54 protein-coding genes are annotated in these 57,671 nt (G+C 42.9%); 29 read left to right on the top strand and 25 right to left on the bottom strand.

The features are described 5' to 3' along the window. Positions 1–29 precede the first annotated feature (29 nt). A complete protein-coding gene (locus CHA01nite_RS03195; RefSeq protein WP_146939784.1) occupies positions 30–452 on the top strand; it encodes a DUF6146 family protein in 423 nt (140 codons plus the stop codon). Between the two features lie 60 nt (positions 453–512). On the opposite strand, the gene CHA01nite_RS03190 is transcribed toward CHA01nite_RS03195, so the two are convergent. Next, entirely contained in the window at positions 513–1,109 is a 597-nt protein-coding gene (locus tag CHA01nite_RS03190) for a superoxide dismutase (RefSeq protein WP_146939783.1), read from the bottom strand. A 242-nt stretch (positions 1,110–1,351) separates the two neighbouring features. Beyond that, complete coding sequence (gene rho / locus CHA01nite_RS03185; protein ID WP_146939782.1) at positions 1,352–3,316, bottom strand: transcription termination factor Rho; 1,965 nt, start codon at positions 3,314–3,316, stop codon at positions 1,352–1,354. A gap of 145 nt (positions 3,317–3,461) precedes the next feature. Between rho and CHA01nite_RS03180 the strand changes: the two genes are divergently transcribed. The 3 genes from CHA01nite_RS03180 to CHA01nite_RS03170 all read left to right on the top strand — a co-directional run bounded on the left by CHA01nite_RS03180 (position 3,462) and on the right by CHA01nite_RS03170 (position 7,657). Then, positions 3,462–3,851: a DUF4293 family protein gene (locus CHA01nite_RS03180; RefSeq protein ID WP_146939781.1), complete on the top strand. Its 390-nt coding sequence runs from the start codon at positions 3,462–3,464 to the stop codon at positions 3,849–3,851. Positions 3,852–4,710: 859 nt separating this feature from the next. After that, positions 4,711–5,631, top strand: a complete 921-nt coding sequence (locus tag CHA01nite_RS03175) for a M28 family peptidase (protein WP_146939780.1) — start codon at positions 4,711–4,713, stop codon at positions 5,629–5,631. Positions 5,632–5,818: 187 nt separating this feature from the next. Then, positions 5,819–7,657 carry an ABC transporter ATP-binding protein gene (locus CHA01nite_RS03170; RefSeq protein ID WP_146939779.1) on the top strand — a complete coding sequence of 613 codons (1,839 nt, stop codon included), beginning with the start codon at positions 5,819–5,821 and terminating at the stop codon, positions 7,655–7,657. A 76-nt stretch (positions 7,658–7,733) separates the two neighbouring features. Here the strand turns inward: CHA01nite_RS03170 and CHA01nite_RS03165 are convergent, their stop codons facing one another. The 6 genes from CHA01nite_RS03165 to rsfS form a co-directional block, all read right to left on the bottom strand. Beyond that, positions 7,734–9,056, bottom strand: a complete 1,323-nt coding sequence (locus tag CHA01nite_RS03165; protein WP_146939778.1) for a peptide-N-glycosidase F-related protein — start codon at positions 9,054–9,056, stop codon at positions 7,734–7,736. 689 nt (positions 9,057–9,745) lie between these two features. Further along, on the bottom strand, positions 9,746–10,402 hold the full coding sequence (locus tag CHA01nite_RS03160; RefSeq protein ID WP_146939777.1) for a phosphatidylserine decarboxylase family protein: 657 nt from the start codon (positions 10,400–10,402) through the stop codon (positions 9,746–9,748). Between the two features lie 4 nt (positions 10,403–10,406). Beyond that, positions 10,407–11,279 carry a phosphatidate cytidylyltransferase gene (locus CHA01nite_RS03155; RefSeq protein ID WP_146939776.1) on the bottom strand — a complete coding sequence of 291 codons (873 nt, stop codon included), beginning with the start codon at positions 11,277–11,279 and terminating at the stop codon, positions 10,407–10,409. Positions 11,280–11,303: 24 nt separating this feature from the next. Continuing rightward, a complete protein-coding gene (locus CHA01nite_RS03150) occupies positions 11,304–11,885 on the bottom strand; it encodes an LUD domain-containing protein (protein ID WP_146939775.1) in 582 nt (193 codons plus the stop codon). Positions 11,886–12,017: 132 nt separating this feature from the next. Further along, a complete protein-coding gene (gene ftsH / locus CHA01nite_RS03145; protein WP_146939774.1) occupies positions 12,018–14,024 on the bottom strand; it encodes an ATP-dependent zinc metalloprotease FtsH in 2,007 nt (668 codons plus the stop codon). Between the two features lie 21 nt (positions 14,025–14,045). After that, positions 14,046–14,408 (bottom strand): ribosome silencing factor, encoded by a 363-nt coding sequence (gene rsfS, locus CHA01nite_RS03140; protein ID WP_146939773.1) that lies wholly within the window; start codon positions 14,406–14,408, stop codon positions 14,046–14,048. Positions 14,409–14,494: 86 nt separating this feature from the next. Between rsfS and CHA01nite_RS03135 the strand changes: the two genes are divergently transcribed. Continuing rightward, positions 14,495–15,211: a biotin--[acetyl-CoA-carboxylase] ligase gene (locus CHA01nite_RS03135; RefSeq protein WP_146939772.1), complete on the top strand. Its 717-nt coding sequence runs from the start codon at positions 14,495–14,497 to the stop codon at positions 15,209–15,211. Here the strand turns inward: CHA01nite_RS03135 and CHA01nite_RS03130 are convergent. From CHA01nite_RS03130 to CHA01nite_RS03115, 4 genes are read right to left on the bottom strand one after another with little or no spacing between them, the layout of a single operon-like run. Continuing rightward, positions 15,205–16,314 (bottom strand): LptF/LptG family permease, encoded by a 1,110-nt coding sequence (locus CHA01nite_RS03130; RefSeq protein ID WP_146940078.1) that lies wholly within the window; start codon positions 16,312–16,314, stop codon positions 15,205–15,207. The two genes, CHA01nite_RS03135 and CHA01nite_RS03130, sit on opposite strands and share 7 nt — an antisense overlap. Before the next feature lie 56 nt (positions 16,315–16,370). Then, a complete protein-coding gene (tgt, locus tag CHA01nite_RS03125) occupies positions 16,371–17,504 on the bottom strand; it encodes a tRNA guanosine(34) transglycosylase Tgt (RefSeq protein ID WP_146940077.1) in 1,134 nt (377 codons plus the stop codon). An 11-nt stretch (positions 17,505–17,515) separates the two neighbouring features. Next, positions 17,516–17,893 carry a DUF4296 domain-containing protein gene (locus CHA01nite_RS03120; RefSeq protein ID WP_146939771.1) on the bottom strand — a complete coding sequence of 126 codons (378 nt, stop codon included), beginning with the start codon at positions 17,891–17,893 and terminating at the stop codon, positions 17,516–17,518. After that, the gene (locus tag CHA01nite_RS03115; RefSeq protein ID WP_146939770.1) at positions 17,890–18,606 is read right to left on the bottom strand and encodes a polyprenol monophosphomannose synthase; all 717 of its coding nucleotides are present in this window, start codon (positions 18,604–18,606) and stop codon (positions 17,890–17,892) included. Before CHA01nite_RS03115 ends, CHA01nite_RS03120 begins: the two co-directional genes overlap by 4 nt. A 132-nt stretch (positions 18,607–18,738) precedes the next feature. Between CHA01nite_RS03115 and CHA01nite_RS03110 the strand changes: the two genes are divergently transcribed. The 5 genes from CHA01nite_RS03110 (at position 18,739) to CHA01nite_RS03090 (ending at position 22,793) form a co-directional block, all read left to right on the top strand. After that, complete coding sequence (locus tag CHA01nite_RS03110; protein ID WP_228458337.1) at positions 18,739–19,350, top strand: DUF4271 domain-containing protein; 612 nt, start codon at positions 18,739–18,741, stop codon at positions 19,348–19,350. A 12-nt stretch (positions 19,351–19,362) separates the two neighbouring features. Further along, a complete protein-coding gene (locus tag CHA01nite_RS03105; RefSeq protein WP_146940076.1) occupies positions 19,363–20,103 on the top strand; it encodes a uroporphyrinogen-III synthase in 741 nt (246 codons plus the stop codon). Positions 20,104–20,191: 88 nt separating this feature from the next. Beyond that, complete coding sequence (locus CHA01nite_RS03100) at positions 20,192–22,237, top strand: S9 family peptidase (RefSeq protein WP_146939768.1); 2,046 nt, start codon at positions 20,192–20,194, stop codon at positions 22,235–22,237. Between the two features lie 3 nt (positions 22,238–22,240). Then, a complete protein-coding gene (locus tag CHA01nite_RS03095) occupies positions 22,241–22,438 on the top strand; it encodes a hypothetical protein (RefSeq protein ID WP_146939767.1) in 198 nt (65 codons plus the stop codon). Positions 22,439–22,448: 10 nt separating this feature from the next. Further along, the gene (locus CHA01nite_RS03090; protein ID WP_146939766.1) at positions 22,449–22,793 is read left to right on the top strand and encodes a demethoxyubiquinone hydroxylase family protein; all 345 of its coding nucleotides are present in this window, start codon (positions 22,449–22,451) and stop codon (positions 22,791–22,793) included. A gap of 190 nt (positions 22,794–22,983) precedes the next feature. Here CHA01nite_RS03090 and CHA01nite_RS03085 read toward each other — a convergent pair whose 3' ends face one another. Continuing rightward, complete coding sequence (locus CHA01nite_RS03085) at positions 22,984–23,472, bottom strand: SRPBCC family protein (protein ID WP_146939765.1); 489 nt, start codon at positions 23,470–23,472, stop codon at positions 22,984–22,986. A 206-nt stretch (positions 23,473–23,678) separates the two neighbouring features. Between CHA01nite_RS03085 and CHA01nite_RS03080 the strand changes: the two genes are divergently transcribed. From CHA01nite_RS03080 to fabF, 9 genes are all read left to right on the top strand, one after another. Next, positions 23,679–25,226: a sensor histidine kinase gene (locus tag CHA01nite_RS03080; RefSeq protein ID WP_146939764.1), complete on the top strand. Its 1,548-nt coding sequence runs from the start codon at positions 23,679–23,681 to the stop codon at positions 25,224–25,226. A gap of 83 nt (positions 25,227–25,309) precedes the next feature. Then, positions 25,310–25,996: a response regulator transcription factor gene (locus tag CHA01nite_RS03075; protein ID WP_027380477.1), complete on the top strand. Its 687-nt coding sequence runs from the start codon at positions 25,310–25,312 to the stop codon at positions 25,994–25,996. A 69-nt stretch (positions 25,997–26,065) separates the two neighbouring features. Continuing rightward, positions 26,066–26,701, top strand: a complete 636-nt coding sequence (locus CHA01nite_RS03070; RefSeq protein WP_146939763.1) for a hypothetical protein — start codon at positions 26,066–26,068, stop codon at positions 26,699–26,701. Between the two features lie 18 nt (positions 26,702–26,719). After that, positions 26,720–27,094 (top strand): hypothetical protein, encoded by a 375-nt coding sequence (locus CHA01nite_RS03065; protein ID WP_146939762.1) that lies wholly within the window; start codon positions 26,720–26,722, stop codon positions 27,092–27,094. Between the two features lie 109 nt (positions 27,095–27,203). After that, on the top strand, positions 27,204–29,864 hold the full coding sequence (locus CHA01nite_RS03060; RefSeq protein ID WP_146939761.1) for a TonB-dependent receptor domain-containing protein: 2,661 nt from the start codon (positions 27,204–27,206) through the stop codon (positions 29,862–29,864). A gap of 325 nt (positions 29,865–30,189) precedes the next feature. After that, positions 30,190–30,609, top strand: coding sequence for an OsmC family protein (locus tag CHA01nite_RS03055; protein WP_146939760.1), 420 nt, complete (start codon positions 30,190–30,192; stop codon positions 30,607–30,609). A gap of 174 nt (positions 30,610–30,783) precedes the next feature. Then, a complete protein-coding gene (locus CHA01nite_RS03050; RefSeq protein ID WP_146939759.1) occupies positions 30,784–31,407 on the top strand; it encodes a TetR/AcrR family transcriptional regulator in 624 nt (207 codons plus the stop codon). Between the two features lies 1 nt (position 31,408). Then, entirely contained in the window at positions 31,409–31,834 is a 426-nt protein-coding gene (locus CHA01nite_RS03045) for a PaaI family thioesterase (protein ID WP_146939758.1), read from the top strand. Then, positions 31,835–33,076 (top strand): beta-ketoacyl-ACP synthase II, encoded by a 1,242-nt coding sequence (gene fabF / locus CHA01nite_RS03040; protein ID WP_146939757.1) that lies wholly within the window; start codon positions 31,835–31,837, stop codon positions 33,074–33,076. It abuts the gene before it with no gap. Positions 33,077–33,235: 159 nt separating this feature from the next. Here the strand turns inward: fabF and CHA01nite_RS03035 are convergent, their stop codons facing one another. From CHA01nite_RS03035 to CHA01nite_RS03025, 3 genes are read right to left on the bottom strand one after another with little or no spacing between them, the layout of a single operon-like run. After that, positions 33,236–33,721, bottom strand: a complete 486-nt coding sequence (locus tag CHA01nite_RS03035; protein ID WP_146939756.1) for a cupin domain-containing protein — start codon at positions 33,719–33,721, stop codon at positions 33,236–33,238. A 19-nt stretch (positions 33,722–33,740) separates the two neighbouring features. Continuing rightward, on the bottom strand, positions 33,741–34,163 hold the full coding sequence (locus CHA01nite_RS03030) for a Dabb family protein (RefSeq protein ID WP_146939755.1): 423 nt from the start codon (positions 34,161–34,163) through the stop codon (positions 33,741–33,743). A 54-nt stretch (positions 34,164–34,217) separates the two neighbouring features. Further along, positions 34,218–35,546, bottom strand: coding sequence for a hypothetical protein (locus CHA01nite_RS03025; RefSeq protein WP_146939754.1), 1,329 nt, complete (start codon positions 35,544–35,546; stop codon positions 34,218–34,220). A gap of 229 nt (positions 35,547–35,775) precedes the next feature. Between CHA01nite_RS03025 and CHA01nite_RS03020 the strand changes: the two genes are divergently transcribed. Together CHA01nite_RS03020 and CHA01nite_RS03015 are read left to right on the top strand one after the other, a co-directional pair. Further along, a complete protein-coding gene (locus CHA01nite_RS03020) occupies positions 35,776–36,465 on the top strand; it encodes a response regulator transcription factor (RefSeq protein ID WP_146939753.1) in 690 nt (229 codons plus the stop codon). Beyond that, positions 36,462–37,835: a HAMP domain-containing sensor histidine kinase gene (locus tag CHA01nite_RS03015; protein WP_146939752.1), complete on the top strand. Its 1,374-nt coding sequence runs from the start codon at positions 36,462–36,464 to the stop codon at positions 37,833–37,835. The genes CHA01nite_RS03020 and CHA01nite_RS03015 overlap by 4 nt, the downstream gene beginning before the upstream one ends. Before the next feature lie 47 nt (positions 37,836–37,882). Here the strand turns inward: CHA01nite_RS03015 and CHA01nite_RS03010 are convergent, their stop codons facing one another. Then, positions 37,883–38,638, bottom strand: coding sequence for a murein L,D-transpeptidase catalytic domain family protein (locus CHA01nite_RS03010; protein ID WP_146939751.1), 756 nt, complete (start codon positions 38,636–38,638; stop codon positions 37,883–37,885). 132 nt (positions 38,639–38,770) lie between these two features. Continuing rightward, positions 38,771–39,214 carry a peptide-methionine (R)-S-oxide reductase MsrB gene (gene msrB / locus CHA01nite_RS03005; RefSeq protein WP_146939750.1) on the bottom strand — a complete coding sequence of 148 codons (444 nt, stop codon included), beginning with the start codon at positions 39,212–39,214 and terminating at the stop codon, positions 38,771–38,773. A 211-nt stretch (positions 39,215–39,425) separates the two neighbouring features. On the opposite strand from msrB, the gene CHA01nite_RS03000 reads away from it, so the two are divergent. Further along, positions 39,426–40,670 carry a DUF445 domain-containing protein gene (locus CHA01nite_RS03000; protein WP_146939749.1) on the top strand — a complete coding sequence of 415 codons (1,245 nt, stop codon included), beginning with the start codon at positions 39,426–39,428 and terminating at the stop codon, positions 40,668–40,670. Between the two features lie 311 nt (positions 40,671–40,981). On the opposite strand, the gene CHA01nite_RS02995 is transcribed toward CHA01nite_RS03000, so the two are convergent. From CHA01nite_RS02995 to CHA01nite_RS02985, 3 genes are all read right to left on the bottom strand, one after another. Next, positions 40,982–42,019 (bottom strand): quinone-dependent dihydroorotate dehydrogenase, encoded by a 1,038-nt coding sequence (locus CHA01nite_RS02995; protein ID WP_146939748.1) that lies wholly within the window; start codon positions 42,017–42,019, stop codon positions 40,982–40,984. Between the two features lie 336 nt (positions 42,020–42,355). Next, positions 42,356–43,060 carry a pseudouridine synthase gene (locus CHA01nite_RS02990; protein WP_146939747.1) on the bottom strand — a complete coding sequence of 235 codons (705 nt, stop codon included), beginning with the start codon at positions 43,058–43,060 and terminating at the stop codon, positions 42,356–42,358. Between the two features lie 137 nt (positions 43,061–43,197). Then, the gene (locus tag CHA01nite_RS02985) at positions 43,198–44,253 is read right to left on the bottom strand and encodes an alpha/beta hydrolase (protein WP_146939746.1); all 1,056 of its coding nucleotides are present in this window, start codon (positions 44,251–44,253) and stop codon (positions 43,198–43,200) included. Between the two features lie 296 nt (positions 44,254–44,549). Between CHA01nite_RS02985 and CHA01nite_RS02980 the strand changes: the two genes are divergently transcribed. The 4 genes from CHA01nite_RS02980 to CHA01nite_RS02965 all read left to right on the top strand — a co-directional run bounded on the left by CHA01nite_RS02980 (position 44,550) and on the right by CHA01nite_RS02965 (position 49,062). After that, positions 44,550–45,062 carry a hypothetical protein gene (locus CHA01nite_RS02980; protein ID WP_146939745.1) on the top strand — a complete coding sequence of 171 codons (513 nt, stop codon included), beginning with the start codon at positions 44,550–44,552 and terminating at the stop codon, positions 45,060–45,062. A 273-nt stretch (positions 45,063–45,335) separates the two neighbouring features. Beyond that, on the top strand, positions 45,336–46,877 hold the full coding sequence (locus CHA01nite_RS02975) for a glycine--tRNA ligase (RefSeq protein WP_146939744.1): 1,542 nt from the start codon (positions 45,336–45,338) through the stop codon (positions 46,875–46,877). Positions 46,878–46,982: 105 nt separating this feature from the next. Continuing rightward, the gene (locus CHA01nite_RS02970) at positions 46,983–47,798 is read left to right on the top strand and encodes a hypothetical protein (RefSeq protein ID WP_146939743.1); all 816 of its coding nucleotides are present in this window, start codon (positions 46,983–46,985) and stop codon (positions 47,796–47,798) included. Positions 47,799–47,919: 121 nt separating this feature from the next. Next, on the top strand, positions 47,920–49,062 hold the full coding sequence (locus tag CHA01nite_RS02965) for a serine hydrolase domain-containing protein (protein WP_146939742.1): 1,143 nt from the start codon (positions 47,920–47,922) through the stop codon (positions 49,060–49,062). Between the two features lie 439 nt (positions 49,063–49,501). Here the strand turns inward: CHA01nite_RS02965 and CHA01nite_RS02960 are convergent, their stop codons facing one another. The 4 genes from CHA01nite_RS02960 to dinB form a co-directional block, all read right to left on the bottom strand. Further along, entirely contained in the window at positions 49,502–49,993 is a 492-nt protein-coding gene (locus CHA01nite_RS02960; protein WP_146939741.1) for a GNAT family N-acetyltransferase, read from the bottom strand. Then, entirely contained in the window at positions 49,990–50,283 is a 294-nt protein-coding gene (locus tag CHA01nite_RS02955) for a type II toxin-antitoxin system TacA family antitoxin (RefSeq protein ID WP_146939740.1), read from the bottom strand. The genes CHA01nite_RS02960 and CHA01nite_RS02955 overlap by 4 nt, the downstream gene beginning before the upstream one ends. A gap of 141 nt (positions 50,284–50,424) precedes the next feature. Next, on the bottom strand, positions 50,425–53,490 hold the full coding sequence (locus tag CHA01nite_RS02950) for a DNA polymerase III subunit alpha (RefSeq protein ID WP_146939739.1): 3,066 nt from the start codon (positions 53,488–53,490) through the stop codon (positions 50,425–50,427). A 10-nt stretch (positions 53,491–53,500) separates the two neighbouring features. Further along, complete coding sequence (gene dinB / locus CHA01nite_RS02945; protein ID WP_146939738.1) at positions 53,501–54,661, bottom strand: DNA polymerase IV; 1,161 nt, start codon at positions 54,659–54,661, stop codon at positions 53,501–53,503. A gap of 61 nt (positions 54,662–54,722) precedes the next feature. Here dinB and CHA01nite_RS02940 point away from each other — a divergent pair, with 61 nt between their 5' ends. The 3 genes from CHA01nite_RS02940 (at position 54,723) to CHA01nite_RS02930 (ending at position 57,514) form a co-directional block, all read left to right on the top strand. Then, entirely contained in the window at positions 54,723–55,493 is a 771-nt protein-coding gene (locus tag CHA01nite_RS02940) for an XRE family transcriptional regulator (RefSeq protein ID WP_146939737.1), read from the top strand. Positions 55,494–55,654: 161 nt separating this feature from the next. After that, on the top strand, positions 55,655–56,155 hold the full coding sequence (locus CHA01nite_RS02935) for a M15 family metallopeptidase (RefSeq protein ID WP_146939736.1): 501 nt from the start codon (positions 55,655–55,657) through the stop codon (positions 56,153–56,155). Between the two features lie 321 nt (positions 56,156–56,476). After that, complete coding sequence (locus CHA01nite_RS02930; RefSeq protein WP_146939735.1) at positions 56,477–57,514, top strand: patatin-like phospholipase family protein; 1,038 nt, start codon at positions 56,477–56,479, stop codon at positions 57,512–57,514. Positions 57,515–57,671: the final 157 nt, after the last annotated feature.

Raw genomic sequence — 57,671 nt, 5'->3', positions numbered from 1 at the left:
TTGAGTGTCTTTTTTTATAATGTACGGATATGAAAAATGCAATCGTCCTCTTACTAGTTTCCTTTCTAACGCTTAACTGTTCAGCGCAGTCAGCGTCTTCAAATGATAAGGAAAAGAATGAAATGAAACCTGCCAAAAATGACGACGGAGAATGGGATCTTACGGTGATCGATACGCGGTTTGACTATTTCCTGAATGCCGTCGCCAGGCCGCTCAGCCAGTATACCGAATCATACCTTAAGAACAGGAATACCCAGCTCGTCGCAGAATGGAACTCGTACTATTCTTCCGGACGGTACCGGAATGTGATCGAATCCTCCATAGATTATGACCCCAAAGAAAAATACGGATTAAAGTTTGAATATAAACTCTATCAGGTTTTCGCCTATGTAAACTGGCGGTATGGCTTGAGGATGAACGGGCTGTCGGGAAGTGATACGGCCAGGTTTTAAATATAATAAAAAAGGTTCAGCGCAATGCCGAACCTTTCTTATTTTATAAACCGTAATGAACTATTTGTTAAATAATTCCTCTACTTTATCCCAGTTTACCACTTCGAAGAATGCGGTTACATAGTCAGGTCTTCTGTTTTGGTAGTTCAGGTAGTAAGCATGTTCCCAAACATCTAGTCCTAAAACCGGAGTACCTTTTACGTCAGCTACCGGCATCAATGGATTATCCTGATTTGGCGTGGAAGTTACGGCAACGGAACCGTCTGAATTTTTTACCAGCCAGGCCCATCCTGAACCGAATCTGGTCTTAGCCGCATCGGAGAAATCAGTTTTGAATTTGTCAAAACCTCCGTACGTTTCAATAGCCGCTTTTACATTTCCTACCGGCTCCTTGCTTCCGCCCGGCGTCAGGATTTCCCAGAACAGGGTATGGTTGAAGTGTCCTCCTCCATTGTTTCTTACCGCCGGCTTATCCGTTCCGGTCTGGCAAACTTCTTCTATTGTTTTTCCCTCAAGGTCTGTTCCTTTAATGGCATTGTTTAAATTGTCAACGTAAGCCTGGTGATGTTTTGTATGGTGGATTTCCATTGTTTTTGCATCGATAGTAGGCTCTAATGCATCATAAGCATATCCTAGTTGTGGTAATTCAAATGACATAATTATATTTTTTAATGTTATTACTCAAATTTAGTCATAATTTGATCCATAGTCAAAAAATGCAGATTACTTTAATAAATCTTTAACATTGATTTTCTGATTCGGAATGCGTTGGTTTTTAGAATATATAAAACCGACTGTTAATTTCATTTTATTGCATATCTATTTTTGCCGGAGACCTACATAAAAAAACACGAATCAGAAGATCCGTGTTTTTTATATGAAAAATTAAATTCAATTATTTATTTATTCATCGACATCAGGAATTCTTCGTTGTTACGGGTTCCTCTGATGTTCTTGCTTACAAACTCCATCGCTTCCACAGGATTCATTTCGGAAAGGTATTTTCTGAGGATCCACATTCTCTGCGAAGTTACTTCATCCAGAAGAAGGTCGTCTCTACGTGTACTGGATGCAACCAGGTCAATCGCAGGATAAATTCTTCTGTTGGCAATTTTCCGGTCAAGCTGAAGCTCCATGTTTCCGGTACCTTTAAATTCTTCAAAGATCACTTCATCCATTTTGGATCCGGTGTCAATAAGTGCCGTTGCGATAATCGTTAAAGACCCGCCGCCTTCAATCTTTCTTGCGGCTCCGAAGAACCTTTTCGGCTTATGAAGGGCGTTGGCATCCACCCCACCCGACAATACTTTACCGGAAGCCGGAGTTACGGTGTTATAGGCTCTTGCCAATCGGGTAATCGAGTCTAGTAAAATCACGACATCATGTCCGCATTCCACCATTCTCTGCGCTTTAGCCAAAACAAGGTTGGCTACTTTCACATGTTTTTCAGCGGCTTCATCAAAAGTAGAAGCAATCACTTCTGCATTGACGCTTCTTTCCATATCGGTAACCTCTTCCGGACGTTCGTCGATCAGAAGAACCATCATATACACTTCCGGATGATTGGAAGCAATAGAATTGGCGATATCTTTCAGCAGCATGGTCTTACCGGTTTTCGGCTGTGCCACGATCATCGCACGCTGCCCTTTTCCGATAGGCGCGATCAGATCGACGATCCTGGTAGACATGGTGGAATTGTTTCCGGTAAGATTGAATTTTTCTTCCGGGAAAAGCGGGGTAAGATATTCAAAAGCAACCCGGTCTTTGATAAAGGCAAGGTCTCTGCCGTTAACTTCCGTAGGCTTCAGCAATGAAAAATATTTCTCGCCTTCTTTCGGAAGCCTTACGATTCCCCGTACGGTATCTCCCGTTTTCAGGCTGTAGTTCCTGATCTGGGCAGTAGAAACATAAACGTCATCAGGAGAAGAAATATAGCTGAAATCCGATGAACGCAAAAATCCGTAATTATCCGGCAAGATTTCCAAAACCCCCTCAATGCTTACCATTCCGTCGAAACTGAATTCTTTTTTCTGTTCCTGCTGATGGTGTTGATGCTGATTCTGGTTCTGATGCTGATCGTCATTCCTTTCCGCGTGCTGCTGTTGCTGTCTTTGCTGATTGGAATTCTGATGCTGGTTGGGATTCTGATTTTGCTGTTGATCATCGTTTCGTTCAGCATGCTGCTGTTGCTGTCTGTGCTGATTCGGATTTTGATTCTGTTGATTCGGATTCTGGTTCCGGTTCTGGTTTCCGTTGTTGTGTTGCGGATTGTTATGCGGTGTTCTCTGGGAACGTGCCTGAACCTGAGGCTGGTTGGTATTCTGCTTTTCTTCTGCAGGAGCAGATTCCTGGGTTTCCGAAGTATCGGAAGCTTCCGGTTTTTCCTGAAGCACTTCTGTATTGCCTGTATTGGCCGGGGAAACCCTCTTTCTTTTTTTCTTGGTTGCTGCCGCCTGGTCTTCTGCAGGAACTGCAGGTTCGGTTGTGATTTCCTGTGGCTCGGCGGCTTGTTTCAGTTGTTCTTCGGCAGCAGGTTTTACTTCTTCCGCTTTTTCTTCCGTTGCAGCCTGAGGCTCGGCTTCTTTTTTAGGTTCTGCTTTTGCCTTCGCTGCCGTCTTTCTCGGGGCAGCCTTTTTAGCAGGGGCTTTGGCAGGCTTTTCTGCCGGTTTTTCTTCAGTAGTTACACTGGCTTCAGTGGCGTTGAAATATTCTTTTGCCACTTTGGGATTTGATGCCTGAAAGTCAAGAATAGCAAAGATTTTGTCATTTTCAGTGCTGTTTCTTGCCACTTTAACGCCCAAATCCTTTAAGATTTTAGTCAGTTCCGTTACGGATTTTGACCTTAACGTTTCGATGTTAAACATATTTATGTAAAAAAATGTAATTAATTGTGAGTAAGAAAAGTAAGTCGGGTGACTTTTGTTTTCAAGTACATTTGTATAATGCAAATCTACACTTATTTTTGAATTGTGCAAAATTTATGCTATTTTTGCCTGGAATTTAAATTCCATGTTACAAAGAATACAGACTGTTTGGACTTTTTTAGCCGTTTTGGCGGCGGTGTTCCTGTTCATTACGGCACAGGATGTGGTTATTTCAGACCGTATTCCGGTGATTAATATCGGATGCATTATCCTTGTTTTGGTTGGGCTCCTGAGCGTGTTCAGCTTTAAAAACAGAAAAAGACAAATTTTGCTGAATACCGTCAGCATTATTATAAACGCTTTGTTGATTGGTGTATTGGTGTACTGGCTTCTAAACTTATCCGGAGGAATCAGTTTTCCTGAGAAGGGTATTGAGCCGGTTTTTTCATTGATCGCGGTGATCTGTTTGTTTATTGCAAACTTATACATCAAAAGAGATGAGAGGCTCGTAAAATCTGTGGACAGACTCCGATAACCTTACAACGATTTTTTTGAGTGAGAACAGCTTCTTTTTTAAGGAGCTGTTTTTTCTTTTTAACCACTATAACAAATTCGTTTGCCAGGCTCTAAACTTTGAACGTAAGGCCCGCAAAGCTTTTTTTAAACTAAAAATTTCCAAGTTCATAAAGCCGTTTGACTTCATCGCATTTTTGATTTCGCCTTTAAAAGATCACATAAGCTTATTATTTAACCATCCATTAATGATTTAAATCTAATCCGTTTTCATTTTACCGTAACGTGAGTTCGGTGTAAGTATAATATTCGAATATTAATAGAGATCAGCATTGTCATGCGGAGCATTTCGAACGAATGCCATTTACCATCCGTCTGATAAGGAGCGGCTTCAGCTGAAAACTACAATAAATTTCGGCTAAAGCCAATTTGGAATTACAATTTCATATCGGGCCAAAGTCCGACGCAATTGATGGAATCTGATAAATTGAATGTCGGTTAACCAATTTATTTTTACGTCAGAATCATGCTAATTAACTGAATTCAGCCATATTAATATCATATTCAGGAATCTACTTAATTCAAAAATAAATTAAAGTTGATTCACTCAGGATTATGAATAGAATTCCCCCTGATAGACTGACAAATGTTTTGTTTGATTATCAGGAGACCTCCGAACCTATTTTTGACAAGGGAGACTTCCTGCATCCAGCTTCCCTCTTCCATCCTGTTAACTTCGGTTCTTCTTCGAGTTCACCTTACTGTAATATGCAGCGGAAACATTAAACTCTAAACCTCAAACTTTAAATCCTCATATCTTTTTAAAAGCGGCCTGCAACATTTCCTTATAAACTACGACAGATTATGCATAATTTTATCACATGAAAAAACTGACCTATCTTACGCTCACTTTATTTTCTGTTTTCTCCTTTGCGCAGGAGGTTTCGCAGGACAGAATCAAAACCGTGCTTTCCACACTGGCTTCCGATGAGATGAAAGGCCGCGAAATCGGCACTCCGGAAAACGACAATGCAGCCAATTACATTGCCGGACTGTTTAAGGAAAACAATCTGGGCTACTGCACCGGAAATTCTTATCTGGTTCCTTTCAATTATCAAGGAAAGACTGTTTATAACGTCTGCGGCATAAAAAAAGGAAAAACGGATAAATACCTCGGGTTTTCAGGGCATTTTGACCACATCGGAACCAGTAATAACCCTAAGGATCATATTTACAACGGTGCCGATGACGATGCCAGCGGTATTACGACATTAGCAGGAATCGCCGATTATTTTAAAAACAAGCAACCTGAATTTTCCATGGTCTTTATGGCCTTTAACGGAGAAGAAAAGGGAATGCTGGGATCCAGAGCGATCTCCACCGATAAAAACCTGGATCATATCTATAATAACATGACCGCCCTGTTCAATTTTGAAATGGTGGCCACCGAATCTGCGTTCGGAAAAAATGCCCTGTTCATGACCGGCGATGAGTTTTCCGATCTTGATGAACTGTTTAATAAAAATGCAGTTAACGGGTTAAAGGTAAATCCCGATCCTTATGCCGCCCAGCAGTTATTTTACCGCTCGGACAATGTGAGTTTCGTTAAAAAGAAAATTATCGCCCATTCTTTTTCAACAGTCGATATGACAAAAGCCACGCATTACCACCATGAAAATGATGATGTAAATATCGTTGATTTTGCCAATTTGACGCAGATCATCAATAATTTCGGAAAAACGCTCGACAAGCTGTCCCCGAAGAATTTTGCCCCTAAGTATAATGATACAGTGAAGTTCTAAATATTCAAACCGCCAATCCGGCGGTTTTTTCTTTATATGAAGGATATAATTAATCCAGCCAAAAACGCTTTCAGAAGGCGGTGTAACAAATCCTGAAAATTTGAAACTTATTGAGTAAAGTAAAACGCTATTCAAAAACGTCTTATCATTTTAATTATGTAATTTTGCTATCCAATTTTTTCATTGAATGAATCAATATATTAAAATACTCAAATTCGCAAAACCTCATCAGAAATACATTTACGGAAGTCTGTTCTTCAACCTGATGTATTCCGTATTCCAGATTGCATCGCTGGGGACGATCCTGCCGGTTTTGGGAATGCTCTTCGGGACTATCGAAGCTAAAAAATATAGTTCTCCGCCTGTATACTCGGGAGAAATCCTGGATTTCTTCAGTTATGTTAAAGAATATGCCAACTATTATGTACAGAATCTTGTCACGCAGTATGGTGCCCTCACCGTATTGGCCTGGCTGTGCGTAATTACGGCTTTCATGTTTTTACTGAGGAACCTTTTCCGTTATCTCGGATCTTTTTTACTCATCAATTACCGGGTGGGAGTTACCAAAGACCTCCGGGGCGCCATGTACAGAAAGATCCTCTCCCTTCCCGTTTCTTTTTTTACGGAAAGCCGGAAGGGCGACCTGATGTCCAGAATGTCAAATGACGTCGGAGAAGTGGAAGGAAGCATATTGGGGAGTCTGGTAGAACTGATCAACGCACCTTTCATGCTGATCAGTACTTTGATTACCCTGTTTTTCCTAAGTACCGAACTGACGCTTTTCTCACTGCTGGTTTTACCGGTAATGGGTACGATGATTGCCCTGATCGGAAAAAGCCTTAAAAAAGACTCCCACGAAGCACAGAACGAAATGGGGAATATTTTTTCCATTGTCGATGAAACCTTAAAATCAACAAAGGTGATCAAGATTTTCAGTGCCGAAAAGATTATGGACAACCGCTTCATGCAGTCGATGCAGAAATGGATCAACAGCTCCATCCGGTTGGGAAGAAAAAAAGAACTGGCCTCGCCGATGAGCGAATTCCTGGGTTCGGTTACCTTCCTGATTATTGCCTGGTACGGAGGAAAGCAGATTATTGTTGAAAAAAGCATTTCTCCTGCCGATTTCCTTGTTTTCCTGGGGATATTCTTCCAGATCCTGCCGCCGGTGAAAAGCCTGTCTCAATCGATCTCCAATGTCCAGAAAGGGGAAGCTTCCCTGGAAAGGGTACTGCAGATCCTGGATGCAGATGTAAAAATTGATGAAGCAGCGAATCCTGTGAGTATTTCGACGCTTAACGGATCTATTGAATTTAATAACATCGGCTTTTATTACGATAAGGACCACACCATCCTTAAGAACTTCTCCCTGAGCATACCGAAAGGAAAAACGGTAGCCCTCGTCGGACAAAGCGGAAGCGGAAAAACTACCATTGCCAACCTTCTGGCCAGGTTCTACGATGTTTCCGAAGGGGAAATCCTTATCGACGGAACCAATATTAAAAACTTAAGGCTGAAGGAATACCGTAAACTGCTGGGAATGGTGACCCAGGAGTCTGTTCTTTTCAACGATTCGGTGTACAATAATATTTTGATGGGTAAACCCGAAGCGACGAGAGAAGAAGTAATTGCAGCGGCAAAAATCGCAAATGCCGATCATTTCATTTCCAGTCTCCCTGAAGGCTATGATTCGAATATCGGTGATGACGGAGGAAAGCTTTCGGGCGGACAGAAGCAAAGGGTTTCCATCGCCCGGGCTGTGCTGAAAAATCCACCGATTATGATCCTTGACGAAGCCACTTCCGCCCTGGATACGGAATCCGAAAGATTTGTACAGGATGCGCTGGAAAAGATGATGGAAAACAGGACATCACTGGTAATCGCCCACCGGCTTTCCACCATCCAGAAAGCAGACTGGATCGTTGTCATGGAGAAAGGAGACATCGTGGAACAGGGAACACATCATGATCTTATTGCTAAAAGAGGCGTGTACCATAAACTTGTAGATCTGCAGAATTTCGATTAATCAATTTAATCCCTATATAAATTAAAAGAGAAAGCTGTTTCAGGCTTTCTCTTTTTTATGGTCTGTTTTATAAAGGCTACTTTTTAATCACCTTATGCATGAACCGGATACCGCCTTCCAGAGTGATATCCAGCATATAGGTGCCAGCAGGATAAGCCGTAAGGTCCGCCGTAGATCCGCCGGTTTCCGAAAGCTTTCTGCCATCTGCTGAAAATACGGATATCAGTTTCACTTTCTTCTGTCCTTTTACCGTTACATAATCTGCTGTAGGGTTCGGATAGATTGAAACATCGGTTGTTGATACGTCTTTTACCGAAAGAGTCTGGTTGAGGCTTTGCATATACATCGATAAAACGATCTGTCCGTCCTGATTAAAAAACTCCGCATCCGGAACTTCATATTTCAGGATATGGTTGCCGGCAGACAGAGATGATACGGAAAAGCTCCTGATGGGCACTGAATCTCCCGGGCACCAGTTGTTCCAGGCCGTCCACCAGGCCGTTGTTTTAGGAGTAGTACCATAGATACCATTTCCCTGGGTATTGTACGTCCGGTAAGGCTCACAGGATTTCCCCCCCGGCATAAAGGTAAGGACCTGGGTATTATCCAAAGAAACAAAATTCTGCCTTCTGACATATTCTTCACCGTTCGTACCGGCACCGTGCGGCGATGTAACAATAAAAAATTTGGGATTCGCAGCGGTCTGGGTAAGGTTAAAATTCACCAATCGTACGGTTTCGCCCGGAGCATCCGTATTGTTATAATTATTGAGCGTATTGGAATCCAATAAAGGGAGGATGGTGTTATAATTATTACTGATGGTCGGATCATTGGAAGTAACAAAAGTTAAAGTCCCGGCAAACACGTCATTCCGGTTGGCACATCCGGCCACCTGGGTATTGGCGGCATAGGGTACTCCGAATACATCGAGCTCCACCCAAATATCATAAGCTGTCCTTAAAGCTGCATTACTGAACACGGCATACAGGTTATCCACATCATAAGTATAAGGAACCTGGGTAGGAGAAATGTTTTTATTCATGAAAGGGGTGATGTACCTGCCGACCTCGAATCTTTTTACCAGCGGATCACTCATGGTGTAGGAAGCCTGTCCTTTCGGCACCAGGGCGATATGTACTCCTCCGATCCGGTCGTAATTATCACACAGAGCTCCGATGGTCACGTTCATCTGGATTTTATTCTGGAAGCTGTTCAGTTCTGCATCCGTCAGTTTTCGGGTGTATCTCGAATTTGCAAGCCTGATGGTATTGGCCGGAACGGGCTGTGAAACATTAGCTGCATAACCGTCATAAAATACAATCTGGGAAAAGACGTTAATACTGGTCTGTGCTTTAAACAGGGCAGATACAATAAGTAAAGGCAATAAAACTTTCTTCATTCAATAATTTTTATTTTATTATATTCATTTAAAAACAATCAAATTTATATATTTTACACCAAATTAAACCCCACAAATTTGAAAAATACCTGCCTTATAAATGATTTATTTAAATTTAAGCTAAAATTAAAAAATACAGTTAGGGTTTAGAGCTTAAAAATGACATTTTTAATAAATTATTGTCCAGGCAATTATTTGATAATAATAAATAACGTGGATTCGAGGTACACACCGTAAATAAAAGCTGGAAGAGGGAAGCTGGATGCCGGAAGTTTCTCTGGTCAGACATAGGATTAACTTGAACTCGAAGAAGAACCTGGATTAAGCGGCCGGAAGAGGGATGCCGGAAGTTTCTCCGGTCAAAACAGGATCTGAAATCCTGATCATTAAACCAAATATTTCAGTATTTCATCAGAGGGAATTCTAATTATTCCTGAATAAATAACCTTGATCTTAATTTGCAAGGGTAGTCAAATTTTTTTAAGTCCTGAAGGACGGCCTAGTACAGGATAGGATAAAATCCTGTCAGAAGCATAAACCATGTATTATTAAAATCCCGGACGAATCAGATTTATTTTTATTTTTAAATTCAACAATCGACTGAATATGAAATTGATACGGCCGAATTCACGTTAAATAAAAAAGAGGAAACCTTCCGATCTCCTCCTTTAATCTATACGTATAAAAATTTAGTCTTCCTTCATTCTGGCGATTACATCAAGGCCACCCTTTGTAATATCCCCAATCTTACATACGATTTCCGTATCCAGAGGTAAAAACACATCCATCCTTGAACCGAATTTAATAAAACCGAACTCATGCCCTGCTTTCGCATCATCGCCTTCTTTACAGTAGAAAACAATCCTTCGGGCTACATAGCCGGCAATCTGCCGGAAAACGACTTTATGATTTGTTAAACTTTCTACGGCAACGGTTGTCCGTTCGTTCTCCGTAGATGATTTTTCGTGCCATGCCACCAGGTATTTCCCGGGATGGTATTTTTTGTAAATAACCTTTCCTGAAACCGGATATCTGCAGATATGGACATTCAGCGGTGACATAAAGATGGAAACCTGGATGGCTTTCCCTTTGATGAATTCGTCTTCTTCCACTTCCTTGATCATGACTACTTTACCGTCTACCGGCGCAATCACATTTTCTTTGTGATCCAGAATATCCCGGTTCGGTACCCGGAAGAACCAAAACACCAGACTGTAGACCACCAGTAAAGGCAGAATGATCACCAGCGACCACATTTCAAGAAAATAAATGGACAATGCGCTTATAATAATAAACAGCAAGGAGGCAACGGTGATGGTTCCCTTTGATTCTCTGTGTAATTTCATGAGATTAAATAAATTTTTCTAATATAAAGTACAAATATACGACAGGAACGCAGATTAAAAAACTATCCAGCCGATCTAATACGCCGCCATGCCCAGGAATGATGTTGCCGCTGTCTTTTACGGCGAAATTTCTTTTCAGCTGACTTTCTACCAGATCCCCTACCGGAGCGAAAGCAGCCACCAAAAAGCCGACCACCATCCAGTTTCCGCGAAGGTCATGCTGATATTTTTCAATGAAATACGAAAGCACCAAAGTAAGCACCACGCCGCCGATGTATCCTTCCCATGTTTTTTTTGGAGAAATCTTAGGGGCCATTTTATGTTTTCCAAAGAATTTTCCGGTAAGATAGGCAAAGGTATCGCTGCTCCAGATTAGTACAAACAGGAAAAGTACTTCCGGTGAAAAACTTTCATCGAATCTTGAAAATTTAGGCAAGCCCAGGGCAAAGCTAAAAGGCAGCGCAACATAAATGACAATGAAAATAAGCTTTCCGCTGTCGAAATAAAGCTCGTTCGGGTATTTAAATAAAGTGACGACGGCAATAAGAATTAAAACCATTGCCAGGATTTCGCTCAGCCGGAAATCAAAAAAGAAATCGAAATGAAAATATCTTTTGGAAAAAATATAAAAAATAAAAATCACCAACGGAACAACAACAAACCGCTCATAGCCTTTCCCGAATTTCATGATTTTAAAACATTCCCATGCACCTATCCCCATCAGGAGGGCCATCAAGCCGAAATACAGGTATTCCTGCCTTACAAGTCCCGGGGAAATACTGTTGATCAGATAAGCGCCGAGCGGAGAAGTACAGAGAATGATAACGGCGACATAAACGAGCCCTGACAGGGTTCTTTGAATGAGATTTTTATCCAAAATTTTATATTTATAAGTTGATGCTTAATCCTCAAGCAGCAATAAAAAAAGTTTTGTATTCGTATGCGAAGAAGTATCGAGCTTAGAGTGCCCTCCGCTGATGGAGGTAAGATTCTTGATGTTCCCGTTTCTTTTGATTTTTCCCATGGCATCATTAAGGTTGCTTACAATCTGCGAAACATTGGCCATAACAATAATTTTTTCAGGCATCCGTGATGAATGATAATGCAGGATATTGTTATGCGAAAGCATAATCCTCCCATCGTAGGCGATCAGGTACTCACACGTAATAAAGCTGGCATCGTTTCCCGGCTGAAGTTCCGGAGTATAAGGTGTTTTTACGACATCCAGAAAATTCTGAAGGTCTTTATCCCAGCAGAACATGTTCCGGATACCCTCTATTCTGATGATCTGGTTCAGCGTCTGCAAAGCTTCTGCCTCATCTGCACAATAATTGAAGAATCCTCCTGAATGTGTAAACAACTGGGCAAATTTATAATCGAGATCCGCATTTTTCAGTGAATCTCCTAGCTTTTCCAGGCTCTGTCTCTGCTCTTCTTCAGGCTGGCTGGTAAGTTTGCTTACAATCTTCTTGAATAAATTCAACGTAGTTTATTTTTAGTCAACTTAATACAAAAATATAAATTAATCCCATAGAATTCCAAAAACATGCCGATAAATATGAAAAAACCTGACAATTTCAGAACTGTCAGGTTTTATGATGTTTATTTTTCAGCGTTAAATCTGGGTAGGACTCTCAGGTGCCTGAATTCCGCCTTCTTCTTCTTTTTCCTTAATCAGGATCTGTTCTTGCGGCTCTGCAGTGGGAATGGTATTCGTTACCGGTTTTTCCGTCAATTCAGGATCCCAGGCTCTTTTTCCGAATACTTCTTCAAGGTCTTCACGGAAGATTACTTCTTTTTCCAGAAGCTTGGTTGCCAGCGCATCCAGTTTATCTTTATTATCCGTCAGGATCTGTACTGCACGGTCATACTGCGTTTCAATAAGCCCTCTGATTTCAACGTCGATCTTTTTAGCAGTTTCCTCAGAATACGGCTTGCCGAAATTATATTCGGACTGCCCTGAACTGTCGTAATAAGATATATTTCCGATATTCGGGCTCAGACCGTAGATGGTTACCATCGCCTGGGCTCTTTTCGTTACACTTTCAAGATCGGAAAGGGCTCCGGTAGAGATATTGTTAAATATTACCTGCTCTGCAGCCCTGCCTCCTAAGGTAGCACACATTTCGTCCAGCATCTGCTCGGTAGTCGTCAGTTGTCTTTCTTCGGGAAGATACCAGGCTGCTCCTAAAGAACGCCCTCTCGGCACGATGGTTACTTTTAAAAGCGGTGAAGCATGTTCTACCAGCCATGAGATCGTAGCATGTCCTGCTTCGTGATAGGCTACTCTTTTCTTCTCAGACGGTTTGATGGCTTTATTTTTCTTTTCAAGACCGCCGATAATCCTGTCGACAGCATCAAGGAAATCCTGCTTGCTTACCGAAGAGTGGTCGTTACGGGCAGCGATCAGTGCTGCTTCATTACAGACGTTGGCAATATCTGCCCCACTGAATCCCGGTGTCTGTTTTGCTAAAAACTCACGGTCTACGTTATCGTCCAGTTTGATTTTCTTTAAGTGAACATCAAAGATCTGTCTCCTTTCGTGAAGTTCCGGAAGATCTACATAGATGGAACGGTCAAAACGCCCGGCTCTCATCAATGCTTTATCCAGGATATCCGCTCTGTTGGTTGCTGCCATTACAATAACGTTGGTATCGGTACCGAAACCGTCCATTTCCGTCAGCAGCTGGTTCAGCGTATTTTCTCTCTCATCGTTTCCGCCGGAGAAATTATTTTTTCCTCTGGCACGACCGATAGCATCGATCTCATCGATAAAAATAATCGCGGGCGATTTGGCTTTAGCCTGGGCAAAGAGGTCTCTTACCCTCGATGCACCAACCCCGACAAACATTTCTACAAAATCCGAACCTGACAATGAGAAGAAAGGAACTTTAGCCTCCCCTGCCACTGCTTTTGCCAATAAGGTTTTACCGGTTCCCGGAGGTCCTACCAAAAGCACCCCTTTAGGAATTTTACCTCCCAGTTTTGTATATTTTTCCGAGTTCTTCAAAAAGTCCACCACTTCCTGAACCTCTTCTTTAGCGCCTTCCAGACCGGCAACATCCTTAAATGTCACCTGAATTCTCTCCTTTTCGTCAAAAAGTTTGGCCTTGGATTTTCCGATGGAGAAAATCTGTCCGCCGGGTCCGCCGCCACTTCCCATTTTTCTGAAAAGAATAAAATAGAATATCCCTAATATTGTAATCCAGATCAGTGCCTGAACCAGAATATCCATCAGCGGGCTTTTCCCTACTCCATAATCCTTCGCTGTCTTAAGAGCCGGATTCTGCGCTTTCACCTGGTCAAATTTTTGAAGGAACAGCTGAAGGTCTCCGTATTTTACCGTATAATCAGCTTTCGGAGCCATAGAAAAGGCAGAAAGCGGATCATTTTCCTTTGTATTTACCGTTGCCGTCTTTGCTGCTTTGGTAAGGAATACATCAGCTCTTTCGGTGTCTTTATAAATTATAATGTTCTGAACTTTTCCCGCCTGCATCTCCCTGAAGAAACCATCCTCATCCATAGACTTTGCACTGTTGTCCCCAAAAGAATTGGCAACAAAAAACAGCACAAGGGCTACAATAATGATCGGAAAAAACCAGTTAAATCCTTTATTATTCATTTATACTTTTTAAAATTAATATTAATTCTCAATTCTTGTGATGACGGCATCTCCCCATAGTTCTTCAATATCGTAATACTGACGTACCTCCTTCTGGAAAATGTGAACGACTACAGAAACATAATCTACCAACACCCACATCGAGTTTTCGGTACCTTCCACGTGCCATGGACGGTCTTTAAGATCGTTTCTTACTTTCTTTTCCACACTTCCTGCCAATGCCGAAACCTGCGTATTGGAGTTTCCGCTGCAAATGATGAACGTTTCTGCTACTGAGTTTTCGATGTTGGAAAGATCAAATATCATGATATCTTCGCCTTTTACATCCTGGATAGCCTCTACAATTTTATCTATTAGTGCTTGTTTTTCTGCTGTTTTATTCATTAAAAAATACTATAATCTGCAAATTTATTGTTTTTCTTTTACTTTAGCCTTACTTTTAGCCCCTGAAAGTCTTAAAGTTTTCTTAAATGAGTCAACTATTCTATCTGAACGAATGCTCTTCTACTAATGACGAAATATCCAAGTTTTTACTTTACGAGAATTCAGATTTTGTTTCGGTATATACATTCAATCAGACCAAAGGTCGCGGACAGTACGGAAATACCTGGTCTTCAACGGCTGGAAAAAATTTAGCTTATACCCTGGCGGTTAAGGCTGAAAAATTTACGGTCTCCGATGTCATGTTCAATTATTATACCGCAATTGTCATCAGCGATTTTCTTGCCAATGTGGCCGGAAGTCCGGTAAGGATCAAATGGCCCAACGATATCATCCTGAAAAATAAAAAAACGGTCGGCATTCTTATTGAGAAGAAAAAAATAAGTCATCGGAATTATTATATACTTGGTGCCGGCTTTAATATTCTCCAGGAAAAATTCAATGAGATTTCCAATGCCGGATCTCTTTTAACGCTCACGGGGAAACATTTCGACCTGCGTGAATTTACTTTACACTTGGATAAATTCTTATCTGAAAGGTTAAAAGATTTACCCTCCGAGCAGGAAATACTGGATCTTTTCAACCAAAACCTTTTCCGGAAAGATGAAATTTCCGTTTTTGAAAAAGACGGAAGGCGACAAAATGGCATCATCCGTAAAGCTGATGAAAAAGGTGAATTGTGGATCGAACTGGAAGATGACGGCCTGCAGTCTTTCTATCATAAAGAGATCAGACTCCTTTACTGATTAGCCCTTTTGATGTATAGGTAAGCAGCCAGAGGGAAGAAAACGATATTCGGGAACCACATAGCCAGCGCCGGAGACATGCTTTTGTTCTCGGACACCACTTTCAGAGCTTCGAAAGAAAATACAAAAACAAAGGCCAGGGAAATCCCCAACGCCAGGTTTACCCCAAGCCCGCCTCTTTTTTTCTGTGAAGAGAGGGAAAGTGCCAGAAAGGTAAGAATGACAATGGAAACGGGCATAGAAGTCCTCTGATGAAGTTCATTGAGATGCGCATTCAGGTTACTGTTTCCTTTTTCGGTTTCCCTGCGGATGAATTTTAGAAGCTCGGGGGTCGTTTTATTCTGTCCCAGCAATTCATTCGGAAAAAGCTCTTCCGGATCATGCCCGTAATTTTTCTTCAGGTCGAATCCGCTGGCCAGCTTTTCCGTATCGTCTTTATTGATGGTTTTCTCCGTATAGGAATTCAGGACAAAGTTTTTTTTATCCTTATCCCAGGAAACATCGGAAGCTTTCAACTCGTAAATCATCCTCCTGCTTTTATCAAATTTCTGATACAGGAACCCGGATCCCCTTTTTTCCCTTTTGTTCCAGGTATTGATGAAGATATACTCGGTTTTGCTCAGCTGTGCGGAAACCGGAGCGGTCCCCAGCACCTTCTCCTTATTGGTGGCATTGTAGGTATAGGCTTCCAGCTGGTTTTTCTGGATATTCGCCCAGGGCAGCAGGAAATGGTTGATTCCTAACGATAAAATGGCAATAAATAGCGAAGTCAGCAGATACGGCCTGGCAAAACGGTGGAAGCTTGCCCCGCTGCTGATCACGGCAACAATCTCGGTGTTATTTGCCATCCTGGAGGTAAAATAGATCACCGAAATAAATACCAGGATCGAAAGGAAGGTCATGATCAGGTTGATGATCCAGAATGGATAGAAATGGATCAGGAAGTAGGTAACATTCAGCTTCGGATCGATGGCCGTAGCATTTTCAATCCTTGGGATTTTCTGCTGTACATCGATCACCAACACCACAATAGACAGCAGGATCAGCATGAAACTGAATGTCCCAAGGTATTTCCGTACAATATATCGGTCTATGATCTTCAGCATGTTACTGCAATTTTATTTGATTATTCCTGTCAGGATTTTCTTATTAATTGATTTTACAGCCTTTGGCGCAGCACCGGCACTACAGAATCTTTCCACTGATAGAAATCCCCTGCTAAAATATGCGCTCTCGCCGTCTTTACCAAATCCAGGTAAAAAGCCAGGTTATGGATCGAAGCGATCTGCTTCGCCAGGTATTCCTTGGACACGAACAGATGCCTCAGATACGCTTTTGAATATTCACGGTCTACGAAACTCGTTCCGAATTCGTCCAGCGGAGAAAAATCCTGCTTCCACTTTTCGTTTTTCATATTCATGACGCCTTTCCAGGTGAAGAGCATGGCATTCCGGGCATTACGCGTAGGCATCACGCAATCCATCATATCGATTCCCAGTCCGATTGACTCAAGGATATTCCATGGCGTTCCTACGCCCATCAGGTATCTCGGCTTGTCTTTTGGTAAAATATCGGTCACCTCATCGGTAATCCGGTACATTTCCTCTTCGGGCTCTCCGACGGAAAGTCCGCCGATTGCATTTCCTTCGGCACCGGCTTCGGCAATTACTTCTGCGGAGATTTTTCTTAAATCCGAAAAAGTAGATCCCTGGACGATCGGGAAAAGCCTCTGCTTATGCCCATACAATTCAGGATTGTTTTCCGTCCATTCGATGCATCTTTTCAGCCAGCGGTGTGTAAGCTCCATAGAAGATTTGGCCTGGTTGTACTCACAAGGATACGCCACACACTCGTCGAAAGCCATAAAAATATCGGCTCCGATCTGTCTCTGGATCTCCATCGATTTTTCCGGGGAAAACATATGGTAGCTTCCGTCGATATGGGATTTGAACCTGGCACCTTCCTCAGACATCTTTCTGCTGCTGGCCAGGGAAAACACCTGGAAGCCTCCCGAATCCGTAAGGATGGGAAGGTCCCATTTCATAAACTGATGCAGCCCTCCTGCTGCCTGCATGGTTTCCATTCCCGGACGGAGGTATAAATGATAGGTATTGCCCAGAATGATCTGAGCCTGTATGTCTTCTTTTAATTCTCTCTGATGAACGGTTTTTACACTGGCTACCGTTCCTACCGGCATGAAGATCGGTGTCTGGATCTTACCGTGATCCGTTGTAAGCTCTCCCGCTCTTGCTTTCCCTTCAGAGGTTTTTTCTATATTAAAAAACTTTTGCATCATTACTTTCCTTATCTCGATAAAACGGGCGGCGGCTGAAGCTCCCCCGGTTTATTTTTTTTATCCTTTACATACTGATCCGCCTTGGGATCCTTTTCCAATACTGCTTTCTGGGCATCCTCCGCAATTCCCTGCATCTGTTCTTTGACGACGTAATATTTGAAGCTGGCGATAAAATCTTCGGATTTGATGTTGTGCTGCTTTAAAACATACCGTGTTCCGGCTTCCAGGTTGGAATTCGGATAAATAAAGGTTGCCTGGTCGTTGATGGCCAGATCTGCCAGTACATCTGCCATCTGATCTTTGGAGAGCAGGTTTTTGGGCTTATCGATGTAGTCTCCGCAGGAAAACAGGCCCGTCAGGACAAAAATGAAGAACAGTTTTTTCATAATCTGCTGATCAGGGATTTCCATTTTAAATTTAACACGCCGAAAACCGCTTCATGAATAATTCCGCCGTTCATTTTGCTTTCCCCCAGGATCCTGTTGGTAAAAATAATCGGCACTTCCACGATTCTGAACCCTTTCCTGAAGGCTCTGAATTTCATTTCTATCTGAAATCCGTATCCTTTTAAACGTACATTATCCAGGCCGATTTCTTCAAGCACTTTTCTGGAGAAGCAGACAAAACCCGCCGTCGTATCATGAATCGGAAGCCCCAGCACAAACCGTACATATTTTGAAGCAAAATAAGACAGCAGCACTCTTCCCATCGGCCAGTTCACCACATTTACCCCTTTGGAGTACCGGGAACCGACGGCCATATCCGCATTCAGGCAGGCTTCAAAAAGTTTCGGCAGATCGTCCGGGTTATGGGAAAAATCGGCATCCATTTCGAAAATGTAGTCGTACTTGTTTTCCAGTGCCCATCTGAACCCATGGATATAGGCCTTCCCAAGACCATCCTTTACTTTTCTTACGGAGAGGTGAAGATGATGCGGAAATACCTTCTGCAGGTCCTTTACCAACTCCGCCGTTCCATCAGGAGACGAGTCATCCACAACCAGAATATGAAAGTCATCTTCCAATGCAAAAACTGCGGAAATAATATCTTCAATATTTTCCTTTTCGTTGTAAGTCGGGATTATGACCAGTTTTTTCATTTCAGTTTGCAAAGATAGTTTATTTAACCTTTTTATTTTATACAAAATAATCTATAATTTTGCAAAAAAATTACGTTGCCGCTATCACAAAACTTTATAAACCATACAAGAATACCTGAGAACAACGATTGGGTGATCTTTATATTGTTGGGTTGTATCTTTTTATACCTTTTTATGATGAATGTCGTGGAAAGGGAAGCCAACCTGAAAGACTTTCTGCTTCAGAAATATTATGACTCCAGCAATAACCTGCCGAGCTGGGTCATTACGTCCTGTGTCATTATCCTTACGCTGTCGGTCCTGATCTCACAGTATGTGCCTACCGTTCCGAAGTTTGTGGCAGACCTGCGGATTTTAGGGTATCAACTGAACAAATTCGGGTTCTGCCTGATGGCCGTTATTCTCTTTTATCTGGTAAGGACCAGCCTGGGCTTTTTATTTTTCCAGAGTATCGGTGACGGAAAGAAGTGGACGGTCTTTTATTTTACCGCTGCCAAATTCTATTTCGTCCTTTCTTTTCTGCTGATCATTCTGTGTGTCATGCACTATTATTTCCCGGTCGACAGAAACGAAATGTTTTTGTATTATCTGTTCTTTTTTTCCTTTGTCTTCATTTTTAAAGTTTTTTTCTATTTATTTCACAAGAACAAGATATTACCCGCAAAATGGTATTATAAATTTTTGTATATTTGCACCCTCCAAATTGCACCTCTTTTGTTGCTTTGGAAGTTATTATTTTTTTAATAAATGTCAATGATGAGAATAAAGTCTATATTGGTTTCTCAACCAGCGCCAAGTGAGTCGTCTCCGTACCTGGAAATTGCAAGGAAAGAAAAGATAAAGATTGATTTCCGTCCTTTTATCCACGTCGAAGGAGTTGACAATAAAGAACTGAGAACACAGAAGATCGATCTTACGCAATATACCGGAATTATTTTCACGAGTAAAAATGCGATAGACCATTACTTCAGATTAGCGGAAGAGCTGCGTTTTGCGGTTCCTGATACGATGCGTTACATCTGTCAGTCTGAAGCGATTGCCAACTACCTTCAGAAACACATTGTATACCGGAAAAGGAAAATCAGCTTCGGGGAGAAGAATTTTTCCGATCTGCTGCCTCTTTTCAAGAAGTTCCCGACCGAGAAATATCTGCTTCCCTCATCAGATGTTTTAAGCCCGGACATTACAAAGACAATGGAAACCTCCAATGTCGACTGGAAAAGAGCCATTATGTACAGAACGGTCTGCAGCGATCTTACCGATATCAATGTAAAGGATTATGACATGCTTATTTTCTTCAGCCCGCAGGGGATCAAGTCTTTGCAGCAGAATTTCCCGGACTTCAAGCAGGAAGATACGAAAATCGGCGTTTTCGGCTCTACCACTTCAGCCGCTGCAGAAGAAGCAGGCCTGAAAGTAGATTTAATGGCCCCTACCAAGGAAACCCCATCCATGACCATGGCTCTGGAAAAATATATTAAAGCGCTTCACAAATAGGTTTTAATATAAAAATATAAAGCAACCGTCTTTTCATACAGGAAAGATGGTTTTTTTTTAACTAAATTTGAACAAGAATTAATATTGAATGGAAGCTCCAAAGGCAAAAAAAATAGACAAACTCCTCGAAACACACGGTGACCAGAGAACGGACAGTTATTTCTGGCTCAATGAAAGGGAAAATCCGGAAGTTATTAAATACCTTGAAGAAGAAAACGCTTATGCCGACTTCATCATGAAAGATACGGAACCGCTTCAGGAAGAACTTTTTGAAGAAATGAAGGCCCGGTATAAGAAGGATGACGAGTCTTTACCCTATTTTTTCAACGGATACTGGTATATCGTGCGGTATGAAGAAGGAAAAGAATATCCTATTTTCTGCAGAAAACACCAGACCCTGGAAAATGAAGAGGAGATCATCCTGGACGTGAATGTTCTGGCGGAAGGCGAAAGCTACTTTGAAGTAGGAAGCGTTGCCGTTTCACCGAATAACGAACTGGCTTCCTTTTCGTCGGATAAAGTAAGCCGCAGGATTTACAGCATCAGTTTCAAAAATCTGAAAACCGGGGAAATTCTTCCGGATACAATTGAGAATACCACCGGGAAAGCTGTCTGGGGCAATGACAACGAACACGTTTTCTACATCCGGAAAGACGAAAGCCTGAGGGCGTTCCAGGTATACCGCCACAAACTGGGAACCGACGCTTCCGAAGACGTGCTCATCTTCCATGAAGAAGATGAAACTTTTGACGTGAATGTCTTCAAAACGAAATCCCTGGAATATATTTTCATCGCCAGCTCCAGCACGATTTCGGATGAGCACCGGTTTATCCCTTCGGACGATGTTTTCGCAGACTGGACGATCATCCAGCCAAGGATCGATGACCTGGAGTATTCCGTGGAACATTACAAAGACGAATTTTACATCATTACCAATGCGGATGATGCCTTTAACTTTAAAATCATAAAAACCAAAATCGACAACTGCGGCATGGAGAACTGGGTGGATGTTATCCCACACCGTCCCGAAGTATTGCTGGAAGGTTTTGAGATCTTTAAAAATTACCTGGTTCTTGAAGAAAGGGAACAGGGCCTACTGCAGATTAAAATCATCGATGAAAAAACCGGGGAATCGCATTACCTGCCCTTCTCCGATCCTACCTACACGGCTTATATCGGGGCTAATCTTGAATTTGATACGGAAATCCTGCGCTACGGTTATACTTCTTTAACCCAGCCGAGCTCGACGTACGAATACCACATGAAAGATAAGACGACCGTTCTTCTTAAACAGCAGGAAGTACTGGGCGGAAAATTTTTCGCGGAAAATTATATTTCAGAAAGAATCTGGGCGGATTCGAGAGACGGAGAAGCAAAAATCCCTATTTCCCTCGTGTATCATAAAGACACGAAAAAATCTGCAGATACCCCGTTGCTGCTTTACGGATACGGAAGCTATGGCCATACCGTTGATGCAAGTTTCTCAAATGTGAGGTTATCAATTCTGGACAGAGGCTTTATTTATGCCATTGCTCACATCCGGGGAGGGGAATATTTAGGAAGAGAATGGTATGAAGACGGAAAAATGCTGTTCAAGAAAAATACGTTCTTCGATTTTATCGATGCCGGAAAGTTTTTGATTAAAGAAACTTATACCTCCCCGAAACATCTTTACGCCATGGGCGGAAGCGCCGGAGGCCTGCTGGTAGGAGCCGTGATGAATTACGAGCCCGCTCTCTTTAACGGAATCGTGGCACAGGTACCTTTTGTGGACGTGGTAACCACTATGCTGGATGATACCATCCCTCTGACTACAGGAGAATATGACGAATGGGGAAACCCGAATGACGAAGAATACTATCATTATATGAAGGAATATTCGCCTTACGATAACGTAGAAGCCAAAGATTACCCCAATGTACTGATCACCACCGGACTGCATGATTCCCAGGTTCAGTACTGGGAGCCGGCCAAATGGACCGCCAAACTGAGGGAGCTGAAAACGGATAATAACCTCCTGGTTTTCAAGACCGACATGAGTGCAGGACACGGCGGTGCAAGCGGCAGATTTGAATCGTTGAAGGAAGATGCACTGGAATATGCATTTTTACTAAAACTGGAAAATAAAAATTAAGAGATGACCCTCCTGATTATTTTTATCGGCATTGCTGCGGTTTATTATCTTTTTCAAAGAAGCAGAATCAGCAGAATTGAACAACAGGAATATCTGCAGGAAAAGAAGGATGAAAAATTTGAGCAGCTTCTGGATCTGGCTAGGAAACAGGATGCGGCTAAATCCGAATCTCAGAAAACCGATGAAAATCAGGAGTATTGATTTATATATTATGACGAACGAAGCAGAATACTGGCAGAAAGTAGAGCAATTTTTCATTGAAAATTTTGATACGGAAAAAAACGCGCCGATTGAAACTTATCTTTTCCTGATCGGCCTTCAGGAACTCGGCAGCGGCCAGCAGAAATACACGAAGGACGATAAGCTGAACCTCCTCCACATTGCCGTATGCAGGCTGCTGGAGCCATTCGGTTATTATAAGTTTTCGCATTACGACGATGACGGATATCCGCATTTTGACCAACTGGAAGAACTTCCGGAACTGAAGCCCAATGAACAGCAGCTGTTGATGAAAAAGGCCATTATCCAGTACTTTCAGGATGAGGAATTAATTTGAAGACGGGTGAATAGACCAATTTGAAAATTGATTTCCAGACTGTTTAAATTAAAAAGTCCGTCTCACAACCAGTGAAACGGACTTTTATGATTTTATACCCTTATCCGGAGAACGGCTTCCGTACTATCGATTCAACCTGCATGATTGATTCAGAAGACTTATTATTTTTAATTTTCAAATTATATGATTTTCAATTATTGAGAATTTCCTCCAACTGTGTCAGTCCCATGGTAAAACCTCCTTCAAAACCCATTTCCAGTAGATTCTTTAAAGATTCTCCGTTCGGAAAATGGATATTGACCATAACTTTTGTTCCTTCTTCCACTCCCGTAAAACCGAACAGCCACTTCACTTCCGGAAAGTCAGGATTTGCATTTCCGTTTTCATCACAGAAAGCATCAGTTCTGTCGAAGCTCCGGTGTTCGGTAATTTCCCCGTATTTCACTCTGGCATAATGCCGTTCACCGTCCGGTCCGGCCATTGCATACAGCCAGACGCCACCTTCTTTAAAATCCTGGGTCTTCGTTTCGCATTTCCAGGGTTTCGGTCCCCACCATTGGTCCAGCAATTCGGATTTTGTAAAATAATCCCAGACTTTTGATACGTCAGCATCATAGATTTTCATTACATAGATGCTGTTGGCATCAAAATCTTTGTTAAAAATAATGTTGGATTCCATAAAAGATATTTTGTTTATATAAAGCTACATTTTATTTTCAGTACCCCCCAATTTCCCGGCACCGTCTTTCAAAAATTCCTAATTAAATGTTAAAAAATAGATTTTTAAGAAAAATTACACAATTTAACGGCTCATTTTTTGTTTATCAAATCATAAAATAATAATTTTAACATTCATTATTTTAAAAAACTATTAAAAAACAAGCAATGAATAATAAATTCATTCCAATAATTTCGGTGTTTATGACGATTTCACTGATTGTCTTTGTCACGCTCCAGTTTTATTGGCTGAAAAATTATTATGGTGCCCTGGAGCAGGATTTTTCCTCAAAAGTCTATTCCGCATTGGAAGGAACAACAAAAAGTATCGGTGAAATCGAACTCGATAAATATTTAAACGTTGAGAACAAAGATTTCAGGAACAATATTCTGGCCAACAGTGAGCAGCCTACTTTAACGACCATTCAGCAGGTAGAGGATTCCGGGAAACAACGGCAGATCATTTACCTGAAGAACATCATTGAAAAAAGCCAGCTCCCTATTTCCCAGAAAGGGGATTCGATCAAGCTTACCAAATTATACACGGACGAAGCGGCCTATAAGATAAAACGGGATACGACCGATCGCGGCATTCTTACTGCAGACCTGAATCAGGATATTGAAAACGGTGATTACTCGATGAAGGAATATGCCAAGATCGTCGGGAATAACCTCCCGATTTCAAAAAGGGTAAATCCTCAGGTGCTGGATTCCGTGATCACAAAAGAACTCAGGATCCGGGGTATTTCTGCCAAGTTCGGATACGGGATCATTGATAAGAATAACAACCTCACGAAAGTAGTGAGCAGGGATTATAAAGAACGGAAAGACAACAATACATACAGCTATCCGCTGTTTACAGACCAAAAGGAAAGGACTTTATACAGTCTGGCCCTCGTTTTCCCAAAGAAAGACTATTCACTGGCGATGAATAACTGGCCGATGCTGCTGGGAACTTTTCTTTCCCTGCTGACGATCCTGGGAATTTACATTATTTCCATTAATTATATGATGAAGCAGAAAAAGCTGGCAGAAGTAAAGACGGATTTCATCAACAATATGTCCCACGAGTTCAAGACGCCGCTGGCAACGATTTCCGTGGCTACCGATTCCCTGGCCAACGACAAGATTGCGACCAATCCGGATAAGGTAAAATATTATTCGGAACTGATCAAGCAGGAAAACCTGAGGATGAAAAAGCAGGTGGAAAATGTTCTGAACATGTCGAAACTGGAAAGAAACGAAGTGAAACTGTTTCTTAGAGAAACCAATGTACGGGAGCTGATCCGAAGGACAACGGAATCTTTTAACTTGATTGTTCAGCAGAGAAACGGAAAGCTGATCCAGGAGTTCAATGCGACCCATTATACTTTTAAAATAGACGAATTCCATATTTCCAATATGCTGGTGAACCTTCTGGATAATGCCAACAAGTATTCGCCGGAAGCGCCGGAAATTACGATCCGGACCAAAAACGAAGGCCATTTCTATGTGATCGAGGTTTCCGATAAAGGAATGGGCATGGAAACCCAGAATAAAACCAAAATTTTCGAGAAATTTTTCAGGGAAGAAACCGGAAACATCCATAATGTGAAAGGACAGGGACTGGGCCTTTCCTATGTAAAAAAAATTGTAGAACTTCATAAAGGACAGATTATTGTAGATTCCCATAAAGGAAATGGGAGCACATTTACCATCAAGCTGCCAATGAGCTGATTAAAAAAATAAACCAAAAACAAAATACAGGAAGAAAAGAGTGACGGGTTCATTCTGATTATTAACTTTAATAATTTAAAACTATGAGCAACAGAATATTATTAGTAGAAGACGACCAGAGTTTCGGGGCAGTGCTGAAGGATTATTTAACGATCAATAATTTCGAGGTCACTCTTGCTACCGACGGAGAACAGGGATTGAAAGAATTTACGGAAAACGAATTCGACATCTGTATCTTCGATGTAATGATGCCGAAGAAAGATGGGTTCTCCTTAGCTGAAGACGTTAAAAAAATCGATAAAAATACACCGATCATTTTCCTTACCGCAAGAAATATGAGAGAGGATATTCTGAAAGGTTACCAGCTGGGAGCCGATGATTACATCACCAAGCCTTTTGATACGGAATTGCTTTTATATAAAATCAAAGCCATTCTTCAGAGAAGCTCGACCCTTGAAAATGAAGAACAGGAACAGTTCAAGATCAGTAATATTTTCTTCGATTCGATGTTGAGGCAGCTGCGGGTCGGCGATAATGAGTACAAGCTTTCGCCGAAAGAAAACGAGCTGCTGAAGCTTTTGTGCATCCACAGAAACGACTTTATGCCGAGGGATCTTGCATTAAGGAAAATCTGGAAAAAAGAGAACTATTTTACGGCAAGAAGCATGGACGTTTATATCGCGAAGCTCCGCAAGCTGCTGAAAGACGACGAAGGACTGGAAATCATCAACGTTCATGGTGAGGGATTCCGCCTTTTGGTTAAGAATTAATTCGTAGATATCGATTATAAAAATAAAATTAGCAAAGCAATTCAAAATGTTTTGCTAATTTTGTTTTATATGAAGAATACCTTACTGGGTCTGATGACCTTATCCATACTAGCCGTTTCCTGTAAAAAAGACGAAAGAGCCACCTATATTACGGAAGAAGCAGGCATTGAACAACCGGCTGCTCCTGTAGTCCAGGCTCCGAAAGCTTCTCTGATGGATCAGGCGGGCATTACCGCTTCCGGTTCCGGAACGTCAGCCGTAACAGCTGCCGGGATGAATCCGCCTCACGGACAGCCGGGCCACCGGTGTGACATCCCGGTGGGACAGCCCCTAAATTCGGCTCCCCAACAACAGAATGCACAGAATATATCGGTCAATACCCAGCAGGGACAGGCCATCCGGATCGACCCGAATGCCATGCAGCCCGGAAAATTCACCGTTGATAAAAGCGGAAAAGCAAAAACCGTAACCGCGAAAGGCATGAATCCCCTTCACGGCGAACCGGGACACCGGTGCGATATTCCCGTCGGACAACCGCTCAACAGCAAACCGGCTACCACACAGCAACCGGCTCAGGTAGTGGCACAAAATACACCTTCTCCGGCTTCCGCACCGGCACCTACGGGACCCAAACCGGCAGTAAACCCTCCGCATGGAGAACCCTGGCACAACTGCGCCGTAAAAGTTGGTGAAGCTTTGCCGTAAATTTCGTACTTTTGCCACATGAAATTATGGCAGATCATAACACTTATTTTCTGTTTGGGAACTTTTCTGGTTCCTAAAGATAATTTCTATGCTCAGAATATGCAGGAAACCTGCTGCAAAAAGGATTCTGAAATGAGCTGCTGCAAGAAGGACCATCAGCATCAGCAACACTCCAAGGAAAACCATGGTAAGGAACAAACGCAGTCCTCATGCAATGACGATTGCTGTTCTGCCTGCGTTACCTGCTACACTTATATCGAAACGCCATGGTTAAAGAATTCGCAGGCGGAGATTCCATATTACCAATCCGATAAAAACTTACCGTTCGGATACTCGGACCCTTATTTTTCAGACCGTTTAAAAGAGATCTGGCAACCGCCGAAAATAGGTTAATCAAACAAAATTCAACAATGCACCAGTTTGGAAAGTCATCAATGATTATCAGATGATTAAATCGCTCTACTGCTGCAGTTAATTTAATTAATCTAAATTTTTTAAACCCATGAGATTATATATTTCCAGGATGATTCTTGGTATATTCTTAGTATCTGCCCCGTTTATATCTGCCCAGAATCTTCCTAAAAACCGTTTTACGGTAAAAGGAAACTGCAATATGTGCAAGGAGAGGATTGAAAGTACCGCCAGAAAAGCAGGAGCAAAAACGGCGGTTTATTCCGTAGACCTTCAGACGCTAACCATAGAAACCGAAAACACCGTTTCCGCAGACGGAATTTTAAAAGAAGTGGCTGATGCCGGCCACGACAATGAAAAATTCAAAGCTTCCGAAATCAGCTATCAGACCCTTCCCGAGTGCTGCCGTTATGAACGGGATACTCAGACTGTACCAACCGAAAAGCATGATCACCCTGTAAAAAATGAAAATGAATTTTATGTAAAAGGCAACTGCGAATCCTGCAAGGCCCGGATTGAGAAAGCTGCTAAAGATGCCGGTGCCGATGCTGCCGGATGGAATGCGGAAACCCAGATCGTAACCCTGCATTTTGATCCTGCTAAAACCTCATCCGATAAAATTTTAAATAAAATAGCGGAGGCAGGCCACGATAACGAAAAGTACAGATCCGGTGACAATACGTATAAAAACCTCCCCTCCTGCTGCCTGTATGACCGGGCAATTCCTTTCGGGGAAGCTAACCCAAAAGTACATTTAGAAGAAGCAGAAGAACATGCGGTACCCAATACGGGGCATGTTGCCGGGAAAGATATTGAAGGCGTTACGGTAACGGGATCCAAAGCAGCCACATCATTACAGAAAAAGGAGGCCGGACTGGTTTTTAACATCGATAAAAAGGAACTGTTGAAAGCCGCCTGCTGCAACCTTTCCGAAAGCTTTGAAACCAACGCCACGGTAGATGTCTCTTTCAGCAATGCCGTGACGGGAACCAAACAGCTGAAAATGCTGGGGCTGGATCAGAAATACACCAGCTTAACGAAAGAGCTGCTTCCTGAGATCAGAGGACTGGCTTCTGCGTACGGACTGAGTTTTATCCCGGGACGATGGATTGAGAGCATCCAGCTGACGAAAGGCGGAAGTACGGTATCCAACGGCTACGAAAGCATCACCGGACAGATCAATACGGAATTGCTGAAAAATGCCAAGGAGCCAGGAACTTCCCTCAACCTCTTTGCCGATTTCAACGGAAGAACCGAAGCCAATATCACCAGCGTTTCGCCGGTCAATGAAAAATGGTCGCAGACCTTCCTGCTTCACGGAAACGGTACCTTTGGAGATACCGATATGAATGACGACGGTTTTCTGGACCGGCCGAAAGGAACCCAGCTGAATGCCGCTTACCTGCTCAACTACAACGATCTGGAAAAATCGGGACTGGGGTCGCATTTCGGGATTAATTTTATTAAGGATGAAAGGACTTCTGGGCAGATCGGTTTCGATAAAAAAGTCCCTCAGGAAAAGCAATCACTCTATGGGGTAAGCATCGATATTTCCAGATTCCAGGCATGGAATAAAACCGGCTATGTCTTTAAAGGGAAACCCTATCAAAGCTTAGGCTGGATGAACCAGTACACCTATCATCAGCAGGACAGCTTCTTCGGATTGAGAAATTACTCAGGAAAGCAACAGACGTATTATTCCAATCTTATTTTTGAAAGTATTTTAGGCAATACCAATCATAAGTACAAAGCCGGAGCAAGCTTTATGTACGATGATTATGACGAAACTTATCTAACGGCAAATTTCAAAAGAAACGAAATTGTTCCCGGGGCGTTTGCGGAATATACCTTAACCGGAATGAAATATACACTGGTAGCCGGTGCACGGGTGGATTTCCACAACCTGGCAGGAACACAGTTTACGCCAAGACTGAATTTCAAATATGATTTTACGCCGCAGACCATCCTGAGACTTTCCGCAGGAAGAGGTTTCAGGACAGCCAATGTTTTTGCAGAAAGCCAAGCATATTTTGCCTCTAACAGAAACATTCAGATCCTGCAGAATGGCGGCAACATCTACGGACTGAAGCCTGAAATTGCGTGGAACTACGGAGCCAGCCTGCAGCAGGAATTTAAAATCTTCGGCAGAAAATCAACCGTTATGGCCGATTTTTTCAGGACCGATTTCCAGGATCAGGTGATGGCGGATCTCGACCGTTCCCCCCAGCAGCTGGTCTTTTACAACCTTGAAGGAAAATCATTTGCCAACTCATTCCAGACGCAGTGGGATTTTATGCCGTTCAAGAATTTTGAGGTCCGGCTGGCTTACAAATATTACGATGTTCAGGCCGATTACCTAAACGGAAGGAGAGCAGTCCCTTTCATGGCAAAGCAAAGAGGGTTTGTAAATTTAGCCTACGCAACCAATAAAAACAACAAAGGCGGATTCTGGAGTTTCGATGCCACCCTGAATGCAGTCGGGAAGCAGAGGCTGCCGGATACGTCCTCCAACCCTGCTGAATTTCAGCTTCCGGCATACTCCGGATCCTATGCGGTTCTGAATGCCCAGATTTCAAAGAACTTCAATAAAAAAATCAGGGCCTATCTCGGTGGTGAAAACCTCACTTCGTATTACCAGAAAAATTCAATCTTGGAGGTGAAGAATCCTTTCGGAAATTATTTCGACGGCGGAATGGTCTACGCTCCGGTTATGAAAGCGAATTTTTATGTGGGGCTGGATGTGAGTTTTTAGTTTTGGACATTCCCTATCTGATGATAAGAGTATGGTTTCAGGATCCTGAATTTCCGGAGCCATGCTTTATTTTATTTTTCCTAAAGAAATCCATCACCGAAGATGCTTATTCCTGAAGATCAATGCAAAAAACTGATTACAAGCCTTCTTTTATTTCAACCGTCTTTTCACTGTTAAAACCGGAAGTACACCTGCTCACTTCAAAAAAATTATATTTCGTAAAAAAGTACAGGATTTAGCTTTTTATCTAACGCTTCGGAATAATATCTGCTATACCTTTATCTTATCAGAACAATACAGTTAACCATAATAAATTAAAAACAATATGAAACGTAATGCAACTGCCGTCTGGAACGGTACCATCAAAGAAGGAAAAGGACATTTAACGACCCAAAGTACCACATTAAATCAGACCCAGTACTCTTTCAACAGCCGTTTTGAAGATGGAACAGGAACCAACCCTGAAGAATTGCTGGCAGCAGCACATGCGGGATGTTTTACGATGAAACTGAGCGCAGAGCTTTCACAGGCAGGTTTTACTCCTGAGGAATTAACAACAAAATCCGTGATTACTTTGGATCCTAGTGCCGGAAAAATTACAAAATCCGAACTTACGTTAACGGCAAAAGTTCCGGGAATTTCTGAAGAAGAATTCCAGAAATATGCTAAAATCGCAGAAGAAGGATGTCCGGTAAGTGCCGCCTTCAACTTTGAGATTACCCTGCAGGCAACGCTGGCTAATTAATACAATTCATAAAAGATTTATCCAGCCTTAATCTTACCTGGATATCAATAAAAACGGGCTTTCGGCCCGTTTTTTCCGTTTTAAAAACCCATCAGGTTTCATTCAGGAAAAAATTCGGTCAAATAAATATACCGATCGGTATATTTTTATATCTTTGTATCCTGATTCAGCCGGATGTCGAAAGCGGAAAAGACAAAACAATTCATCATTGAGAAAACAGCTTCTTTGTTTAATACCAAAGGCTATATTTCCACGTCTTTATCCGATATTTCCGAAGCGACCGGATTAACGAAGGGCAGCATCTACGGCAATTTTGAAAATAAAGACCGGCTGGCCCTCGAAGCTTACCGGTACAATGCAGGTTCATTGAAAGCAAACATGGTCTCTGCCTTCAGTGACGAATTTCCGACTGCCGTTGATAAATTATATGCTTTTGTCTCCTTTTACAGAAAAAACTGGCATTCGGTATTTCTGGATGGCGGATGTCCGCTGATGAATGCGGCAACGGAAGCCGACGATACGTTTCCGGATCTGAAAGATCAGGTAAAGAAATCCTTTGAAGAATGGATGGCCAAGATCTCGGAAGTCATTGCCCGGGGCCAGAAAACCGGGGAGCTGGATGAAGAGCCGGATGCGGAGGAATATGCCTCGCTGTTTGTCATGATGATTGAAGGCGGAATCCTGTTATCCAAGACCACAGGCGATGAGAAATTCCTGAATTTTGCACTGGACCGGATCCTCAAAATTATCGATACCGAACTGGCAACGGCATCTTCAAAAAATAAAAATGAAATATAATATGGATAAACTAGCAGTCCTGAAAAGCTTTACCGGAAAAGAATTTACGGCTTCCCCTTCTCCGTTTATGAAGTGGCTGAATCCGGTGGTACTGTCTGCGCAAGAAGGCCGGATCGAATTTCAGTATACCGTTAGGCAGGAATGGCTGAACCCGATGGGCAATCTTCACGGGGGCGTAACTGCTGCGATCATGGATGACATCATCGGCGCGACGATGTTTTCCCTGAATGAAGAAACTTTTATTGTCACCATCAACAACAGCATTGATTATTTTTCAACCGCCAGAGAAAACGATCCTATTATCGCCGAAACAAAAATCATCAAGAGAGGAAAGCAGTTTGTAAACGCAGAATGCGAAATCTGGAATGCGGACAAAACCCGCCTGATCGCCAGAGGAACCTCCAATTTATTCAAAATCAGCAATTAAATGAAAAGAGTTGTTATTACAGGTCTTGGCGCAGTGACGCCTTTAGGAAATACTGTCGGGGAATTCTGGCAGAACAGCATCAACGGAAACAGCGGTGCCGGAAAAATTACCCATTTCGATTCGGAAAAATTTAAAGTACACTTTGCCTGCGAGGTGAAAAATTTTGATCCGAAGACTTATTTAACCCATAATGAAATCAAAAGAAGCGATCTTTTTTCCCAATACGCCATGTATTCTGCTGCGGAAGCACTTAAAGATTCCGGTCTTGAGCTTGAAAAGATGGATCCCTTCGATACCGGCGTGATCTGGGGAACCGGGCAGGGCGGAATGTGGACTTTCGAAAGTGAAGTGATGGAATTCACCAAAGGAGACGGAACCCCGAGATTCAACCCTTTTTTCGTGCCTAAATTCATTGCCAACATGGCTTCGGGAATGATCTCGATGAAGTTCGGACTTCAGGGGATTAACTATACCACGATTTCGGCATGCGCTACAGGGAATACAGCCATTATGGATGCCTTCAACTACATCAGGCTGGGAAAGGCCAAAGTAATCGTAAGCGGAGGATCTGAAGCAGCCATTACCCCGGCATCAATCGGAGGATTCTCCATTATGAAAGCCATGTCTACCCGGAATGACGATTTTGCCACCGCCAGCCGTCCGTATGATGCTGAACGGGACGGATTCGTGATGGGAGAAGGAGCCGGCGCCTTAATCTTAGAAGAATATGAACACGCTAAAGCCCGAGGTGCAAAAATCTATGCCGAACTTGCAGGCGCTGCGATGACCGCCGATGCCTATCATATGACGGCCCCTCATCCGGAAGGAACCGGAGCCATCAAAGCCATGCAGCTGGCCTTAAATGAAGCAGGTATCAACACGGAAGATATCGATTACATCAACCCTCACGCCACGTCTACCCCAATGGGCGACCTGGTAGAGCTGAACGGGATCAACAAACTGTTTAAAGGAAGCAGAAACCTGGACATCAGTGCCACCAAATCCATGACCGGGCATTTGCTGGGCGCTGCCGGAGCTGCAGAAGCCATCCTATCTATTAAAGCTATTGAAAACGGAATCATTCCGCCAACCATCAACCTTCACCGGATTGATGAAAACATTCCGAAGGATCTTAATATTGTTTTCGGAAAAGCCAAAGAAAAGAATATCAATTATGCACTTAGCAACGCATTTGGGTTCGGCGGGCACAATGCTACTTTGATTTTCAAGAAGTTTCAGTAATTTTGACAGGCCGGAAGGGGGAAGCCGGATGCCGGAGGTTTTAATTAACAACTTTAAAGATCCTAAAGCAATTCAAATACTTACCAATACATAAAAAGCAGCCATTGGGCTGCTTTTCCATTGTACGAATTTATATAAACATCAGATCATGATGCGGGGTTAATCGGAATCTTTGTCTGCAATAAAAAAGTCGTCCGCATCTTCTGCGATCGGGATATAAAGCCTTTCCCAGACTTTACTTTTCACCATATCCCAGCTATGTCCTTTTCCTTTCAGGTCTTCCGCCAGCAATACCGTTCCCGGTTTAATCATAAAAGTGGAACCGTCGGTTACTTTGAATTTGATATTTCCTTTGATGGTAATCACATACTGCCTTCTCGGTGCAGGATGGGCATTCTTTTCCCATTCCTCGGTTTTGTTGCTCATCCAGAAGGTATTGGTATTCATATGCTTCAGCGTAGGAATTTTACCTTTTTCGAAAGTGCAGGTCCCGTCCGGTTTATTCACGAGCCTGATGGCCGGAATAAACTCAGTGGTTTCCTCTGCTTTTACGCTGATGTGCTTTTTGTGATGATCTTGTGCATTCATAAAACTCATTGTTGAAAATGCTACAACAAGGCTCATGCCTTTAACAAAGTTTTTCATTTCTAATCGGATTCTTTTTTTATGGGTTGTAAACGGTATCGTGAACCATCATTTTTTCAAAATAGGGCTTGTATTCCTGTACGAGGGCCAGGTGCTCCGGAAGTTTTCCGTAGGCTTCAAGTGCTTCCAGGCTTTCGAATTCCATGGAAACATTATAGGTAAAGCTGTTATCCAGGACGCTTCTCGGGCTGGAAGCGGCAGGCTTTCCGTAGCGGAGATTTTTCTGATAAGGAAGTCGGGCCAATCCTTTGAAAAAGTTTTCAAATGCTTTTACTTCAGCTTCGGAAAGATCTTTTCTGAGCCAGAACAATAAATAATGGAAGTACACTTTTTTCTTTTTTATGGGGTTAAACAAAGGCAAGGCAGAGGCAAACAGATTCCCGGAAAACAGCAGCAATGCCGAAGCCTGTGCCGAACGGAATAAAAATTTTCTTCTTTCCATAGTAAATATAATTTTGTTGTATGATTACTGTTGCTTATGAACAGCGGGTATTCTTTAATTGATATCAATCCTGTACTTCAGGACGAACTGCCATTTCCGGTCTGAAACCACGGCGTTGTTAGCGGCATCCGGTGTAAAGACGGGTCGGTTCTGCGCATCGAAAGTGAATCTGGATGACATCCCGTTCATCAGCAGGGAAATTCCGGCGTCATAGATTACGGCATTGTCGTGAAGCCCTTTCAGATCGGAAAGCTGTATCCCTACGGCAGGCTGAAGCTGCAGGTCTTTCTTTTCTTTGTTTAAGTAAGGAAGCGTTCCGCCCACTTGCAGGTAATAAGTATTCCCGGTCCCGATCACAGGCATGGCATTTCCGGCACCGTTGAGGCTGGCCAGGGAAGCATCCACTGAAGTGGCCGGGTTGTTGGTTCCGACATAGCGGACATAATTCGGACCGTAATCGTTGTGCATTGCCATAGCATAAGCACTTACGGAAGTTCCTTTTTCCTTATTCAGCGGTGCATCATAGAACAGGTCTGCGGCAAAGTTCTTCATATCGTCATTCACCGTATTTTTTGAAGCATCCTGATGCCACATCGCATTGTGGATATAATCAAACCCGGCTCCCAGGCTCAGCACATTTTTTTTACCGGCATAGGTTCCGGAATTGAACGGGGTGGAAATATTTTCCGTCTCCAGGAAAGCATACCTGAAATACCCTGAAAAATCTTTATGCGGCGAATTCTTACTGAAAGTGGCTACGTTCGGTTTCGGATCTGCAGTTGCCATCGTATACGGATCTGCAACGACCAGGCGGTAATCGAATTTACCAAGCTGACCTTTGAGGTAGGCACTCAGCTCCCTTACGGTATAATCTGTGGCACCGGCATTGGAAGCTGCATAAGCCGGAAGATCATACAGCAGCGTATTCAACGGACCCGTGGTGAAACGGGAAAGCCCCCTCCAGGTAGAACGCCCGGCTCCGACAGCAATTCTATCGTTAAATGCATATTCAGCATAAGCATCCAGCAAATCGAAATAATTGCTTCCTTTCGCATTTACATTCACATTGGTGGTTCCTCCCTGAAGCACGAACATCAGTTTTTCGGTTGGTTTATACGTCATTTTTACCCTTATCCTCCGAAGTGAAAGATCCGATACGTCTGATTTTGCATCGTTGTTGATCATACTTCCCGGATTCAGCTGGACGTAACGGGCCCACAATTCGGCATATCCGCTGAAAGAAAGGTACCGGGTGTGCTGTTCGTTAAGGTAATGCGTAAGTGCGGGATTACCGAAATCATTTTTTTTCTGTGCTTCCGCTTTCTGGCTCATCCCGATTAATGAAGCGATGATCAGTGCGGTTTTAAGATACTTTCTGTCCATAGTGTTTCAGTCCTCTTTTTATTGTTTTGACAGGGCAAAATTAGTTTTGAAAAACCGGGAAGGTCGTTAGAAAACCATTAGAAAATCTTTAGAAAACCATTAAACGGGAGATTCCGTTTTTCCGGAAGTAAAATATAAAATACCTTTGTATGGGATTTGTACGGCAGCGGAATACAGGCTTTTAAAAAGCACCGCCCGGCTTATCTTTCCCACCTGAAAAGTATTCCAGATGAAAATTTTAATCATAGAAGATAATGCGCGGGTTTCTGCCCTGCTGAAACGGGGTCTTGAAAGCCAGGGCTACCAGATCTATATTTCGGAAGATGCGGAAGACGCCCTGGTTTTAGCTGACCGGATCGCATTCGGCCTGATCATTACGGATATTATGCTTCCGCAGATGAACGGGATTGAATTCAGTAAAACCGTCAGGCAGAAACATCCGGATCTGCCGATTATTATGCTGACCGCCCTGGGAACCATCGATGAAAAGATCGAAGGTTTCGATGCCGGGGCCGACGATTATATGGTGAAACCTTTTGAGATCAGGGAATTATATGCCCGGATCAAAGCCGTCCTGCTGAGAAAATCATCATTGCCGAAAAAGGAGGAAACGCCGGAGGTGATCCAATATCATCAGCTGGTGATCCATCAGAAAACGAACCGCGTATTCCGAGACGGAAAAGAGATTACCCTTACGCCGAAGGAATTCAGGCTGTTGGTTTTCCTCATGACCCACGCAGAGCGGATCCTGACCCGGGAAGAGATTGCAGAAAATGTCTGGGGCAACCATTTTGATACCGGAACCAATTATATTGATGTGTACATTGCCTATCTGCGTAAGAAAATCGATAAGGATTTCAATGAAAAACTGATTCATACCAAGCCCGGTACGGGATTTATTTTTACCCGGAACTTATGAAAATCGCTACCCGGACCGCGTTGATGTACGCACTGATTACGGCAGGCATCCTCTTTGTTTTTGCCTACGTCCTTTACTTCGTTTCCGAAAAGAACAGGAACGATGAATTCAATGACCGTTTAGGCTATAAAATTATCTGGAGGGCAGAATTCATCTTCGATGCCAATATAGACGGCAATAGGATAAAAAAGCTCCATGAGCGGAATAAAAAGATGCTGAATGAAGCCGACATCAGCGTCTACAACAGTAAAAAACAGCTGATTTTCACCGACATTAAACCCAGTTCAAAGAATCCGTATTATCTCGAACACCTGATCCAGACCCGGAAAGACAAAATTACCTGGCAGCGCGGAACCCGGCAGTATATGGCGTTCCGGTATGAATTTAACGGGGATAATTTTTATATTATCGGAAGCGCTGTTGACGTGACGGGGCTGGCGCACATTAAAGAATTCAGGAATGATATTATTGTGGTTTATATTATTTCCGTGCTCGTTATTTTTGTCATTGGTTTCCTGTTTTCCTACTATACTTTAAAGCCTTTAAAAGACATTATTGTTCAGATCCGCGATATTTCAGAGCATAACCTTCATAAAAGACTGGTGGTTCCCAAAGCGAAAGATGAAATCTACGAGCTTACCGAAACATTTAACTCTACCTTTAACCGGCTGGAGAAATCCTTCAGTAACCACCGCCAGTTTGTAACAACGATCTCCCATGAATTCCGGACCCCGCTTTCCACGCTGATTGCCGAACTGGAACTCGCCAAAGAACTCAATGTTACCCTGGACGATTATAAAATTTCCATCAACAATGCCCTTCAGGATGCAACGCATGCCTCACAGCTTTCCTCCGCCCTCTTGGATTTTGCAAGGGCCAGCTATGATGCTTCCCAGATCAGCTTTACCGACCTCCGGCTGGATGAAATCCTGGCCGATGCCAAAGTGGATCTGCTCCAAAAGAATCAGGACTACAGGATTGGGATTCACTATATGGATAATATGGCGGATAAGGACGAAAGCAACTATGATTTTTATGGAAATCCTTATCTGCTGCAGATTGCTTTCCTCAACCTGATGGAAAATGCCTGTAAATATTCGGCAGACAGAAACTGCCGGGTGGAAATTGAGGTTCACGGCAATACTCTGGAGATCCGTTTTATCGACCAAGGCATCGGAATTGATGAAGAAGACCGGGATAAAATTTTCGACCTTTTTTACCGCGGAGTCAATAAGCATTATGAAAAAGGAAACGGGATCGGTTTATCGATTGTGAAAAGAATCATTGAAATGCATCACGGGACCATTCTACTGACATCAATACCCGGCGAAGGAAGTATTTTCCAGATACGGTTTGTTTCCGATAAATAAAAAAAGCAGCCTTATCTAAGACTGCTTTTTTCCATTGTTGTTCTTTTTTATGCCTTCAGCCATTCCGATTTGGAAAGATAGTTCTGATCCGGGTAATAGATAAAAAGAAGGTTTCTTCCCTTGATCGTATTGATGATCGGCTGGGTAAGATCCCTTGGCACCGCCGGGCATCCCCAGCTTCTCCCGATCCTTTTATGGGTGGCCGCAAACTGGTCGCTTACATAATCGGCACCGTGCATTACGATGGCTCTTCGGTACGCCGCATCGTTGAATCCTTTATCCATCCCCAACAGTTTCAGAGAATAGCCGTTGTCTCCCTGGTAAGTAGCATCCGTGATATAAAACCCTAAGCTGCTCTGCAACGAACTTTCCGTGTTAGAAAAATTCGTTGCAAATTCGTCGCCTGTATTTTTACCGTGTGCTACCAATGAGTTGAACAACACTTTTTTCTCGTTCATGTCGATTACCCAAAGTCTTTTGGTATTGGAGGACATTGAGAAATCGCATACCGTCAGCAGATGCGCATCCGGATTAAGAAGACCTGCTTTCTTCAGGTTTTCAAATCCTGTCATGGCTTTGAAGAAAACGTCGGGATTAAGTTCGTGCCCCTGTTCAAAGGGAATAGAATGGTATAATTCTTCGGATGAAGACATGGTCTTTTCTGCTTTCACAGAATTCATTTCAACTGATTTTTCAATTCTTTTGGTATTGGATTCATTTTTCATAACAGTCTTTTCCGGAGACCCGTAAAATGAAGTGGTAATCATGTACACAATACCGAGTACGCTATAAATTCCTTTCATTAAAATATTATGTTAAATACAATTGCGGGAACAAATGTATAAAAACATAACGGGCCAGGCGTTATAACTCTAAAAAGTTTAACGCTATTTAAGAAACTTTAACGTGCTGGTTTATAGAATTTAAACCAGTGTTTATTTTTCAGAATCCGGTATGAATTCAAGGCTTACGGAGTTCATACAATACCGTAATCCGGTAGGCTGAGGGCCGTCATCAAAGACATGGCCAAGGTGGGAGTCGCATCTCTGGCAGAGCACTTCTACCCTTTCCATTCCGAATGCCGTATCTCTTTTGTAATACACCCCTTCCTTATCCGCCTCAAAAAAACTCGGCCAGCCGCAGCTGCTGGAAAATTTAGCATCCGAACGGAACAGATGGTTTCCGCAAACGGCACAATAATATTCTCCCAGCTGATCGAACTCATTATATTTTCCGGTAAAAGGACGTTCTGTTGCCGCTTCTCTGGAGACTGCATAAAGATCAGGTGACAGAATGTTTCTCCATTCCTGATCCGGAATATCCAGTTTGGTACGGTCTGTCCGGGAATAGTATGGATTGTTTTTTGCTTCGTGTTCCATGTCGTCTGTTTAACGGATTGGTACCAGCCAAAATCAAACCATAACCGGATGAAAGTTTCAAAATTTAACTATTTTTAAGTAATGAATTTCGGATGACTTTATTTGCCAGTTTGTATTTATTTGATTTTAAATAAATTAAACCAAAAGATATCCAGTCAATAAAAAAGCGAACCGGATTTAAATCATCAACAATAACCGTATACCGAACCTTATGAATGATGAAACAAAAAGAAAACAGCTGAATAGGTACAAGGCTTTTGCTACCGGACTGTTCCTGCTGATGGCCCTTATTTTTATTATGATGACCATCCTTGAGAAGCGGATGGATTCCCATTGGATCGGCTATGTCCGTGCTTTTTCCGAAGCCGCCATGGTAGGTGCCCTGGCCGACTGGTTTGCCGTAACCGCACTGTTCCGCCATCCTTTGGGCCTGCCGATTCCGCATACCAACCTCATCGAGAACAGCAAGCAGCAGCTGGGCGATAACCTTGGGGGATTTGTGGTAGACAATTTCCTGTCCCCTCAAAATATCCGTCCCTACATCCAGAAGCTGAACCTCTCAACTTTTGCAGGGGAATGGCTGGGAAAAGAAAAAAACCAGGAGATCCTGATCCGCAATATTTCCGATATCGTCCTGGATATCCTGAACAAGCTTGATGATGCGGAAGTGAGCCGGTTTATCAGCCGTAAGGTATCCGAAATGGCCGGTGATGTGAAGCTCAATAAAATCGTTGGCAACGGAATTACCTATGTTACAGAAAAGAACGACCATCAGCGGATGGTGACCAGCCTCTCTTCCCAGATCAAAAATTATATCCTTGAAAACAGTGAACTGATCAAGGAACGCGTCCGGAAAGGAAGCTACACCTTCATTCCCTCTTTTGTGGATAACAAGATTGCCGATAAGGTCACTACTGGGCTTTCTGATTTTTTTGCTGAAATCGAAGAAGACCCTAACCATGAGATCAGGGACCTGATCACGAAAAGGATTCAGGAATTTTCCGCTAATCTGGCTGAAGACCCCCAATGGGAACAGGAGTTTACCACGATTAAAAACGATCTCCTGCAGCCGGAAAAACTGAATGAATATTCGCACGACATCTGGGCTTCCATAAAAAAAACCGCTATAGAAGAGCTTCAGCAGGAACATTCTTCCCTGAAAACCTATCTCTCTAAAAACCTGAGCGAATTTGCCCTGAATTTAAATACCAACGAAACCTTACAGTCCAAAATCGACAACTGGGTTCGTGTGACAGCTTATAAATACATCCTTAAAAACACCCATCAGTTCGGAAACCTCATCAGCTCAACAGTCGGTAACTGGCAGGGAAAGGAATTAAGTGAGAAGCTGGAGTTGGAAGTCGGTAAAGACCTGCAGTTTATCCGGGTAAACGGAACAATCGTCGGTGGATTGGTCGGACTGATTATTTATACGGTGGCGCATTTTTTCCTTTGAAGTTGTTTCGTCCTTTAGGGCTTTTTGGTATCTAAAATTGGATTGACACAGGGCTTCACCCTGTGCTGATGTATGTAGCCCTTCAGGGCTCTGACGATAAAATCAAAACCTGAATTTAAGATGAATTTTCATATTGTAGAATAGAAAATATTTGATCTCAAATCCAAACAAATTTCATTGGACTGCAGACAAATAAAAAGCAACATCAGACAGATGTTGCTTATACTTTATTAAAATTTCGGTTAATTTTCTTCCCTCTTTGCTACTTTTAATGCACTAAGCCAATAGCCATTTGCTAACAGCCAGCAGCACTATCTCGGCAGGCGGCCCGCTCTTTTGAGCACTTCCCGGTTGATATCGTTGATGAGTTCCGGGCCTTCGTAGATGAATCCGGTGTACAATTGCACCAGGCTTGCGCCGGCATCCAGTTTTTCAATCGCATCTTTTGCCGAATGGATTCCGCCTACGCCGATGATCGGGAAAGCGCGGTTGCTTTTCTCAGACAGGTAGCGGATCATGCGGGTACTGCGTTCACGGATCGGTTTTCCGCTCAGGCCGCCGTTGCCGATCTGCGCCAGGATTTCCGGTGATGTTTTCAGTCCTTCTCTGTTAACGGAAGTATTGGATACGATAACCCCATCGGTTTTTGTTTCTGCGATCAGGTCAATAATCTCATCGAGCTGACGGTCATTCAGGTCCGGAGCGATTTTTAAAAGAACCGGTTTCCGGACGCTTTTGGAAAGGTTGATTTTTTTAACTTCGGTAATCAGCTCACGCAGGTATTCCACATCTTCCAGCTTGGCATGGCTTCCCACGTTCGGGCAGCTTACATTCAGGACAAAATAATCAACATAAGGATGAAGGCCTTCAAAACACTGCAGGTAATCGTTGGTATACTGTTCCGGAGCCGTATCCGTATTTTTACCGATGTTTCCGCCGATGATGATTTTCCCCTTGTTGCCTTTCAGCTTTTCGATGGCTGCTTCCAGCCCGTCGTTATTGAATCCCATCCGGTTGATAATCCCTCCGTCTTCGATAAGGCGGAACAGTCTTTTTTTAGGATTCCCGGCCTGTGCTTTAGGCGTCACCGTACCGATTTCCACGAATCCGAATCCAAGGTCTGCCAGTTCATTGAAGAGTACGGCATTTTTATCGAACCCGGCGGCAAGTCCGACCGGATTCTTGAATTTCAGGCCAAAGACTTCCCTCTCGAGACGTTTGTCTTCAATGGGTTTCGGTAAGAACAGTCTGGTAGCAAAGCCGAAATTCTTGAGCATCGAGAAGGTAAAATGATGCACGGCTTCAGGATCGAATCTGAAAAGGATCGGGCGGATCAGCGATTTGTACATGCCTGGTTTTTGGGGTACAAAGATACTGATTTTTAGTTGAAATCCTAAATTGTTTGTTTAGCGCGGCCGTCTGATTTTTTTTAATTTGAAAATCGGAGAATTTGGAAATTTGAAAGTGAGGCGAATCTGCTAATTTGACGCAAATTCAGACCTGCATCACTATATTCAACCGGTTGCCGGAACAGAACGTAAAAATCAGATCCCTGCGTAAAGATTAAACAAAGCATTTCCCTGATGACATGATAAATGATTTTAGTTAATAATCAATTCCTTTGATTGTAATGTTGGCTTGGGGAACTTCCGGCATCAGGCTTCCCTCTTCCAGCCTGCATCTTATTAATGATCCTTTACATACGCATTCAGGTCAAGCCCGAGGAGATCGCCCACATTTTTAAACTCTTCGTCTATTGTAGCGGTTACCGTAATTCTTTCATCAGAAACCGGATGGGTAAAAGTGAGCTGAAGGGCATGAAGCGGCATTCGGGTCATGTTAAAAGTCTGCAGCAGCAATTTGTTCTGCTTGTTGCATCCGTGCTTACGGCACCCTAAGATCGGATGCAGAATATGTTTAAAATGTTTTCTCAACTGGTGAAACCGTCCTGTTTCCGGAATAGCTTCCACCAGGCAATACCTGGAGGTCTGGTGTTTTAGAAAAGGCAAACTGATTTCCGAAGTCTGCAGACGGCGATAATAAGTCACGGCATTCTGTTTCACTTCATTTTCATTAATCAAATCATAATCAATGGTTTCTTGTTCTTTCGTCCAGCCCCGTAGAATAGCGATGTATTTCTTTTCGACTTCCCGGGTGGCAAACTGATCGCTCATGGTCCGCAGTGTTTCTTTATCTAAGGTAAACAGCAGAACGCCCGAAGTCTTCCGGTCTAAACGGTGTACGGGATGCACTTTTTGTCCGATCTGTTTCTTCAGTTCCTGAACAGCGTAAGTATCTGCTGTTCCCGCATAAAAGGATTTATGAACAAGCAGTCCGCTGGGTTTGTTGATGGCAACAAGATATTCATCGCGGTAAAGGATTTCTAACATGCGGCAAAAATAGAGATTTTGGCTGATATGAATCAATACCGAGTGGATTCTCTACTTACTTAACTTTGAGAGATTTTGACAAAGCTTTTCTTTATTCTTGTTATCTTTCTGTTTCCAGAATCAGATTCACATTATAATTACTGGTCAAACTTCAGGTTAATATTGAAAAACGGCAGCAGGCTGTTTTCTATTCTTCCGTTTTCCCTGCTGACTTCGCTTCCGTGGGTTCCGATATATTCCTCGGCTTCGTGCCTGATCTTCAGCAGTTCGAGGGTACGGCTGAAACTTTTACAGGTAACCGGAATATGGATAAATTCGTCATTCCTGCCCCAGTCGAATTTTATGGCTTTTAATTTTCTGAGGTTTTCATAATGGGTGAAAGGCAGCTCTGAAACGGAATGGTCTTTTAAATCTTTGAGAACTTCTGTATTCACCTTTACACTTTCCCCGTCGAAGGAAAAGGGCAGATCGGCAAAAAACGGAGCCTTACGGCTGTTCCCGCTATAAGCTCTTGCGATGGCATAAAGAATGGTGGCTCCGGTATTTTCAGGCTTTGAAAGATCCTTTAAGTCTTTTATAACAGCTGTCTTTTTATAGGCATCGATTTCCGTGAGCGCAAAGTACCGGGCGTCCAGGACTCCGGGAGAAAGTGCATATACGGAAGAAAACGTTGCGGGATGAAGAATGGCATTCCGTAAAGCCCCGTTGCCACCCATGGAATGCCCGGCAATGCCGCGGCTGTCTTTATTGGCGATGGTCCGGTACCGGCTGTCTACAAAATTGACGAGTTCTTCCGATGTAAAATCCGACCAGTTGCCGGCAGATTCAGAGTTGGCATAAAAACTCCCTTTGAAAAGCGTGCTTTCATCCGGCATCACGACAATCACCGGCTTTATCTTTTTCAGATGGATGGCACGGTCGAAAATGCGGTTGATTTTATCATGATTCACCAGCAGGCTGTCGCTCCAGAAAAAGCCATGCAGAAAATAAATTACAGGATACCGCTTTGAAGAGGTTTCATAATCCGGCGGAAGGTATACCGAAACCCTTCGTTTTGAATTCTCCCCGGCTTTGTTTGCCAGGGTTTTCGCCGTGATGGATGTCGTGATTACTTTACCTGCCGGGATTTCCTGTGCAGATAACAAATGAGTAAACAGCAGCGAGATGATGATCAGGAAAACCGGTCTTTTCATTGTAATTCATTTAGATATAACAAATATCGATAAATTATCTCATATTGAGACAATAATCATCTTAATGCATACCCTTTCTGGAATTTTCAGACTTAAATAAAACCTAACGGGTTCCGGAACCCGTTAGGTCGATGCACTTCTCTTTTTCCCTAACCTTGACTGCACCGGCATCCTTCCGGAATGCATGGCGGGCAGAAAAGACAGAGCGGAAAGCAGGTTCCAGGCTCCTGAAAAAATGATCGCTGAAATTACTGAGTAAAAATTTTATTTTTTATTTTCGCAAAAATTTTTAATCAATGAAAAAGTTATTGTCAATACTTCTTTTAAGTATTTTTCCGTTAATGGTATTTGCTCAGCAACCGGATTCGCTGAAACTGGGAAAATCCAACCGTGAATTTTTCATCAAAGGAGACCAGAAATTCAGGTTTTCCGAATACCGGAAAGTGTTTACCAATCCTGAAGCCTTAGGTTATATGAAAAAATCCAATACCAACGGTACAGTAGCCCAGGTATTCGGGGCCATCGGCGGCGGGCTTATCGGTTTCGGACTGGTAAAGGAGATCACCAAAACTAAAACCGTTTATTATAACGGAGTGGCGGTAAAGGAAAAGCAAAAAGGAGGCTGGGGCCTGATCGGCGCAGGATTGGGTGCTATCGGAATCGGGATTCCTTTTGCGATAAGCAGCGGCAAAAATCTGAAGAAAGCAGTAGATACGCAAAATCAAAATCCGGGAACTGATGAAAGGAAAACTACTTCTTACCGCCTGGACCTCAGCGGAAACAGCATCGGCCTGACCTATAATTTTTAAGAAAATATCCAAAGCAGTTTTTTACTGCTTTTTTTGTGTACCGATTTAAAACCTAACGGGTTTTGAAGACCCGTCAGGTTGATGCGGTCCTTTATCCTAGCCCTGATTGCAGCGGCATCCTTTTTCCGCCGGGCGTTTTGGCGACGGCGAAAAAGATACAGCGGAAAGCAGGTTCCCGGCTCCTTATCAACCTGTCCTGCAAAAACTTCCCGCTCCGGTCTTTTAACTTCCCTCTTTTTCACTACTTTTGCACTTCAGACGTTAAAAAAATTTATGGCAAAGCAAGAAGATGTTTTCAAGAAAGTGATTTCTCACGCTAAAGAATACGGTTTTATTTTCCCTTCGAGTGAGATCTACGACGGGTTATCCGCTGTGTATGATTATGGACAGAACGGTGCCGAACTTAAAAATAATATCAAACAGTATTGGTGGAAAGCGATGGTCCAGCTGAACGAGAATATTGTGGGAATTGATTCGGCCATCCTGATGCACCCGACGACCTGGAAAGCATCTGGCCACGTAGACGCTTTCAACGATCCATTGATTGACAATAAAGATTCCAAGAAACGTTTCAGGGCAGACGTCCTGGTAGAAGATTACTGCCTGAAAATCGAGGAAAAGGAAAAGAAAGAAATTGAAAAAGCAGCCAAAAGATTCGGTGAATCTTTCGATAAGGACCAGTTTGTTGCCACCAACCCGAAAGTACTGGAATACAAAACTAAAAGGGAAGCGATTCTTTCGAGACTGGCCAGATCCCTGGAAAACGAAGACCTTGCCGATGTAAAAGCCCTGATTGAAGAGCTGGAAATTGCCGATCCGGATACCGGTTCCAAAAACTGGACGGAAGTACGACAGTTCAACCTGATGTTTGGTACCAAGCTGGGTGCCTCCGCGGATTCTGCGATGGACCTTTACCTACGTCCTGAAACGGCACAGGGTATTTTCGTAAACTTCCTGAACGTACAGAAAACGTCCCGCCATAAACTTCCTTTCGGGATTGCCCAGATCGGAAAGGCTTTCAGAAATGAAATCGTCGCGAGACAGTTTATCTTCAGGATGCGTGAATTCGAACAGATGGAAATGCAGTTTTTCGTAGCACCGGGAACCGAACTGGAATTCTACGAGCAATGGAAGCAGAAAAGACTGAACTGGCACCTGGCTTTAGGCTTAGGTGATGATAATTACCGGTTCCATGACCATGAGAAGCTGGCGCATTACGCGAATGCTGCGGCCGATATCGAGTTTAATTTCCCGTTCGGCTTCAAAGAACTTGAAGGGATCCATTCAAGAACGGACTTCGATCTTAAAGCCCATGAGGAATTCTCCGGAAGAAAGCTTCAGATCTTCGATCCTGAGAGAAACGAAAATTATGTTCCGTACGTGGTGGAAACTTCTGTCGGACTGGACAGGCTGTTCCTGGCATTATTCTCTCACTGCCTGAGAGACGAAACCCTGGAAGACGGTTCGGAAAGAACGGTTCTTTCCTTACCTCCGGCGCTGGCCCCGATTAAGGCGGCGATCCTTCCGCTGATGAAGAAAGACGGCCTGGCAGAATATGCCGAACAGATCTTCAACGACCTGAAATACGATTTCAATCTGTTCTACGAAGAAAAAGATGCGATCGGAAAAAGATACCGCAGACAGGATGCCATCGGTACGCCTTACTGTATCACGATCGACCACGATTCCTTAACGAATCACACGGTAACCATCAGAGACCGGGATACAATGCAGCAGGAAAGGGTTCCCGTTTCGGAACTGCGAAGAATTATCGACGAAAAGACAAGTTTCAGAAATTTACTTGCCAAAATATAGACGAAGGCCCTGAGAAATCAGGGTTTTTTTATTTAAGCTACCACAAGGTTTGTTTATGCCGGGAAAATAATTATTTTTGCCTGATTTTTAATATCCATTATAACCATGAAGAAATTATTTATTTCGACCGCAGTATTTTTTGCGCTGGCAAGCTGCTCATCCACAGATACGATTGAAGAAAACCAACCTGTTGATCTCAATTCCATCCTTCCTACCAAATTTACCGAAACCAACAACAGTGGTCAGCCTTACAGTATGACCTTTAAATACGACGGCAACAGGATTCTTGAAGCTGCTGAAGCAGGAGCCTCTAACAAAACAACCTATACTTATAACGGCGACCTGATTGTAAGGGTAGATGATTATGAAAACAACAAGCTGGTTTATACCCGTGAATTTACCTATACCAACGGAAAAGTAACAGCTGAAAAAGTGATTAACAAGCATACCGGAACATTAACGTATACTAAGAATTACCAGTATCTAAGTGATAACCATGTACAATACAACGATTATGCAGGCGGCACTTACAATCCTGCAACCGGTGTTTACAGCAATATCACTTTCTCCCAGAATGATGTGTATATTTCCAACAGCGGAAATAAAATCAGTGCAACTTCCGTTGCAAATGGGGTAGCTACTACTTACACATACCATTATGACGGGGATTACAGCCCATTCCGGAATGTTAGGGGGTACAGCAAGATTGTTTTGTTCGATTCCATGGACGGGGAATATGGAAACAACAACCTGCTGCACCAGACGGCGACTTCTACAGGAGCGAGCGGAGGTACAACGAGTATTACAGGAACCCATACGTTCAACAGCAACGGCTTCCCAATAAAAAGTGTAATGGCAAGTTCAGGCAGCAGCGTTCTTTCTCCCACTTCCCATACCTACGTATACGAATACAACAAATAAAACAGTAAAGCCCTGAGAGATCAGGGCTTTCTATTTGGTATAAAGTTCATTCGTGACAAAAATCAAATCATTTCAACCGATGTCTTCAAAATTATTTTAAATTTGTTGCAGACCGATGCTTATGACCATTCTCATTTATCTTGTGACGTTCATCATTGCCGCCCTGGTACTTTTTTATATTCTGGGATACGGATATCTTTTTAACGGAATCTCAAAAACTTATTTAAAAGGCAAAATGAGCGCAAATATCGATGACGGGAAATTCTTTTCCGCCAACCTCATCGCCACGGAATCCCCGGTGCTTTGGGAGGAATCTCCGAAATATAACAAAAAAGAACTTCCCAAAAATATAACCGACGATCTCGTTCATTCGGATACTGCATCTTTTATCGTGGTGAAAGACGGGAAATTGCTTCACGAACAGTACTGGAAAGGCTATCATGCCTTGTCTACGACCAATTCTTTCTCCATGGCGAAAGCCGTAACGGTCATGCTTTTGGGGAAAGCGCTGGAGGAAGGAAAGATCGGCAGCCTCGATGATAAGTTCACCGGTTATTTTGAAGAATTTAAAAATAAGGCATTTGCAGAAAACTTAACGCTGAAGCATTTGGCCCAAATGGAATCCGGCCTGGACTGGGACGAAGATTATAAAAACCCGTTTCTCCCGAATGCCAGAGCCTATTATGGAAGAAGCCTGATGAAAGCTACCTTTTCAAGGAAGTTCAAATCCCGCCCGGGCGAAAGGTTTGAATACCAGAGCGGATCGACACAGCTTCTTGGGTTTGCCGTAAGAAAGGCCGTGGGGAAACCTTTAGCCAGCTATCTCTCCGAAAAATTCTGGATCCCGATGGGCATGGAGCAGAATGCTACCTGGAGCACGGATGAAAGCGGTATGGAAAAGACTTATTGCTGCATCCATTCCAACGCGCGTGATTTTGGCAAGCTCGGCCAATTGTTTCTGGATAACGGAAAAGCGGGCGGCCAACAAATTCTGAATGCGGATTTTATCCGCCTGATGAAAACCCCGACGAAACATTCTGAAGAAGTTTACGGCATGGGCCTGTGGATCAATAACGACAACCCGATTAAACATTATTACTTCCTTGGGCTTCAAGGCCAGTACATCATCATGGTTCCGGAGCACCAGATGGTGATCGTAAGAACCGGAAGTTACAGCAATCTCCCAAAGACCGATCGGGGAAGGCCCGATCAGGTGAAATTTTTAGTGAATGAGACGGTGAAGTTTTTTGGTGGAAATCAGTAATTTTAATATCCTCAAGTCGTTTTATAAATATAAATTTAACATGAACTCGAAGAAGAACCGGAGTCGGGAGTTAACAGGCCGGAAGAGGGATGCCGGATGCTGGAAGTCTCTCCTGTCAAAATATAATGAAAGGTCGTGATAATCAAACTAAACATTTTACTATTCTATCAGATAAAATTCTTATTTAATCCTGAATAAACAGCATTAATTATATTGTTTTAAAATCCCGAAGGGATGTCTTACTACAGGATAGGATAAAATCCTATCAAAAGAGTTAACCGTTATTCATTTTATCTAGGGAATTTTATTCATAATCCTGACTGAATTACCCTTAATCTCATTTTTGAATTAAGTAAATATCTGAATATAATAGTGATATGGCCGAATTCACGTTAAATTTAAAACGAAACTGCCGGTATGATCTTCATTGAAAAGCTTTTTATCCGAAAAGTTGTTCCAGCGTTTTGGTGGCTATAAACATCTTTCCACTGTCAGGAAGTTTTATAAAATCATATTTTATATAAAAATTTTCTGCACCTTCATCTAGCGGATCTACTACTACTGCGAACGACCCTATTTCCCGTGATATTTCATAACTTCTTTTCAAGGCATCAATCAGTAATACTTTACCGATTCCCTGACCCTGATATTTTTTATCAATGGCTAATCGTCCAAGCAAAATTACCGGAATAGAATGATATGATCTTGGAAGTTTCTTTTGAATAGGTTCCGGAAATTTTTTTAAAGGAATACTGCTATTGGAAAGCGTATAATATCCTTTAATGGAATATTCATTTTCAGTCAATACAAAACAAGCGGATAATTTTCTTTTAATATCCTGTCCTGCCTGTTTTTTTAAATAATTGGTTAAAAGCTCTTTTCCACAGTCGAAATTTTCCCGTTTATGCTTTTTATCTAAAAGCTCAATCATTTCTTTAAATCTGATATAAAAGCGTTATACTCTTCCAAAGCATTTTTTAAATTTTCTGAAGGTTTTGCCGGTTTTGTAACAGCCTCGAAAAAAATCCGGCTGTCTTTTTCAGAAGCTATAATCTGTTCTTTTTCCTGAATGATTTCCTTTGCTTTTTCCTGAACAGTCAGGATAACAAAGTCTGTCAGACTTCTGAAACCACCTAAGGACGCCGCTTTTTCAAAGAAATCTTTTTGCTCTTTGGAGAGTCTTGCATCAAACCGTGCATGTTCTTTAATTGATATACTCATGACTTAAATTTTTACAAATGTACGGAAATAATCCGTAAAAATAAAGTACATGTACGGTATATATCCGTACAGTATTATTAAATATAATTGCAATCTTTATGTCATTATCAGTTGAGATAATTTAATCTATAGAAGATTGCTTTACCTCATCCCATTATTGATCCGATGTCTCGGCAGCCCGATCTCGTGTGCCTGCGGATAGGGTTTCCGTGAGGTCATGCTGATATCTTCCCGGATTTTCTGATGTATCTGATAATCTTTATCCTCGTCAAAAGAATACCGCGGATCGGCAATCATCTGCATTTTTGCCATTTTGTGAACGGTAACGGTGGGAAAATAATAATCAATTTCCACCGTTCCGAGCAGCAGGTAACAGCCGCCACCCTGGAAGTCATATTCTTTCAGGCTGTCCGGAAAATGAGCCGTATCGAAATATTCACCGTCCGCATCGATCCAGGTTCCGAAATACATCGCTCCTTTTTTAGTCGGTACATGTTTCCTCGAGATGAGATATGCCAGCATTTTCACCTGCCGCTTATGATATTTCGCCAAGTCCTTTACCAATACCGAACCCCTGTATTTCGTCTGCAGCAGATCAAAAGGGGTACATGAAACCGGAAACCCGATGATTTCAATTTCATCAAAAGCATCTTCAAAGCGCTCTCTTTTCAGTTCCGGAAGCCGGAATTCCTGTACAGGCTCATCAATAAGCAGCATTCCGCGGTGTTCGGGCCTGAAATTCACAAGCAGCATCCGCGCTTCCACCAGGAGCTCATTTTTCTGCTTCCCGGTAAAACGGAAAGCACCGATAAAAATTAAGGTCTGCACGGTTTCCACCCCTGCAGCAACACGCCTGATAAAATTTTCCAGGGAGGTGTAATCTCCGTTTTTTTCACGTTCTTCCACCATTTTATTGACTATTTTGGCTTCAAGCCCTTCCAGCAGGCCGAATCCAAGGTAAATCCGGTCTCCTTTCAGTGTTGTCGGCACTTCACTAGAATTGATGCAGGGAAGCTGAATGTTCCCGCCGGACATTTTAGCCTCATGGACGTATACTTCGGTGCGGTAAAACCCACCTTTGTTGTTGATTACCGAAACCATGAATTCCAATGGGTAATAGACTTTCAGATACAGACTCTGATAGCTTTCCACCGCATAGGAAGCTGAGTGTGCCTTACAGAAAGAGTAACCGGCAAAAGATTCGATCTGCCGGAAAGCCTCAGCCGTAAGTGCTTCGGAATGTCCTTCCTCTTTGCATTTTTTAAAGAAATTAGCCTTTACTTCCTGCAGTTTCTCTATGGACCTCCCTTTTCCGCTCATGGCCCTGCGAAGCGTATCTGCATCTGCGAGAGTAACGCCTCCGAAATACTGGGCAATTTTGATCACGTCTTCCTGGTAAACCATAATTCCGTAGGTTTCTTTCAGGTTTTCTTCAAATACCGGATGGAAATATTCAAACTGATCGGGATGATTGTGCCTGAAAATATATTCCCGCATCATCCCGCTCTGGGCTACTCCCGGACGGATAATGGAAGAAGCGGCAACCAGGATCCGGTAATTATCGCATTTCAGCCTCCGGAGCAGTCCGCGCATTGCCGGGGATTCGATATAAAAGCAGCCGATGGTCTTTCCTACAGCCAGGTATCCGTTGGCTTTCGGTTCATTTTTAGAAATGCGGGTATCGCGGATATCCACATCAATACCCCGGGTTTTCTTAATCAGCGCCACTGTATCATTGATCGTACCCAAGCCGCGCTGGGAAAGAATGTCCAGCTTTTCCAGCCGCATGTCTTCTGCGGTATCCATATCAAACTGTGCGATCGGAAAACCTTTCGGTGGCATTTCCAGGGCGGTAAAATTGGTAATCGGTTCTTCCGAGATCAGAATTCCGCAGGCGTGCATACTGCGCTGGTTCGGGAATTTCTCCATCAAGGCGCCATAGCGGTGGACATGTTTGACAATGGAATTCGTATCGTGCTTTTCCACAGGGCCATTCGCCAGGCTGTCCAGTTCTTCCTTCGGCAATCCGAACACCTTACCGACTTCCCGGAAAATGGATTTGTACTTGAACTGAACATTCGTTCCGCAAAAGGCAACATGCTCCTTCCCGTATCTTTTAAAAATATATTCGAGGATCGTATCCCTGTCCTGCCAGCTCCAGTCGACGTCGAAATCCGGAGGTGAATTCCGGTTCAGGTTCAGGAAGCGTTCAAAATAAAGGTCAAGCTCAAGGGGACAGATGTCGGTAATACCTAAGCAGTAACTGACAATAGAATTCGCACCGCTTCCCCTTCCGACATGCATCAATCCCATGCGGTTGCTGTAACGCACAATGTCCCAGGTAATCAGGAAATAGGAACAGAAATTACTCTCGTTAATGACCTGCAGCTCCCGTTCCACTCTTTTCCTTGCTTCCTCATGCCCGGTCCCATATCTTTTTTTAAGCCCGAGATACGCCAGTTTGGTCAGCATCTTCAGATCGGAAGCTTTTGATCGGGTATAATGCTGCTTGTTACGGACTTTTTTAAAATCAAATTCAAAACTGCATTGACTGATCAGCTGTTGGGTATTCCTGATGATCTCAGGATAAAACTGAAAGTCTTCGGTAAGTTCTCTTTCGGACTTAAGGTATTCGGATTTGCGGCAGATGTCGTGTTCGGAGAGTTTAGACAGCAAAGTATTGTTATCGATCGCCCGAAGGATCATGTGAAGATTGTATTCTTTCTGGGAAATGAAGGTTACCGGCTGGAGAATCACCATCCGGTCCTTAAGCTTATTCAGCTCAGGGCGAACCAGGAAATTCAGCTCTTCTTCCCGGATGCCGATGTATTCGTTGTCTTTAAGCTCTTCAGGAATATTCTGCAGCGGATAGATTACAAATACGTTCTCAAAAGCAGGAGCCGTTTCCTGAAGATCTGCGCCGTCGCAATTGTGGGCGGTCATCATCCGGTTGATTTCCCCGATCCCGGAAAATTCGCGGGCAATGGCGATATACAGGAGCCGGTTTTCTTTCCTGATTTCCATTCCGGCAATAGGCTTGATTCCTGTGTCATCACATTGTTTTTTAAAATCATAAATGGCCGTAACGGTATTGATATCGGTGAGCGCCAACGTTTTGATGCCCAAGGCCTGGGCTTTCTGCACGAGTTCTGTTACGGAAAGGGTGCCGTAACGCAGGCTGTGGAAGGAATGGCAATTGAGGTACATAGCAAAAAGATTAAAGGGTTGTTTTATTTTCTAAATCGAATCCCGAAGCCCTGCCGACAGCATCCGCTCCGAAACGGTTTTTAAGGTAATCCATAGTGTGGTATAAGTTCATCTGTTCTTCGGTGTCTTCAAACAGGTTCATCTGATGGTTCCCGTGGACGAGGTCGGTAAACCGGAGGCCGATCAGGCGGATCCGCATCCTTCGGGTATACAGCCGACTGAACAGTTCCAATGCTACCCGGGATAAGGTATGGTCTGCCGAAGTATAGGCCACCCGGCTCTGTCTGGTTTCGGTATCGAAATTGGCATACCGAATTTTCACAACGACCGTTGAGGTCAGCCACTTTTCCTGCCTCAGCTGGTAAGCCAGCTTTTCCGACATTCCGCTAAGTATCCTTCTTAACTCCGGAATATCCATCGTATCCTTTGAAAACGTATCTTCCGTAGAAATGGATTTGCGCTCGGAATACGGGATGACCGGATTTTCATCGATGCCATTGGCTTTTTTCCACAGCTCTTTGCCGTTGTTCCCGATCATCTGCTGAAGAGCAAGGACAGGCATTTCAGATAAGGTCCGGATGGTCCGGACGCCTACCCGGGAGAGCAGCTGGAAGGTTTTATCGCCGACCATGGGAATCTTCCTGATGGAAAGCGGGTTTAAAAACGGCCGGATTTCCGTTTCACGGATTTCCATTTTCCCGGCAGGCTTGGCTTCCCCGGTTCCGATCTTGGAAACGGTCTTGTTGGCAGATAAAGCAAAACTGATGGGCAGGCCGGTTTCTTTATGTACAGCCGCTACGATTTCCTGGGTCCATTGGTAGCATCCGAAAAATTTATCCATTCCGGAAAGATCCAGGTAAAACTCATCGATGCTTGCCTTTTCCATCACCGGCACTCTTTCCTGAATGATATCCGTTACAGTGTGAGACAGATTGGAATACAATTCGTAATCGCCTTTGATGATCTTTGCTTCCGGACAAAGCCGCAGGGCCATCCGGATCGGCATAGCGGAACGTACCCCGAATTTCCGGGCTTCATAGGAACATGAGGCCACTACGCCACGGTCGCCTCCTCCTATAATAAGAGGGATTCCGTGAAGCTGAGAATTATTAAGCCTCTCGCAGGATACAAAGAATGCATCAAGGTCCATATGTACAATTGCCCGGTCCATGCGACAAAAATAGTTACGTTTTTAAACAAAATTTGTATTTTTGTTGTTACAAATTATAACAATGTCAGTTTTCTCAGATAACATCAGGTTTTTAAGAGGTAAGAAAATGATTACCCAGCAGGATTTGGCGGATACTTTAATCATCACCCGGTCGCGGTATGTTTCTTACGAAGACGGTCGGTCGGAGCCGCCGATTGAAGTATTGGTGAAGATTTCCAAGTTTTTCAACATCAGCATCGATCTTCTGGTATCGGTGGATATCCGGAAATATCCGCTGGAAGAGATCCTAAGATTGCCGGATAACCGGATTGTTTTGCCGGTGGTGGTAGACCATCTGGGAAACAACAGTATCGAGATCGTTCCGCAAAAAGCATCGATGGGCTATCTTTCCGGCTACAGCGATCCCGAATACATTGAGGGCTTACAGCGGATCTCACTTCCTTTTCTGGTGAACGGAAAATACCGGGCTTTTCCCGCCAAAGGAGATTCGATGCCGCCGTTTAAGGATGGCTCATATATTATCGGGAAATACGTAGAAACTCTGGAAGATTTAAAACCGAATAAGAGCTATGTCTTTGTCACTCTGAACGATGGTATTTCCTATAAAAGATTAAAGGCGAAGAAGAAAAAATCAGTTACCGTCGCTGCAGACAATTCATTTTATATACCTTACGATATTCCGTTAAGTGATATTGTGGAAATCTGGCAGTATGCTTCCGGAATTTTTCCGGAGGATTTTGAGCCGGATCAAATAGAGAATTATAATCTGAAAGATATGTTTATGGAATTAAGGAGTGATATTAGAAAACTGAATGATAAAATTTCCAAATAATATTTACTCGTTTTCTTCCTGATAAATTGTAATTTATAGTTCTCATTTGCAGCTTGTTCATATTAAATTTAATTAAATTAATCATAATAAATAATTATGCGTCAAGTTTTGTCGCACCCCGCATCTACCTTTGTATTCCAGAACACTAATACACTGATAATATGGACAAAGTAACTTTACAGAGAATTGAAAAACTTCATCCTTCGGTAAGAGCGGAGGTGAAACAGATAATTAAAGAATGCGACGAAGCATTGACCGGAAGGGCAAAGGTGAGAATCACGCAGGGCTTACGAAGTTTTGAAGAACAGGAAAAGCTGTATGCGATCGGGAGAATTACCACCGGGAAAAAAGTCACCAATGCCAAAGCGGGACAAAGCATCCACAATTACGGGCTGGCAGTTGACATCTGCCTGATGACCGACGGAAAAACCGCCAGCTGGGATACCGCAAAAGACTGGGATAATGACCAGGTGGCCGACTGGTACGAATGCGTAAAAATTTTTGCCAGACACGGCTGGGACTGGGGCGGCAACTGGAAAACCTTCAAAGACCTTCCCCATTTTGAGAAGAAAAACATCATCACTGCAAAAGGTACCGTGAAAACCAGCTGGAGGACCCTGCTGAAAATGAAAATGGATAAAGACGGGTATGTGATCCTTTAATATAAGACCGATTTAATAAACTAAAAGATTTCTTATTTAAAATCATGCAACAGCTTTAAAATTTTCACTGAATATTCATAACAGACTTATAAATTTACGGGAATACTTCTCCAATATTGCAAACACTGGAATAAATTCTCTATTGGGAGAATTTAATTTTTAATGCGACGAGTTTTGTCGCTTTACCATCCTACCTTTGCTTCAGAAGAAACACCAACACAGCTTCATACCACGAGATAAAACCAATAGTTATTCTATAACGCTATTGGTTTTACTTGTCTAAAGTTATCTGATGTTTCATCGGAAAAAGCGAAAAATCATATGAAAAAGACAACCTTACTTTCTTTGGACGGGGGCGGAATCAGGGGGATTATCACCTGCATCATTCTGCGTTATATAGAAGAACAGCTCCAGTTGTACGATAAGCCGGGCGCCAGACTCGGCGACTATTTCGACTTTGTTGCGGGAAGCAGCACGGGAGGACTGATTGCGTCTATTATTTTATGCCCCGATGAACACCGTAAAGCAAAATACTCTATCCAGAAAGGACTGGAATTGTATGCTGAAAAAGGTGGCGATATATTCCAGGTTTCTTTTTGGGAACGCCTGGTGAATCCTTTTGGATTGCTGAATGAAAAAATCTCCCAGGAAGCACTGGAAAAAAACCTGAATGACTTTTTTGGAAATTTAGAATTAAAGGAACTTATAAAACCCTGCTTAATTACAAGCTATGACATTGAAAACAGAAGAGCCAAACTATTCAATTCCTGGAAAGCCAACCGGAGCAGCGATAATTTTTATGTGAAAGACGTCTGCAGGGCAACTTCTGCAGCACCCACTTATTTCAGCCCGGTACAGATCAAATCCATGTACGGACAGATCTTCAGCCTGATTGACGGCGGGATGTTTGCCAATAACCCGGCCCTATGTGCTTATGCAGAAGCCAGAAAGATTCCTTTTGCCGAAGTATTGAAAAATCATCAGAAAGCCAACATGCCTACCGTTAACGACATGATTATCGTATCCATAGGAACCGGGATCGAAGCCCGGCCGTATGCTTTCAGGAAAATGCAGAAATCCGGGAAACTCGGATGGGTAAATCCCATTATTGACATCCTGATGTCTGCCAATGCCGAAACGGTAGATTACCAGCTGGGCCAGATGTTCCAGACTTTGGGATTAAGGAACCAGAAAAATTATTACCGGTTGAACCCTTCTCTGAAAAATGCCTCTCCTGCTATGGATAATGTACGGAGATCGAACATTGAATCCCTGATTCAGGCCGGATTATGCTATATTGATGACAACAGGGAAACTTTAAATCAGATTGTACAGAAATTAATTAAAAATAAAATATAAGCTTTTCACCTTATAACAAACTGATATAAGCTTTTTAAATTATATTATTGATTAGGTGGAATAAAGATAAAGACAACCTTACAACGCTTCTGTAAGCATCTTATTCTTCCATTACAGGTTTTTATCCCTGTCAGAAAACAGATCGGAAAAAATTTCC

It is taken from the genome of Chryseobacterium hagamense, assembly GCF_007991455.1.
GTDB classification, from domain to species: domain Bacteria; phylum Bacteroidota; class Bacteroidia; order Flavobacteriales; family Weeksellaceae; genus Chryseobacterium; species Chryseobacterium hagamense.
Note: the sequence above shows the minus strand (reverse complement) of the source record. Positions and strands in the feature narration are given on the sequence as shown.

Coding starts and splice junctions, on each gene's coding strand:
- CHA01nite_RS03195 (WP_146939784.1), top strand. CDS start 30: ATGAAAAATGCAATCGTCCTCTTACTAGTTTCCTTTCTAACGCTTAAC.
- CHA01nite_RS03190 (WP_146939783.1), bottom strand. CDS start 1,109: ATGTCATTTGAATTACCACAACTAGGATATGCTTATGATGCATTAGAG.
- rho (WP_146939782.1), bottom strand. CDS start 3,316: ATGTTTAACATCGAAACGTTAAGGTCAAAATCCGTAACGGAACTGACT.
- CHA01nite_RS03180 (WP_146939781.1), top strand. CDS start 3,462: ATGTTACAAAGAATACAGACTGTTTGGACTTTTTTAGCCGTTTTGGCG.
- CHA01nite_RS03175 (WP_146939780.1), top strand. CDS start 4,711: ATGAAAAAACTGACCTATCTTACGCTCACTTTATTTTCTGTTTTCTCC.
- CHA01nite_RS03170 (WP_146939779.1), top strand. CDS start 5,819: ATGAATCAATATATTAAAATACTCAAATTCGCAAAACCTCATCAGAAA.
- CHA01nite_RS03165 (WP_146939778.1), bottom strand. CDS start 9,056: ATGAAGAAAGTTTTATTGCCTTTACTTATTGTATCTGCCCTGTTTAAA.
- CHA01nite_RS03160 (WP_146939777.1), bottom strand. CDS start 10,402: ATGAAATTACACAGAGAATCAAAGGGAACCATCACCGTTGCCTCCTTG.
- ftsH (WP_146939774.1), bottom strand. CDS start 14,024: ATGAATAATAAAGGATTTAACTGGTTTTTTCCGATCATTATTGTAGCC.
- rsfS (WP_146939773.1), bottom strand. CDS start 14,408: ATGAATAAAACAGCAGAAAAACAAGCACTAATAGATAAAATTGTAGAG.
- CHA01nite_RS03135 (WP_146939772.1), top strand. CDS start 14,495: ATGAGTCAACTATTCTATCTGAACGAATGCTCTTCTACTAATGACGAA.
- tgt (WP_146940077.1), bottom strand. CDS start 17,504: ATGCAAAAGTTTTTTAATATAGAAAAAACCTCTGAAGGGAAAGCAAGA.
- CHA01nite_RS03120 (WP_146939771.1), bottom strand. CDS start 17,893: ATGAAAAAACTGTTCTTCATTTTTGTCCTGACGGGCCTGTTTTCCTGC.
- CHA01nite_RS03115 (WP_146939770.1), bottom strand. CDS start 18,606: ATGAAAAAACTGGTCATAATCCCGACTTACAACGAAAAGGAAAATATT.
- CHA01nite_RS03105 (WP_146940076.1), top strand. CDS start 19,363: ATGAGAATAAAGTCTATATTGGTTTCTCAACCAGCGCCAAGTGAGTCG.
- CHA01nite_RS03100 (WP_146939768.1), top strand. CDS start 20,192: ATGGAAGCTCCAAAGGCAAAAAAAATAGACAAACTCCTCGAAACACAC.
- CHA01nite_RS03095 (WP_146939767.1), top strand. CDS start 22,241: ATGACCCTCCTGATTATTTTTATCGGCATTGCTGCGGTTTATTATCTT.
- CHA01nite_RS03090 (WP_146939766.1), top strand. CDS start 22,449: ATGACGAACGAAGCAGAATACTGGCAGAAAGTAGAGCAATTTTTCATT.
- CHA01nite_RS03085 (WP_146939765.1), bottom strand. CDS start 23,472: ATGGAATCCAACATTATTTTTAACAAAGATTTTGATGCCAACAGCATC.
- CHA01nite_RS03080 (WP_146939764.1), top strand. CDS start 23,679: ATGAATAATAAATTCATTCCAATAATTTCGGTGTTTATGACGATTTCA.
- CHA01nite_RS03075 (WP_027380477.1), top strand. CDS start 25,310: ATGAGCAACAGAATATTATTAGTAGAAGACGACCAGAGTTTCGGGGCA.
- CHA01nite_RS03070 (WP_146939763.1), top strand. CDS start 26,066: ATGAAGAATACCTTACTGGGTCTGATGACCTTATCCATACTAGCCGTT.
- CHA01nite_RS03065 (WP_146939762.1), top strand. CDS start 26,720: ATGAAATTATGGCAGATCATAACACTTATTTTCTGTTTGGGAACTTTT.
- CHA01nite_RS03060 (WP_146939761.1), top strand. CDS start 27,204: ATGAGATTATATATTTCCAGGATGATTCTTGGTATATTCTTAGTATCT.
- CHA01nite_RS03055 (WP_146939760.1), top strand. CDS start 30,190: ATGAAACGTAATGCAACTGCCGTCTGGAACGGTACCATCAAAGAAGGA.
- CHA01nite_RS03050 (WP_146939759.1), top strand. CDS start 30,784: ATGTCGAAAGCGGAAAAGACAAAACAATTCATCATTGAGAAAACAGCT.
- CHA01nite_RS03045 (WP_146939758.1), top strand. CDS start 31,409: ATGGATAAACTAGCAGTCCTGAAAAGCTTTACCGGAAAAGAATTTACG.
- fabF (WP_146939757.1), top strand. CDS start 31,835: ATGAAAAGAGTTGTTATTACAGGTCTTGGCGCAGTGACGCCTTTAGGA.
- CHA01nite_RS03035 (WP_146939756.1), bottom strand. CDS start 33,721: ATGAAAAACTTTGTTAAAGGCATGAGCCTTGTTGTAGCATTTTCAACA.
- CHA01nite_RS03030 (WP_146939755.1), bottom strand. CDS start 34,163: ATGGAAAGAAGAAAATTTTTATTCCGTTCGGCACAGGCTTCGGCATTG.
- CHA01nite_RS03025 (WP_146939754.1), bottom strand. CDS start 35,546: ATGGACAGAAAGTATCTTAAAACCGCACTGATCATCGCTTCATTAATC.
- CHA01nite_RS03020 (WP_146939753.1), top strand. CDS start 35,776: ATGAAAATTTTAATCATAGAAGATAATGCGCGGGTTTCTGCCCTGCTG.
- CHA01nite_RS03015 (WP_146939752.1), top strand. CDS start 36,462: ATGAAAATCGCTACCCGGACCGCGTTGATGTACGCACTGATTACGGCA.
- CHA01nite_RS03010 (WP_146939751.1), bottom strand. CDS start 38,638: ATGAAAGGAATTTATAGCGTACTCGGTATTGTGTACATGATTACCACT.
- msrB (WP_146939750.1), bottom strand. CDS start 39,214: ATGGAACACGAAGCAAAAAACAATCCATACTATTCCCGGACAGACCGT.
- CHA01nite_RS03000 (WP_146939749.1), top strand. CDS start 39,426: ATGAATGATGAAACAAAAAGAAAACAGCTGAATAGGTACAAGGCTTTT.
- CHA01nite_RS02995 (WP_146939748.1), bottom strand. CDS start 42,019: ATGTACAAATCGCTGATCCGCCCGATCCTTTTCAGATTCGATCCTGAA.
- CHA01nite_RS02990 (WP_146939747.1), bottom strand. CDS start 43,060: ATGTTAGAAATCCTTTACCGCGATGAATATCTTGTTGCCATCAACAAA.
- CHA01nite_RS02985 (WP_146939746.1), bottom strand. CDS start 44,253: ATGAAAAGACCGGTTTTCCTGATCATCATCTCGCTGCTGTTTACTCAT.
- CHA01nite_RS02980 (WP_146939745.1), top strand. CDS start 44,550: ATGAAAAAGTTATTGTCAATACTTCTTTTAAGTATTTTTCCGTTAATG.
- CHA01nite_RS02975 (WP_146939744.1), top strand. CDS start 45,336: ATGGCAAAGCAAGAAGATGTTTTCAAGAAAGTGATTTCTCACGCTAAA.
- CHA01nite_RS02970 (WP_146939743.1), top strand. CDS start 46,983: ATGAAGAAATTATTTATTTCGACCGCAGTATTTTTTGCGCTGGCAAGC.
- CHA01nite_RS02965 (WP_146939742.1), top strand. CDS start 47,920: ATGACCATTCTCATTTATCTTGTGACGTTCATCATTGCCGCCCTGGTA.
- CHA01nite_RS02960 (WP_146939741.1), bottom strand. CDS start 49,993: ATGATTGAGCTTTTAGATAAAAAGCATAAACGGGAAAATTTCGACTGT.
- CHA01nite_RS02955 (WP_146939740.1), bottom strand. CDS start 50,283: ATGAGTATATCAATTAAAGAACATGCACGGTTTGATGCAAGACTCTCC.
- CHA01nite_RS02950 (WP_146939739.1), bottom strand. CDS start 53,490: ATGTACCTCAATTGCCATTCCTTCCACAGCCTGCGTTACGGCACCCTT.
- dinB (WP_146939738.1), bottom strand. CDS start 54,661: ATGGACCGGGCAATTGTACATATGGACCTTGATGCATTCTTTGTATCC.
- CHA01nite_RS02940 (WP_146939737.1), top strand. CDS start 54,723: ATGTCAGTTTTCTCAGATAACATCAGGTTTTTAAGAGGTAAGAAAATG.
- CHA01nite_RS02935 (WP_146939736.1), top strand. CDS start 55,655: ATGGACAAAGTAACTTTACAGAGAATTGAAAAACTTCATCCTTCGGTA.
- CHA01nite_RS02930 (WP_146939735.1), top strand. CDS start 56,477: ATGAAAAAGACAACCTTACTTTCTTTGGACGGGGGCGGAATCAGGGGG.